We start from the raw sequence: 57,671 nt of genomic DNA on the forward strand, positions 1-57,671 counted from the left end.
GCCCCCACCGGCCCGCAGACGAATCTCGGGGGGTGGGGGCTGGTCGCGCAGTTCCCCGCGCCCCTTAAATGCCGCTGCGCGACCGGCCCCCACCGGCCCGCAGACAAGGCCTACGCCGTAGGCGACACGCTGCTGCTCGGGGTCGTGCCTCCGGACGCGGTCGTCGCACCCGAGGTCGTCGTCCCCGTCGTACCGCCGGACGTACCCCCCGTAGACGTCCCACCCGAACCCGGCCCACCGGTGGTCGACCCACCCGTCGTGGACGACCCACCGGTCGGATCGCCCGTGCTCGACCCACCGGTGGTGGTCTCGCCCGTCGTCCCACCCGTGGGCGTACCACCCGTCGTGGTGCTGCCCCCACCGGTCGACCCGGTCGTGGACCCACCCGTCGAAGTCGTACCGCCCGACGTGGACGACCCACCCCCCGAACCCCCCGTGGACGCCGTCGGCTTCCCGCTCGGCTTCGACGGTGACGGCTTCCCCGACGGCGTCGACGGCCTGCCCGACGGAGTCGAGGGCGAAGGCACCGACGGGTCGGACGGGGACGACGAGTTTGACCAGGTCGGGGTCCCGGGCGTGCCCGGGTTCGACGGCGTCGGGGTCCCGGCACTCCCGGACCGGTGCGTCGCCTCCGGCGAAGGCGTGTCCGCCGGGAGCCCCTCCTCCCCGCCCCCCTCGTGCGCCGACTGCCGCTGCTCGACCTTGTCGCCCGGCGCGTTGGACCCGGACGTCGCGCCCAGCGTCACCACCGTGCCCAGGACCGCCGCGAGCACCGCCCCCGCACCCGCCGCCACCAGGTTGCGACGCGTGCCCGTGAAGAGCGCCCGCTTCGCGGGGGGCAGCGTGCTGGGGATCAGTACGGTGGGGGTGGCCTCCGGGGCGGCGGCAGGGAAGCCCGCCGGGGGCGACTGGGACTCCTCGTAGCGGGCCGCCGGGACCTCGTCGCCGGACGGGGTGCGGCCGCCGGAGACCACCGGGCCGCCCGAGCGGTCCTCGACCAGGGCCAGCGCCCGGCGCCCCGCGACCGTGCCCCGCTTGTCGGAGAGCGCGCCCTTGAGCCCGATGGACGCCTCCAGTTCGGCTCGGGCGCGGTCGACGTTGCCCGCGCACAGCGCCAGGACGCCCAGTTCGTGGTGGAAGTAGGCCTCCTCCGCCACCTCGCCGGTGAGCCGGGCCGCCGCCGAGCCGATCCGCAGGGACCGTTCCCAGGCTCCCCAGTGCAGCCCCGCAGCGAACGCGGGCGCCGCGCTGCGGGCGAGCTTGACGGCTGTGGCGGGGTGGCCGGCGTCGCCGCCGGGCACCAGCGCGCCCAGGGCCGCAAGGACCGCGTCCCCCTCCGCCGCCGCCCGCTCGGGCGTGACCGAGGGGTGCCCGGTCCACCAGGCGTAGTGCTGGGCGGCGGTGTGCGCCCGCTCCGCCGCATCGTCCCCGTACCCGGCCGCCTCCAGCTGGGTGAGCACGCCCGCCGCGAGCCGGTAGCGCGTACCGGCCGGGGAGAGCAGTCCGCAGCCGAGCAGTTCGCCGAGCGCGGCGTCCGCGTGGGTGTCCCCGACGAGCGCGGGCAGATGCGCCTGGTGCGGCACCTCGCCGCCGAGCGCGACGGCGAACCGCAGGGTGTCCCGGGCGGCCTGCCCGAGCCGGGCCGCGAGCGGCGCGGCGGCCGCGGCGCCCTCGCCCAGCGACGGCAGCGGCACCTCGCGGCCCTCGGCGGAGAAGACGGAGACGTCGGCGGGCTCGTCCACCGGCAGCCCGAACTCGTCGAGCGGGGCGCCCTCGCCGCGCAGCCCGTCGCGCTGCCGCAGCAGCGAGCCCGCCTGCACGAAGCGCAGCGGCAGGCCCTCGGACTCGAACCAGAGGTCGCCGGCCCAGTTGGCCTCCTCGTCGCTGAGCGGCCGGCCCACGGCCTGCTCCAGGAGTTCCAGGGAGGCGCCGCGCCCGAGCCCGGTCAGGAAGACCTCTTCGAGGTGCGACTCGGCCGGCGGCGCCGCCACCTCGGGCGTCGCGGCGAGCAGGAAGGCGCACTCGGGGGCCGCGGCGAGCAGCTCTTCGAGGGCGGCACCGCCGAAGTCCAGGTCGTCGACGACGACGACCGCCCCGATCTCGCGCACCTGGTCGTGCAGCCCGGCCCGGTCGGGCCGGTGCAATGGGGCGCGGTACACCGTGGCGTACAGCTCGTGCAGCAGTTCCTGGGGGGTGCGGCGGTGGCCGTTGAGGCGGACGACGCCGTCGGGCGCGAGCCGGGCGCAGTCGGCGGCCACCGCGTCGAGCAGGACCGTGCGCCCGGATCCGGCGGGGCCGGTGAGCCGGACCGAACGGCCCCGGCCGAGCAGGCGCACCAGGCGCTCGCGCTCCTCGCCGCGCTCCAGCAGGACCGGCGCGGGCGCCGCGGGCCCGGCAGGCACCGGCGGCCTGAGCGCCCGTTCCCGCTCGGTGCGTTCGGCGGCGGACTGGCGTTCGGGGCGGCCGGGTATCTCGCCGGGTGGGCAGGGCTCTATCTCGCTGCCGTCGACGGGGTTGACGGTGAGCAGGAAGTCGCCCGAGACGAGCTGGACGGTGCGCGCGAGTCCGGCGGCGCGCGCCCCGAGCTCGGGGGTGACGGCGTCGCGGTCGCGCTCCTTGCGCTGTACGGCGGCGCCCGTGCCGGTGCCCGGTCCGTTCTGCTCGTCGTCGAAGTCGTCCGGTCCCCGGGTGTCCATCGGGTTCATGGTGAAAGCCCCCCAGATGCGCCTGCGTAACCTTGCCCCTCCCGGCCGCTACGCACTGCGCTGTCGCTCTGGTCCGGTACCCGCCGCAGGGATGTCGACCGGCGGGAGACCGCACCCTAAACCTTCGCCCAGTATCTCCGAACGGGCGGGGTGCCACCCCGCCCAGAGCGTCACAGTCCGGTGAGGATTGCGTGCGGAGGACCGGCTTCCACATCATCCGCACACTTGCCGCACAAATCGCCCTCAAGAGGGCCGTACGACTCTCGTACGGCGGCGGCGCCGCGCGGGCTCACACGCGCGGCAGCGCCTCCGCGGCGATGCCGCCCTCGATGGCGAGGATGCGGTGCAGCCGGGTCGCCACCAGCAGGCGCTGCATCTGGGGCGGCACGCCCCGCAGCACCAGCCGCCGGCCGCAGCGGCCGGCCCGCCGGTGGGCGCCCATGATCACGCCGAGGCCCGTGGCGTCCCAGGAGTCCAGCTCGGTCAGGTCGAGCACCAGGTCGCCGGCTCCGTCGTCGACGGCCGAGTGCAGGACCGTACGGGCGTCCGCCGCGCTGCGGACGTCGAGGCGGCCCCCGACGACCAGCTCGACGTGGTCGCCCCTGATGTGCATATGTACTCCCCGGAGTGCTCCGTATGCCTGTCTGCCTGTCGTCTCTTACTGCACCAACTGACTGCACAGACCGCAGGGAAGTTGCCGTCTGTAAGCGAACCGATACCTAATTCACCCCATGGAGTGATTCCGGGGCGAGGGGAGGTGAGGGTGTGTCAATCAGTGCTTGTAGAAGCCCTGCCCGCTCTTGCGACCGATGTCACCCGCGTCAACCATCCGGCGCATCAGCTCCGGCGGGGCGAACTTCTCGTCCTGGGACTCGGTGTAGATGTTGCTGGTGGCGTGGAGCAGGATGTCCACGCCGGTGAGGTCGGCGGTGGCCAGCGGGCCCATCGCGTGGCCGAAGCCCAGCTTGCAGGCGAGGTCGATGTCCTCGGCGGTGGCCACGCCCGACTCGTACAGCTTCGCCGCCTCGACGACGAGCGCCGAGATGAGGCGGGTGGTGACGAAACCGGCGACGTCGCGGTTGACGACGATGCAGGTCTTGCCGACGGACTCGGCGAACTCCCGGGCGGTGGCCAGGGTTTCGTCGCTCGTCTTGTAGCCGCGCACCAGCTCGCAGAGCTGCATCATCGGGACCGGCGAGAAGAAGTGGACGCCGACGACCCGCTCGGGGTTCTCGGTGGCCGCCGCGATCTTGGTGATCGGGATGGCGGAGGTGTTGGAGGCGAGCACGGTGTCCGGACGCGCGATCTTGTCGAGCGTACGGAAGATGTCGTGCTTGACCTCCAGCTTCTCGAAGACGGCCTCGACGACGATGTCCACGTCGGCGCAGGCGTCCAGGTCGGTCGTGGTGGTGATGCGGGCGAGCGCGGCCTCCGCGTCCTCGGCGGCCAGCTTGCCCTTGCTCACGAACTTGTCGTACGAGGCCTTGATGCCGTCGGTGCCACGGGTGAGCGCCTCATCGGTGACGTCGCGCAGCACGACGTCCCAGCCCGCCTGGGCCGAGACCTGCGCGATACCCGAACCCATGAGTCCGGCCCCGATGACGGCGAGCTTCCTGGCCACTTCACACCCCTTTGACGGCTACTGATACGGCTCTCCGGCGGAGGCTATCGGCCGTGAGGCGTCTTGGGAGCCGTTAGAGATGCGCGTCACGTCTCAGATGACGGACATCACACCAAGACGGGTGAGCGGCGTCTCACCGAGGGCCCCGGCGGGCCCCACCGGTCGTCCCGTAGCGCGTACTTGGGCGGGGAATGTCCGTGCTGTCGGGCGGCCGTGACGGTCGGCACACCAGCGCGGCGCAGGGCCCGCGCGTAACTAGGCTGACCCCATGGTCAATCTGACGCGCATCTACACCCGCACCGGCGACAAGGGCACCACGGCTCTGGGCGACATGAGCCGTACCGCCAAGACGGATCTGCGGATCTCGGCGTACGCGGACGCCAACGAGGCGAACGCGGTGATCGGTACGGCGCTGGCGCTCGGGCGGCTGCCCGAGGAGGTCGCGACCGTCCTCGGCCGGGTCCAGAACGACCTGTTCGACGTGGGCGCGGACCTGTCCACGCCGGTGGTCGAGGACCCGAAGTACCCGCCGCTGCGGGTCGAGCAGTTCTACATCGACCGGCTTGAGGCGGACTGCGACCGCTTCAACGAGCGGCTGGAGAAGCTGCGCAGCTTCATCCTGCCGGGCGGCACGCCGGGCGCGGCGCTGCTGCACCAGGCGTGCACGGTGGTGCGCCGCGCCGAGCGCTCGACCTGGGCGGCCCTGGAGGTGCACGGCGAGACGATGAACCCGCTGACGGCGACGTATCTGAACCGCCTCTCCGACCTGCTGTTCATCCTCGCGAGGACGGCGAACGTGGAGACGGGGGATGTGCTGTGGGTGCCGGGCGGTGAGCGCTAGTACGCCCAACGACGGTCCCGCCCCGCGTCAGCGGCGGGACCGCGCCGCTTCCACCCGCTTCGGGAACAGCGTGTAGCTCAGCGCGATGAGCAGGTTGATGCCGATCAGCCACAGCATCCGCTGCTGCCACATCCGCAGGGAGCCGACGTCCCCGTCGCCGCCCACGTACCAGACGCCGGCCTGGAGCAGTCCGATCGCGATCGCCGCGGCGAGCACCCAGCGCCCCGCGGCCTTCCACTCGTGGACCGCGCGGGCCGTGCCTCCCGCCGGGGCTTTGGCGGGGCGCGGGCCACCCGCGAAGCGGTGGGCGAACCAGGCGTCGGCCCGCTTCACCATGTGGTGGCCCATCGCCGCCGAGAAGCCGAGGTACACGGCGGCGAGGCCGTGCTTCCAGTCCGGCTCGGCGCCGTTCTTGAGGTCGATCACGGTGACGACGAGGAGCAGGGCCTCCAGCAGTGGCTCGCAGAGCAGCACCGCCACCGACGCCCTGGGCATCTTCGCGAAGTAGCGCAGCGCCAGGCCCCCGGCGAGCAGCACCCAGAAGCCGACTTCGCAGATGACGATCAGTGTGACGATCACGGCGTTCCCCGTTCCCCGTTCCTCATTCCCCGGTCCCTTCGTTCGGGCTCCCTTCCAGCGTCGGCCCGCGCTCGGGCCCGCTCGTCGTCGGCAGTGAGGAAACGGCACTGCATCCTTCGGCGTATTCGATGGAGCGCGGGATCGCCCCGCACGTGGAGGCCCGGGCCACCGGCCCCATGTTTCATGGGAACGTGAACCTCTTCCGCCACCGCCCGCACCGCCATGACGTGATCATCGCCGTCGTCGGCCTGCTGACCGGCGTGGCGGGCTGGGCGCTCGGGCTGCACACCCAGGGCGGGCATCCGTTCGGCGGCGCCGTGGTCCTGGTACCGCTGTCGGTGATGGCGGCCCTCGAACTCGTACGCCGCACCGCCCCGCAGTTCGCCCTGGTCACCGGCACCTTCGCGATCGTCGCGGACCAGTTCACGCTCGGCAGCGTGGTGACCGTCCTGATGTTCACGGATCTCGTCTACGCGGCCGTCCTGTACGGCACCCCGGCCGCCGCCCGCCGCATCCCCGTCACCACCGGACTCATCTCGGTCGGCGTGGCCATCGGCTTCGTGGCCTGGCTGCACAAGCCCGAGGCCCTGCTGATCGGCCTGATCACCGGCCTCGTCTCGTTCGCGCCCGCCACCACCGGCGCCCTGGTGCGCAACCACCGCGACGCGGCCGAGGCGGCCACCCTGCGCGCCGAGCAGACCGCGCTGCTCGCCGAGGTCGACCGCACCCAGGCGGTGGTGGCCGAGCGCGCCCGGATGGCCCGCGAGCTGCACGACATGGTCGCCAACCACCTCTCGGCGATCGCCATCCACTCCACGGCCGCGCTCTCCCTCGACGACCCGGCCACCACCCGCCGGGCGCTCACCGTGATCCGCGAGAACAGCGTGGACGGGCTCGCCGAGATGCGCCGCCTCATCGGCCTGCTGCGCGACAGCGGCGCCGCCACCGGACCGGCCGCCGCGCCGACGCTGGCCGGGCTGGACGCGCTGATCGCCCAGGCCCGTACGAACGGGGCCTCCAGCGGACTCGCCTTCGACCTCGACGACGCCCGCCCGGAGGGGGCCGCGCTGCCCGCCCCGGTGGAGCTGGCCGCGTACCGGATCGTCCAGGAGTCGCTGACCAACGCCCTCAAGCACGCCTCGCCCGGCACGGTCGCCGTCTCGCTCGTCCACACCGGGCACGCGCTCACCGTCGAGGTGAGCAGCCCGTACGGTGACGGTGAGCGCCCGGGGCCGCGCGCGCCCGGCTCGGGGGCGGGGCTGGTGGGCATGCGGGAGCGGGTCGTACTGCTCGGCGGGACCTTCGAGTCGGGGCCCGAGCCGTCGGCGGACGGCCGCAAGATCTGGCGGGTACGGGCCGAACTGCCCATTCGGGAAAGCGAGTCGCAGGGATGACGATCCGGGTACTGGTCGCTGAGGACCAGTCGTCGGTACGGGCCGGACTGGTCCTGATCCTGGGCAGCGCCCAGGACATCGAGGTGGCCGGGGAGGCCGCCGACGGCGAGGAGGCGGTCCGCCTTGCGCGCGAACTGCGCCCGGACCTGGTGCTGATGGATGTGCAGATGCCCCGGCTCGACGGCGTTTCGGCGACCCGTCAGGTGGTGGCGGAGGGGCTGGCCGATGTGCTGGTCCTGACGACGTTCGACCTCGACGAGTACGTGTTCGGGGCGCTGCGGGCGGGCGCGGCGGGGTTCCTGCTGAAGAACGCGGAGGCGCGGGACCTGATCGAGGCGGTACGGACGGTGGCGCGTGGCGAGGGGCTGATCGCCCCGGCCGTCACCCGCCGGCTGATCGCGGAGTTCGCGGCGCCGGCGTCCAGGGCGCCGGCCGTGGAGCCGGCGGCGCTGGAATCGCTCACGCGCCGCGAGCGGGAGGTTCTCTCCTGTCTGGGCGAGGGGCTGTCGAACGCCGAGATCGCGGGGCGGCTGGTGATGGCCGAGGCCACGGTGAAGACGCATGTCAGCAGGCTGCTGGGGAAGCTGGAGCTGCGCAGCCGGGTCCAAGCGGCGGTGCTGGCGCAGGAGTTGGGCGTCTGAGGGCGTGTGAGCGCGCGTAACCGGCCGTTGGTCTGGACCTCTTGACGGCTGGTCCAGACCTTTCTACGCTCACCGCACTGCTGTGTGAGCGTGCCACCGTGTGCTCCACGACACCGTGTGCTCACCGGGCGGAGCAGGGTCCCACCCCCACACCCGTCGGACCTCACTCGAGGAGCTTCCTTGAGCACTGCAACGCGCATTCGCACCCGCACCCGCCTCAGAACCAGGGCCGCCGCAACACTCGTCGCGCTGGCACTTCCCCTGGCCGCACTCGTCGGCCTGGCCGGCGCCTCCCCCGCCGCGGCCGCCGCCTCGGCGACCGCCACCTACGCCAAGACCCAGGACTGGGGCTCCGGCTTCGGCGCCCAGTGGACCGTCAAGAACACCGGCACCACGACGCTCACCTCCTGGACCGTGGAGTGGGACTACCCCTCCGGTACGTCCGTGACCTCGTTCTGGGACGCGGACGTCACCCATGACGCCAACCACTGGACCGCCAGGAACAAGTCGTACAACGGCACACTCGCGCCCGGCGCCGCCGTCACCTTCGGCTTCAACGGCGCGGGCGCCGGAGCCCCGTCCGGCTGCAAGCTCAACGGGGGCTCTTGCGACGGGAGTTCGACCCCGCCCGGCGACAGCCCGCCGTCCGCGCCCGGCACCCCGACGGCGAGCGGCGTCACCAACACCTCGGTGAGCCTGTCGTGGAGCGCCGCCACCGACGACAAGGGCGTCAAGAACTACGACGTCTACCGGGGCTCGGCGAAGATCGCGACGGTGACCGGCACGACGTACACGGACTCGGGCCTCACGGCCGGGACGACGTACACGTACAGCGTGACCGCGCGCGACACCGCCGACCAGACGGGCCCGTCCTCCGGCTCGGCCACCGTCACCACCACGGGCGGCGGCGGCAACCCGAACCCGGGCTCCACGGTCAAGCTCGGCTACTTCACCGACTGGGGCATCTACCAGCGCAACTACCAGGTGAAGAACATCGTCACCTCGGGTTCGGCGGCCAAGCTGACGCACATCAACTACGCGTTCGGCAACGTCACGAACGGCCAGTGCGCCATCGGTGACGCGTACGCCGACTACCAGAAGACGTACGACGCCTCCTCCAGCGTCGACGGCACCGCCGACACCTGGGACCAGCCGGTCGCGGGCAACATCAACCAGTTGCGCGAGCTGAAGAAGAAGTACCCGGGCATCAAGGTGCTGTGGTCATTCGGCGGCTGGACCTGGTCCGGCGGCTTCGGCGCGGCGGCGGCCAACCCGACGGCGTTCGCCAACTCCTGCTACGGCCTGGTCGAGGACCCGCGCTGGGCCGATGTCTTCGACGGCATCGACATCGACTGGGAGTACCCCAACGCCTGCGGCCTCTCCTGCGACACCAGCGGGCAGGCCGCGCTGAAGAACCTGCTCGCCGCGCTGCGGGCCAAGTTCGGCTCCTCGGCGCTGGTGACGGCGGCGGTCACGGCCGACGGCTCGGCCAACGGCAAGATGGACCAGGCCGACTACGCCGGGGCTGCGCAGTACGTCGACTGGTACAACGTGATGACGTACGACTTCTTCGGCGCGTGGGACGCGAAGGGCCCGACGGCCCCGCACTCCCCGCTCACCTCGTACAACGGGATCCCGATCGCGGGCTTCAACACGGACGCGGCGATCCAGAAGTACAAGGTCAAGGGGATCCCCGCGAGCAAGCTCAACCTGGGGATCGGGTTCTACGGCCGCGGCTGGACCGGCGTCACCCAGGACGCCCCGGGCGGCACGGCGACGGGCCCGGCCCCCGGGACGTACGAGCAGGGCATCGAGGACTACAAGGTCCTCAAGAGCGCGTGCCCCGTGACGGGGACGGTGGCGGGCACGGCCTACGCCCACTGCGGCTCCAACTGGTGGAGCTACGACACGCCGTCGACGATCGCGGGCAAGATGGGCTACGTGAAGAGCCAGGGGCTCCGGGGGGCGTTCTTCTGGGAGTTCAGCGGCGACACTCCTGGCGGCGAGCTGATGTCGGCGATCGATTCCGGGTTGCGGTAACGCGCCCGGACGCCGGACCGACACCGGGGCGAGGGCCCGTCCCCCTCCCCCGGTGTCACCGCTTCGTCTGCGGCCCGGTGGAGGCTGGTCGCTCCCCCAAGTTCTCGGCTTCGCTCGAACAGGGAGGACCCCCATCGCGGCGGAGCCGCACATGTCACAGCCCCGCGCCCCTAACTGCCTAGGGGCGCGGGGACTGCGCGACCAGCCACAGGCTGCCCGCGGACGAAAAGGGGGTCGGGGCGGAGCCCCGGGAAAATCAGGCCACGTTCACCCGTTGCCCCGGCGGCGCCGCCTCCAGCCACGCCAGGAATCCCGTCAGCGCGTCCTCGCTCATCGCGAGTTCGAGCCGCACGCCTCGGTGCGTACAGCCGAGAACGATCGCATCGGACAGGAGAGCGAGCTCCTCCTCCCCCGCCGGCTTACGACGCGCCACGACCTCGATCGCGGAGCGCTCGAGCAGCCGCCGCGGCCGAGGCGCGTACGAGAAGACACGGAACCACTCGATCCGGTCACCGCTGTACCGCGCGACTCCGTACACCCAGCCCTTGCCGCTGGGATCGCCGCCCTCCGGCACGTCCCAGCGCAGACTGCAGTCGAAGGTCCCGCCGGAACGCTGGATCAGCCGCCGGCGCAGACCGAAGACGAAGAGTCCCACCAGTACCAGCGCGACGACCAGGCCGCCCACAAGCAGAACGAGGGTCATCTACACCGACCTCCTCGCTCCATTCGGGGCCGGGGGATCACCCCGGTCACTTGTGCCTGCATCGACCTCAGCCGCGGCCGGGTCCGGAAGATTCCAGACCCGTGACCGCGGCTGAGGGCAAAACTCTTCGGCGGGGTGCTAGCGCACCGACACCGTACGCAGCCGGACCTCGGCGCGACGCTCGGCGGCGCCGTCCTCGGCCGACTTGGCGCTCTCCAGCGCCCGCTCGGCACGCTGGACGTCGATCTCGTCCGCGAGCTCCGCGATCTCCGCGAGCATGGAGAGCTTGTTGTCCGCGAACGAGATGAACCCGCCGTGCACAGCGGCGACGACGGTGCTGCCCTCGCTCGTACGGATGGTCACCGGGCCGGACTCCAGCACTCCGAGGAGCGGCTGGTGACCGGGCATGACGCCGATGTCGCCGGACGTGGTGCGCGCGACGACCAGGGTGGCCTCGCCGGACCAAACACTGCGGTCCGCGGCGACGAGCTCGACGTGCAGCTCAGCAGCCAAGGTGGGCTCCTCGGGTCACCACCCGGCGGTTGCTGCCGGGTGTTGGGTCAAAGTCTAGTGGGCGTGAGCGAGGGGGCGGGACGCACCCGCCCCCTCGTCGTCACGGAAACCGGCTCGGGTCAGGAGACGCCGAGCTCCTTGGCGTTGGCCTTCAGGTCCTCGATGCCACCGCACATGAAGAACGCCTGCTCGGGGAAGTGGTCGTACTCACCGTCGCAGATCGCGTTGAACGCGGTGATCGACTCCTCGAGCGGAACGTCCGAACCGTCCACGCCGGTGAACTGCTTGGCGACGTGGGTGTTCTGCGACAGGAAGCGCTCGACGCGACGGGCACGGTGGACAACGAGCTTGTCCTCCTCGCCCAGCTCGTCGATACCGAGGATCGCGATGATGTCCTGGAGGTCCTTGTACTTCTGCAGGATCCCCTTGACACGCATGGCGGCCGAGTAGTGGTCCGCCGCGATGTACCGCGGGTCGAGGATGCGGGACGTCGAGTCCAGCGGGTCCACGGCCGGGTAGATGCCCTTCTCGGAGATCGGACGGGAGAGAACCGTCGTCGCGTCGAGGTGGGCGAAGGTGGTGGCCGGGGCCGGGTCGGTCAGGTCGTCCGCGGGGACGTAGATCGCCTGCATCGAGGTGATCGAGTGACCACGGGTCGAGGTGATGCGCTCCTGGAGGAGACCCATCTCGTCGGCCAGGTTCGGCTGGTAACCCACCGCGGAGGGCATACGGCCGAGCAGGGTCGACACCTCGGAACCCGCCTGGGTGTACCGGAAGATGTTGTCGATGAAGAAGAGGACGTCCTGCTTCTGGACGTCACGGAAGTACTCCGCCATCGTCAGACCGGCCAGCGCGACCCGCAGACGGGTGCCCGGGGGCTCGTCCATCTGGCCGAAGACCAGGGCGGTCTTGTCGATGACGCCGGAGTCGCCCATCTCCTCGATGAGGTCGTTGCCCTCACGGGTACGCTCACCGACGCCCGCGAACACCGACACACCGTCGTGGTTGTTGGCGACGCGGTAGATCATTTCCTGGATCAGAACGGTCTTGCCGACACCGGCACCACCGAACAGACCGATCTTGCCGCCCTTGACGTACGGGGTCAGCAGGTCGATGACCTTGACGCCGGTCTCGAACATCTCGGTCTTCGACTCGAGCTCGTCGAAGTTCGGCGCCTTGCGGTGGATCGGCCAGCGCTCGGTGACCTCGGCGTTGGCCTCCGGGTAGTTCAGCACCTCGCCCAGGGTGTTGAACACCTTGCCCTTGGTGAAGTCACCGACGGGGACGGTGATGCCCTCGCCCGTGTCGGTCACCGGGGCCTGGCGGACCAGACCGTCGGTCGGCTGCATCGAGATGGTACGGACGAGGCCGTCACCCAGGTGCTGCGCGACCTCGAGGGTCAGCGTCTTGAGCTTGCCGTCCTCGGCCGGGTCGGCGACCTGGACCTTGAGGGCGTTGTAGATCTCGGGCATGGCGTCGACGGGGAACTCCACGTCGACGACCGGGCCGATGACCCGGGCGACGCGGCCCGTGGCGGCGGCCGTCTCAACAGTGGTCGTCATTACTTGTCACTCCCCGCGGTCGCGTCAGCCATGGCGCTCGCGCCACCGACGATCTCGCTGATTTCCTGGGTGATTTCGGCCTGGCGGGCCGCGTTGGCAAGCCGGGAGAGGCTCTTGATGAGGTCCCCGGCGTTGTCGGTCGCCGACTTCATCGCGCGGCGGCGGGCGGCGTGCTCGGAAGCGGCCGACTGCAGCAGTGCGTTGTAGATACGGCTCTCGACGTAGCGCGGCAGCAGGGCGTCGAGGACGTCCTCCGCCGACGGCTCGAAGTCGAACAGCGGAAGGATCTCGCCCTTCGCGCCGCTCTCCTCCTCGGCCTGGTCCAGCGACAGCGGCAGCATCCGGTTGTCCACCGGGTTCTGCGTCATCATCGACACGAACTCCGTGTAGACGATGTGCAGCTCGTCGACGCCGCCCTCGGCCGTCTCCGTCTGGATGGCCTCGATCAGCGGCCCCGCGACACGCTTGGCGTCCGCGTAGGCAGGGCTGTCGGTGAAGCCGGTCCACGACTCCGTGATCTTGCGCTCACGGAAGCCGTAGTAGGCGACACCCTTGCGGCCGACGATGTAGGCGTCGACCTCCTTGCCCTCGCCGCGCAGCCGCTCGGTGAGCCGCTCCGCCTGCTTGATGGCGTTCGAGGAGTAGCCGCCGGCCAGACCGCGGTCGCTCGTGATGAGCAGGATCGCGGCACGGGTCGGCGCCTCGGCCTCGGTGGTCAGGGCGTGCTTGGTGTTCGAGCCGGTCGCCACCGCCGTCACCGCGCGGGTGAGCTCGGTCGCGTACGGCATCGATGCCGCCACCTTGCGCTGCGCCTTGACGATGCGCGAGGCGGCGATCATCTCCATCGCCTTGGTGATCTTCTTGGTCGCCGTGACGGCACGGATGCGACGCTTGTAGACCCGGAGCTGCGCTCCCATGAGTCAGGTCCCTTCCGTCGTCACTTGGAGACGTTGACGGCCGGCGCGTCCTCGCCCAGGAGCTTGCCGTCCGAGGTCTCGAACTGCCGCTTGAAGTTGGCGACGGCGTCACCGATGGCGGTGATGGTGTCGTCCGACATCTTGGCGCCCTCGGCGATGGAGGTGAGGAGCTCCTTGCGCTCGCGGCGCAGGTGCTCCAGCAGCTCCGACTCGAAGCGACGGATGTCCTTGACCGGGACGTCGTCCATCTTGCCGGTGGTGCCGGCCCAGACGGAGACGACCTGCTCCTCGACGGGCATCGGCTGGTACTGGCCCTGCTTCAGCAGCTCGACCATGCGCTTGCCGCGCTCCAGCGAGGCCTTCGACGCGGCGTCCAGGTCGGAACCGAAGGCGGCGAACGCCTCCAGCTCGCGGTACTGGGCGAGGTCCACGCGGAGTCGGCCGGACACCTGGCGCATGGCCTTGTGCTGGGCGGAGCCACCGACGCGGGAGACCGAGATACCGACGTTCAGCGCCGGGCGCTGGCCCGCGTTGAACAGGTCGGACTCCAGGAAGCACTGGCCGTCGGTGATGGAGATGACGTTGGTCGGGATGAACGCCGACACGTCGTTCGCCTTGGTCTCGACGATCGGCAGACCGGTCATCGAACCGGCGCCCATGTCGTCGGAGAGCTTGGCGCAGCGCTCCAGCAGACGCGAGTGCAGGTAGAAGACGTCACCCGGGTAGGCCTCGCGGCCCGGCGGGCGGCGCAGCAGCAGCGAGACGGCGCGGTAGGCGTCGGCCTGCTTCGACAGGTCGTCGAAGATGATCAGGACGTGCTTGCCGGCGTACATCCAGTGCTGGCCGATGGCGGAACCGGTGTACGGCGCCAGGTACTTGAAGCCGGCCGGGTCGGACGCCGGGGCGGCGACGATCGTCGTGTACTCGAGCGCGCCGGCCTCTTCCAGGGCGCCGCGAACGGACGCGATGGTCGAGCCCTTCTGGCCGATGGCGACGTAGATGCAGCGGACCTGCTTGTTCACGTCGCCCGAGCGCCAGTTGTCGCGCTGGTTGATGATCGTGTCGACGGCCAGAGCGGTCTTGCCGGTCTGACGGTCACCGATGATCAGCTGACGCTGGCCACGGCCGATCGGCACCATCGCGTCGACGGCCTTGTAGCCGGTCTGCATCGGCTCGTGCACCGACTTACGGACCATGACGCCCGGGGCCTGCAGCTCGAGGGCGCGGCGGCCCTCGGTCGCGATCTCGCCGAGGCCGTCGATCGGGTTGCCGAGCGGGTCGACAACGCGGCCGAGGTAGCCCTCGCCGACACCGACGGAGAGAACCTCACCGGTGCGCTGCACCGGCTGGCCCTCCTCGATGCCGCTGAACTCGCCGAGGACGATCGCACCGATCTCGCGCTCCTCGAGGTTGAGGGCGAGACCGAGGGTGCCGTCCTCGAACTTCAGCAGCTCGTTCGCCATGGCGGAGGGCAGGCCCTCCACCTTCGCGATGCCGTCGCCGGCAACGCTGACCGTACCGACCTCCTCGCGCGAGGCCGCGTCCGGCTGGTACGACTGGACGAAGTTCTCCAGTGCGTCCCGGATCTCCTCCGGCCGGATCGTGAGCTCCGCCATCTGGGTTCCCTGCTCTCCTTGTTGGGCCTGAAGCTTCTTAGGGGGTCTGGGGGCGACCCCCAGGAATCTTCTGCAAGTTCTGCACGGCCCAACCGGGCCGCTGTGATGCCTTGTGTAATTGGTGACGCTGCCGAGGCAGGTCAGCCGGCCAGTCGCCGGCTCGCCTCGTCGAGGCGCTGCGCGATGGTGCCGTCGATGACCTCGTCGCCCACCCGCACCGAGATCCCGCCGAGGACCGTCGGGTCCACGTCCAGGTTCAGGTGCATCTGGCGGCCGTAGACCTTCGCCAGAGCGGCGCCGAGGCGCTGCTTCTGCACGTCGGTCAGCGGTACCGCCGAGGTGACCACGGCGACCATGCGGTCCCGGCGCTCCGCGGCGAGCTTGGAGAGGGACTCGAGTCCCGCTTCCAGGCTACGTCCACGCGGCTTGGTCACCAGACGCGCGACGAGCCGCTCGGTGACCGCGTTCGCCTTGCCGCCGAGCAGGCTGCTCAGCAGCTCGCCCTTGGCGGACGCCGTGGCGGCGCGGTTCGTCAGCGCGGAGCGCAGGTCGGCGCTGGAGGTGACGATCCGGCCGAACCGGAACAGCTCGTCCTCCACGTCGTCCAGCGCGCCGGCCTTCTGCGCCGCGGTGAGGTCGGCGGTGTTCGCCAGCTCCTCCAGCGCGTCCACCAGGTCGCGCGACTGCGACCAGCGGGAGCGGACCATGCCGCTCACCAGGTCGGCGCTCTCGCCGCCGACCTGGCCGCCGAGGAGGCGTCCGGCCAGCTCGGCCTTGGCCTCGGCGGGCTGCGACGGGTCGGTGAGGACCCGACGCAGCGACACCTCGCGGTCGAGCAGCGCGGTGACGGCCGCCAGCTCCCCGGCGAGCGTCGCCGCGTCGACGGACGTGTGGTCCATCAGCGCGTCGAGCCGCTCGCGCGCGGCAGCCAGTGCCTCGCGGCTCGCTCCGTTCATCGCGTGGCCTCGGCCTTCGAAGCGTCCTCGAGACCCTCGAGGAAGCGGTCGATGGTGCGGCTCTGCCGGGCGTGGTCCTCAAGGGACTCGCCGACGAGCTTGCCAGCCAGGTCGGTGGCGAGCTTGCCCACGTCCTGGCGGAGCGCGTGCGCCGCGGCCTTGCGGTCGGCCTCGATCTGGGCGTGGCCGGCAGCGATGATCTCCTCACGCTGCCGCTGGCCTTCCGCCCTCATCTCCTGGATGAGCACGGTGCCCTGCTCGGTCGCCTCCTGGCGCAGGCGGGCAGCCTCGTGGCGGGCCTCGGCGAGCTGGGCCTTGTACTGCTCCAGCACGCTCTGAGCCTCGGTCTGCGCGGCCTCGGCCTTCTCGATACCGCCCTCGATGGCCTCGCGCCGCTCGTCCAGAACCTTGTTGATGTTCGGGAGGAGCTTCTTCGCGAGGAAGCCGAAGACGATGACGAAGGCGATCAGGCCGATGACGAGCTCAGGCCACGGCGGAACGAGGGGGTTTTCCTTGCCCTCGGCCGCCAGCTGAACCATGGTGAGGTTCACATCAGTGCCTTTCGTCGGATCGGTCTAGTCGTGACTGTTCGTCAGCTGTAGACGAACGGCATGACGAGGCCGATGAGGGCCAGCGCCTCACAGAACGCGAAACCGAGGATCTGGTTGGCGCGGATCAGGCCGGCGGCCTCGGGCTGACGGGCCATGGCCTGGGTGCCGTTACCGAAGATGATGCCGACGCCGACGCCGGGGCCGATCGCGGCGAGACCGTAACCGACGGAGCTGAGGGAGCCGGTGACACCATCGGAGGCAGCGAGGATCTGGGACATGCCAGTTCTTCCTTCTCTTTCACGGACCGGTGGGGGTTGGCCACCGGACGACTGGGGGTTTTGAGGGGCGGGCGGTCAGTGGTGCTCGGCGACGGCGCCCTGGATGAAGCTGCAGGCCAGAAGCACGAACACGTACGCCTGGACGGCCTGGATGAAGAGCTCGAAGCCGGTCATCACGATGACCATCACGAACGAGACGCCCGAGTACGCGATGCCGATGCCGTTGAGCATGTACCAGCTGGCGATCGTGAAGAGCAGCAGCAGGGTGTGACCCGCGAACATGTTCGCGAAGAGTCGCACCGCGTGCGTGAAGGGGCGCACGATCACGTTCGAGAAGAACTCGATGACCATGACCAGCGGCAGGACGCCGCCGAGGCTCTTGTCGTAGCCCGTGAGGTTCTTGAAGCCGCCGACGAAGCCGTGGCGCTTGAACGTGAGGCTCATCCAGATGATGTAGACGATCCCCGCGAGAACCGCCGGGTACGCGATGATCGACGTCACCGGGAACTGCGCGACCGGGATGATCGACCAGAGGTTCATCATCCAGACGAAGAAGAAGATCGAGACCATGAGGGGGACCCACTTCTCGCCCTCCTTCTTGCCGATCGTCTCGTAGACGATGCCGCGGCGTACGAAGTCGTAGCCCGCCTCGGCGACCATCTGGAGCTTGCCGGGGACGACCTTCGGCTTGCGGAAGGCGGCCCAGAAGAAGCCGGCGATGATGAGCGAGCCCAGCAGGGCGAGCAGCATCGGCTTGTTGAAATAAACGCCGTCCGCGTCGCCCCAGAGAGGCTCGAACAGGAACGAGTGCAGGCCCGGACCCTCGAAGCCACCGCAGTCCTGGAACAGGTGGCAACTGGTGTCGAAAGCGAGCTGCGTCGGGTCAGCACTCACCGCGGGCTCCTTCAGCGTGGCGCATAGGTACGGCAACCTCGTTGTGTCGGCGCGGCGCGCAGCCGCGGTTCGGCACTGGACTGGTGTTACGGATGATGGGGCGGCGGTCGGGCATCAAGCCTCGCGTTCGAGCAGGCGTCAGCTCAGATGCCCGCGCCCGCAGTGCCGCAGTTGGCACCGGACGATAGCAGGGTCTCGAACTCGCATTTATTCCGCCCCTACCCTTCACGACGAAGACCCGGATTTCTCGGGCTTCTGAGCCTCCGAATCCGGCTCGACGTAAAGGATCTTGGCCTTCATGTGCGCACGTGCCTGCATGCCGATCCAGACGAGGGTCAGCGCGACGAGTGTGGCGGCGAATGCCTTGGGGTTGAACAGTGTCGTGTTCTTGAAGACCGCGACGAAGATGAAGAGCAACAGCAGCTGAGCCGTGTACAGCATCAGCCCCATGGCCTGGAACAGGTGGGGCAGGTTCTTTGCCGTGCGTTCCAGTACGAGGAGCCCGATGCCCATGAAGCAGACGACCACGACCGTCGCGATGGCGGCGCCGATGGCCCCCTTGCCGCCCGCTACCCCGGCACTGACAGCGACGGCGATGACGCCGGCGGCAGTGGTGGGTACGGCGGTCTGAAGGAGGGTGCGGGCGTCGTTGGACGGCATGGCGGCAGCTCCGCTAACTGGTGGGGGCAGGGTGTCGTCATGGACGAGCGTAGGCCCCGGCCGAGGTGGTCCCTCGGGCCAATGGGCCGTCGCACTACGGTCCTTCGGCTCTGTTGCCGGGTCTCGTGAACCGTATCACAAACTATTTGATGAGGTCTTTACCAAGATGGTGTGCTGCCCGTCACACATGAGAGTGAACGCGCGCGCATGTGCAGAACGGGCGGCAACTTGTCTGGTATTGGGGCCCGGTGAGGCAATTCGTCAGCGTGATGCGCCGGTCTTCCGCCGGTCGGGGAAGCGCGAACGGGGGCCGATGGCGGTCGCCCCGTTGACGCCGCAGACGCCCGCGCCGACCGGTGCGCGCTCCTCCTCGTCGCCGTCCCACTCCTCGGTGCCCTCCGCGCCCACGGAAGCCGTGGCGAGCCGTTTGCGGCGCCGGTAGCGCGGCGGGACGAACGCCTCGGCCCAGCGCGGGGCGCGCGGGGTGAAGCGCGGGAGCAGCAGCAGGACCAGACCGACCGCGCTCAGCGCGACGATGACGAAGACGATCCACATCGACGCCGAGTGCACCGAGTACGCGAGCGTCCCGAAGGCGATCAGCGCCGCCCAGAAGTACATGATCAGCACCGCGCGGCTGTGCGAGTGGCCGATCTCCAGCAGCCGGTGGTGCAGGTGCCCGCGGTCGGCCGCGAACGGCGACTGGCCCTTCCAGGTGCGCCGCACGATCGCCAGCACCAGGTCGGCCATCGGGATCGCGATGATGGTGAGTGGCATCAGCAGCGGGATGAAGACCGGGAGCATCGCGTGGGTCGCCTCGCGCTCGCTGCCGCTGAGGCTGAGGTTCATCCGCAGCGCGTCCGGGTCGACCTGTCCGGTGATGGAGATCGCGCCGGCCGCGAGGACGAGCCCGATCAGCATCGAGCCCGAGTCGCCCATGAAGATCCGCGCCGGGTGCATGTTGTGCGGCAGGAAGCCCAGGCACATGCCCATCAGGATGGCGGCGAAGAGGGTGGCCGGGGCCGCGGCCTCGATGCCGTATCCGAACCAGATCCGGTACGCGTACATGAAGAACGCCGCGGCGGCGATGCAGACCATGCCCGCGGCGAGGCCGTCCAGGCCGTCCACGAAGTTCACCGCGTTGATGGTGATCACCACCAGGGCGACTGTGAGCAGCGTGCCCTGCCAGGAGGTGAGCGAGACCGCGCCGACGCCCGGGACGGGCAGCCACAGGATGGTCAGACCCTGGACGACCATCACACCGGCGGCGATCATCTGGCCACCGAGCTTGATCAGGGCGTCGATCTCGAACTTGTCGTCCAGGACGCCGATTATCCAGATCAGGGCGGCGCCGGAGAGCAGCGCGCGCGGTTCGTTGGAGCGCTCGAAGACGCCGTTGAGGCTGTCGAGGTGGTCGGCGACGAGCAGGCCCGCGCACAGTCCGCCGAACATGGCGATGCCGCCGAGCCGCGGCGTCGGTTCGCGGTGCACGTCCCGGGCGCGGATCTCCGGCATCGCGCCGGTCGCGATGGCGAACTTCCGCACCGGCCCGGTGAGCAGGTAGGTCACCGCGGCCGTGACGCAGAGCGTCAGCAGGTATTCACGCACGGGCTGCCCCAGAGGTATCGCTGGCCATCTCAGCCCCACACACTAGCTTCGCGACCACATGGTTGAGGACACGCGGGTACACGAGATGGTTGCACTCAACCCCGTCTAGTGCGGATAGGGGGGAAATCTCCCCGCGAGTTCCCGCACCTCGGCGCGGACTTCGGCGCGCGATCCGGTGCGTCCCTCGCCGCCCCCCTCGCCGCCCCCCTCGCCGCCCCCTTCGCCGTCCTCGCGCAGCGCCGCCGAGAACAGCACCGCGATCCTCGCCATCTCCGCCTCGCCCATTCCCTGGGTGGTCAGCGCGGCTGTACCGAGCCGGATGCCGCGCGCTTCGTCGTACGGGAGGGCACAGGTGTCCAGGACCAGCCCGGCGCCCGCCAGACGGCCCCTGGCGGCCCGTCCGTCGGCTCCCAGGGGGGCGGGGTCGGCCAGGATGATGTGGGTGTCGGTGCCGCCGGTGACCACGGCGAAGCCCTCGGCGGCCAGCCCGGCCGCGAGCACGCGCGCGTTGGCGACCACCTGATGGGCGTATCCCGTGAACCCCGGGGTCGCCGCCTCCCCGAACGCGACCGCCTTGGCGGCGATGGTGTGCATCTGGGCGCCGCCCTGGGTGAACGGGAAGACCGCCCGGTCGATCCGGGCCGCCAGCTCCGCACCGCACAGCAGGAGCCCGCCTCGGGGGCCGCGCAGCACCTTGTGGGTGGTCGCGCAGACCACGTCGGCGTACGGGACGGGGCTGGGCGCCGCTCCCCCGGCCACCAGGCCCATGGGGTGCGCCGCGTCCGCGATGAGGTAGGCGCCCACCGAGTCGGCGATCTCGCGGAACGCCTCGTAGTCGGGGTGGCGCGGGTAGCAGATCGAGCCGCAGACGATCGCCTTGGGGCGGCGGCGCTCGGCCAGGGCGGCGACCTCCTCGTAGTCGATGAGGCCGGTCTCCGGGTCGACGCCGTAGCCGACGAAGTCGAACCACCGGCCGGAGAAGTTGGCGGGCGAGCCGTGGGTGAGGTGTCCCCCGTACGGGAGCCCCATGGCCAGCACGGTGTCGCCCGGCCGCAGCAGCGCCGCGTAGGCCGCCAGGACGGCCGAGGAGCCGGAGTGCGGCTGTACGTTGGCGTGCTCGGCCCCGAAGAGCGCTCTGGCCCGGTCCACGGCGATCCGCTCGGCCATGTCCACGATCTCGCAGCCGCCGTGGTGGCGGGCGCCGGGATAGCCCTCGGCGTACTTGTTGCTGAGCGGGGAGCCGAGCGCCGCGAGCACGGCGGGCGAGGTGAAGTTCTCGGCGGCGATGAGCTGGAGCGAGGTGGCCTGCCGCCGCGTCTCGCCGAGCAGCACGTCGGCGATCTCGGGATCCTGCCGCCGCAGGGCGTCGAGCGCCCCCTCGGGGGCGGCGGCGCGGGCAGCGGACACGGCTGCGGTGGTGACCGTCATCGGGGTCTCCGGGCCTGACAGGGGGCGTGTGGGGCGTCAGATCCAATGTAGGCCGACGCACGCGCCCGCGCCCGGCAGATTCCCGTCACCCCTCCCGACGCGCCGCACCCGGACGACGTCAGTGCACGCGCCGCGCCCGGGCGGCCTTCAATGCGGCGCGCGCACACCCGTAAGGGCCGTCACCACCGGCTCCAAGGCCATGTTGATCTCGTCGCCGATCGAGCGGAAGAACGTGATGGGGGCCCCGTACGGGTCGTTCACCTCGTCCGCCTCGGCGCTCGGGGCCAGCAGCCAGCCGCGCAGGGCCGCCGCCGCGCGGACCAGGGCGCGGGCGCGCTCGACCATGCCGGCCTCGGAGGGGTCCGGCAGGGTCGTGGGGTCTATGGCGCGCACCAGCCGGGTGAACTCCTTCAGCGTGAAGGTGCGCAGACCCGCCGAGTGGCCCATCGAGATGACCTGGGCGCGGTGGTCGCGGGTGGCCGTCAGGACCAGGTCCGCGGTGATGACGTGCTCGTCCAGGAGCTCGCGCCCCGTGAAGCCGGAGGCGTCCGCGCCGAAGTCGGCGAGGACGGCCGCCGCGTTGGCCTCCATCGGGGCGCCCTCGTGGCCCCAGGTGCCCGCGCTCTCCACGATCAGGCCGCCGGTGTACGGGTCGCCGAGGCGGTCGTACAGGGCATGCCGGGTCAGCCGCTCGGTGATGGGCGAGCGGCACACGTTGCCGGTGCTGACGTGGAGGATGCGGAAAGTGGTGCCGGTGAGCCCGGTGCCTATGCCACGCCCCGTCTCAGGGGCTGTCAATTCGCCACCTCGAGGTCGGGTACCACCTTGCGCAGCTCGTCGGCGTCGAGCGCGCCCGCGCGCAGCAGCACCGGCACCTTGCCCGTGACGTCGACGATCGACGACGGGACGATGCCCGGGGTCGGGCCGCCGTCCAGGTACACCGAGACGGCGTCGCCGAGCATCTCCTGCGCGGCGTCGCAGTTCTCCGGCGAGGGGTGTCCGGTGAGGTTGGCGGAGGACACGGCCATCGGGCCGACCTCGGTGAGCAGCTCGATGGCGACCGGGTGCAGCGGCATCCGGATCGCGACCGTGCCCCGGGTGTCGCCCAGGTCCCACTGGAGGGAGGGCTGGTGCTTGGCGACGATCGTCAGCGCGCCCGGCCAGAACGCGTCGACGAGCTCCCACGCCTGCTCGGAGAAGTCCGTGACCAGCCCGTGCAGCGTGTTCGGGGACCCGATCAGCACAGGGGTGGGCATATTGCGGCCACGGCCCTTGGCGTCCAGCAGGGACGCGACGGCCTCGGCGCTGAACGCGTCGGCGCCGATGCCGTAGACGGTGTCCGTCGGGAGGACGACGAGCTCGCCGCGGCGCACTGCGGAGGCGGCCTCGCGCAGACCGGTCGTGCGGTCGGTCGCGTCGTTGCAGTCGTATCGCCGAGCCATTTACGGGGCCTCCTCGTACACGTACGCGGTCTTGAAGCGGTTGGGGGTCAAGGCGGTCACGGCAGGGCCTTGCGGGCCGTGGCGAAGCGCGGACGGTTGTTCAGGTCGGGGTGGTCGGCGGCGTCCGCCCAGCCGGCCTCCTCGTTGAAGATCCACGGCACCTGGCCGCCCTGGGTGTCGGCGTGCTCGACGACGACGAGGCCGCCGGGCCGCAGCAGCCGGTGGGCGGTGCGCTCGATGCCCCGGATCGTGTCGAGGCCGTCCTCGCCTGAGAAGAGGGCGAGCTCGGGGTCGTGGTCCCGGGCCTCGGGGGCGACGTACTCCCACTCGGTGAGCGGGATGTACGGCGGGTTGGAGATGACCAGGTCGACCTGGCCGTCGAGCTCGGGCAGCGCGGCCAGGGCGTCGCCCTGGTGCAGCACGACGCGCGAGCCCTCGACGTTCTTGCGGGTCCAGGTCAGGGCGTCCTCGGAGAGCTCCACCGCGTGCACCCGCGAGCGGGGCACCTCCTGGGCCATGGCGAGCGCGATCGCGCCGGAGCCGGTGCAGAGGTCGACGATGAGCGGCTCGACCACGTCCATGGCCCGCACGGCGTCTATGGCCCAGCCGACGACCGACTCGGTCTCGGGGCGCGGCACGAAGACGCCGGGGCCGACCTGGAGCTCCAGATAGCGGAAGAACGCCCGCCCGGTGATGTGCTGGAGCGGCTCGCGCGCCTCACGACGGGCGACCGCCTCCCAGTACCGGGCGTCGAAGTCGGCGTCCTTGACCAGGTGCAGCTCTCCCCGCTTGACGCCGTGGATGTGCGCGGCGAGCTCCTCCGCGTCGAAGCGCGGCGAGGGCACGCCGGCGTCGGCCAGCCGCTGGGTGGCCTGGGCCACCTCCGCGAGCAGCACACTGCGGGGGCCTGGGGTTCGCCCCCCAGAATGTTGCGGCACGCTGGTCCTCCGGGCTGCAATGGGCCTCCCCCGCCCGGTCGTGCGGCGGGGGAAGTACCGGGTGTCTTACGGGTGTCAGCTCGCCGCGGCGAGCTTGGCGGCGGAGTCGGCGTCGACGCACGCCTGGATCATCGCGTCCAGGTCGCCGTCGAGTACCTGGTCCAAGTTGTACGCCTTGAAGCCGACTCGGTGGTCCGAGATGCGGTTCTCCGGGAAGTTGTAGGTGCGGATCTTCTCGGAGCGGTCCACGGTACGCACCTGGCTGCGCCGGGCGTCGGCGGCCTCCGCCTCGGCCTTCTCCTGGGCGGCGGCGAGGAGGCGCGAACGCAGGATGCGCATGGCCTGCTCCTTGTTCTGGAGCTGGCTCTTCTCGTTCTGGCAGGAGGCGACCACGCCGGTCGGGACGTGCGTGATGCGGACGGCGGAGTCGGTCGTGTTGACGGACTGGCCGCCGGGGCCCGACGAGCGGTACACGTCGATGCGCAGATCGTTCATGTTGATCTCGACGTCGACCTCCTCGGCCTCGGGCGTGACGAGCACGCCGGCGGCGGAGGTGTGGATGCGGCCCTGCGACTCGGTGGCGGGCACGCGCTGCACGCGGTGCACCCCGCCCTCGTACTTCAGCCGCGCCCAGACGCCCTGGCCGGGCTCGGTGGCGCCGTTGCCGCCCTTGGTCTTCACCGCGACCTGGACGTCCTTGTAGCCGCCCAGCTCGGACTCGGTGGCGTCGATGATCTCGGTCTTCCAGCCGACGCGCTCGGCGTAGCGCAGATACATCCGCAGCAGGTCACCGGCGAACAGCGCCGACTCGTCGCCGCCCGCGCCCGCCTTGATCTCCAGGAGGACGTCCTTGTCGTCGCTGGGGTCGCGCGGGACCAGGAGCAGCCGCAGCTTCTCCGTCAGCTCCTCGCGCTGCTTCTCCAGCTCCTTGGCCTCGGCCGCGAAGTCGGGGTCGTCCGCCGCGTACTCCTTGGCCGTCTCGATGTCCTCGCCCGTCTGCTTCCAGGAGCGGTACGTCCCGACGATCGGCGTCAGCTCGGCGTAGCGCTTGTTGAGCTTGCGCGCGTTCGCCTGATCGGCGTGGACCGAAGGGTCGGCGAGCTTCTTCTCCAGATCGGCGTGCTCGCCGATCAGTTCCTCGACCGCCTCGAACATCGGGGGCTCCTGAGTAATCGCGTTGAGTGGCTGCGGCAGACGGCAAAGCGCCGGTCCCAGCCGCCCCGCACGGGGGCGGCCGAAGACCGGCGCAGTGGCTCGCTACTTCTTGGCGGCAGCAGCCTTGCCGAAGCGGGCCTCGAAGCGGGCCACGCGGCCACCGGTGTCGAGGATCTTCTGCTTGCCCGTGTAGAACGGGTGGCACTCGGAGCAGACCTCGGCACGGATGGTGCCCTCGGCGAGGGTGCTACGGGTGGTGAACGACGCGCCACAGGTGCAGCTGACCTGCGTCTCGACGTACTCGGGGTGGATGTCGCGCTTCAAGGGTTTCTCCTAGTTCAGGGAGGGCTCCGGGTCGTCCGCGCGGGAATGCGCGCACGTGAACCGGGGCCGACGTACCAGTCTGCCAGGACTGGGCGTATCTCCCAAAACCGGGGTCGGCCCCGATCTATTCCACGCCCGTTCCCGCCCGGCGAACCAGCAGGTCAGCCGGTTTTCACCACAGCACCGACGTCACCCTTGTCACCCGCCGAGTCCTCGGTCGCGGAGGCCGGGATCGGCTGGTCCTTCAGCAGGGCGTCCCAGACCTGCCGGGAGTGGGCCTGCTGCGGCAGTACGCGGTTGAGATCGGCCGGGTCGTACATCACCGGCAGGGTGATCATGTGGACGTCGTCCGCGCCCAGTCCCTTGAGCCCGTTGCCGAAGCCGATCAGCTTGTTGATCGAGTTCAGGTCGGAGTCGGTGGTGATCGCCTTGGTGGCGGCGTCCGCGAGCCCGTAGAGCTTGGTGGGGCTGGTGAAGACGCCCACGCCCTTGACCCGCCCGATCAGCGCCTTGATGAACGCCTGCTGGAGCTGGATGCGGCCGAGGTCGGAGCCGTCGCCGACGCCGTGCCGGGTGCGGACCAGGCCGAGGGCCTGTTCGCCGTTGAGGGTGTGCTTGCCGGCCGGCAGGTCCAGATGGCTCTTGCTGTCCTTGATCGGCTTCGCGGTGGTGACGGGCACCCCGCCGAGCTCGTCGATGAGCTTCTTGAAGCCGGTGAAGTCGACCTCGATGTAGTGGTCCATACGGATGCCGGACATCTGCTCGACCGTCTTGACCGCGCAGGCCGGGCCGCCGACCTCGTACGCCGTGTTGAACATCTGGCGCTTGCCGCCGGGGTCGCTCTTGCCGTCCGTGGTGGTGCAGGAGGGGCGCGTGATCAGGGTGTCGCGCGGGATGGAGACGACGCTCGCCGTCTTGTGGCCCTCGTACACGTGGACGACCATCGCGGTGTCGGAGCGGGCACCGCCGTCGTCCTGGCCGTACTCCTTGTTGGCGCCGGCCCGCGAGTCGGAGCCGAGGACGAGGATGTCCATGGATCCGTTGTCGACGTCCTGCGGACGGTCGGTGCCGAGCTGGGCGTTGATGTCGACGCCCTTGATGTTGCCGTTCAGCTTGAAGTAGACGTACCCCAGGCCGGTCCCGCCGGCCACGACCACGCCCGCCGCGGACCAGGCCGCTATCTTCACCGCGCGGCGGCGCGTGGTGGGACGCTTGCGGCGCCTGCCACGGCCACCGCCGGATATTCGGGCGCTGCCGCTCTCGCTCTGCTCGGCCATGGTCTCCTCAGTCCTCGCTGCCGCTCCTGGTACCCCCCGCCGTGTCTGTCAGGCACGGTTTGTCGACACTTGTCAGACGGAGAAGCACCAAGAAGGGTTGCACAGGGTTCTAAGAAGGCCTTAAGAGCGCCCGGCGCGTGTGGTGAAGCTCTCGTACGCCCCGGATGCCCTCCCGGGTACGGGAAACGCCCCCGGCACCCAGGTGCCGGGGGCGTTTCGCGCAGGTCGCGGCGGTGACGGTCAGTCGTTGCCGTTGCCCGGGGTCGTCTTCTGGATCTGGAGCAGGAACTCGGCGTTCGACTTCGTCTGCTTCATCTTGTCCAGGAGCAGCTCGATCGCCTGCTGCTGGTCGAGCGCGTGCAGCACCCGGCGCAGCTTCCAGACCACCGCGAGCTCGTCGCTGCCGAGCAGGATCTCTTCCTTACGGGTGCCGGACGCGTCCACGTCCACCGCCGGGAAGATGCGCTTGTCGGCGAGCTTGCGGTCGAGCTTGAGCTCCATGTTGCCGGTGCCCTTGAACTCCTCGAAGATCACCTCGTCCATGCGCGAGCCGGTCTCCACGAGCGCGGTGGCGAGGATGGTCAGCGAGCCGCCGTCCTCGATGTTGCGCGCGGCACCGAAGAAGCGCTTCGGCGGGTAGAGCGCGGTCGAGTCGACACCACCGGACAGGATGCGCCCGGAGGCCGGGGCCGCCAGGTTGTACGCACGGCCCAGACGGGTGATCGAGTCGAGCAGCACGACCACGTCGTGGCCCAGCTCCACGAGGCGCTTGGCGCGCTCGATGGCGAGCTCGGCGACCGTGGTGTGGTCCTCGGCCGGGCGGTCGAAGGTCGAGGAGATGACCTCGCCCTTGACCGACCGCTGCATGTCGGTGACCTCTTCCGGACGCTCGTCGACCAGGACGACCATCAGGTGGCACTCGGGGTTGTTGACCGTGATCGCGTTGGCGATCGCCTGCATGATCATGGTCTTGCCGGTCTTCGGCGGGGCCACGATCAGACCGCGCTGGCCCTTGCCGATCGGCGACACGAGGTCGATGATCCGCGTGGTCAGCACGCCCGGGTCGGTCTCCAGCCGGAGCCGGTCCTGCGGGTACAGCGGCGTCAGCTTGCTGAACTCCGGGCGACCGCGGCCGGAGTCGGCCGCCATGCCGTTCGCGGAGTCCAGACGGACCAGCGCGTTGAACTTCTCGCGGCGCTCGCCGTCCTTGGGCTGGCGGACCGCGCCGGTGACGTGGTCACCCTTGCGCAGACCGTTCTTGCGGACCTGGGCCAGCGAGACGTACACGTCGTTCGGGCCGGGCAGGTAGCCGGAGGTCCGGATGAACGCGTAGTTGTCGAGGATGTCCAGGATGCCCGCGACGGGGATCAGCACGTCGTCGTCGGCGACCTGCGGCTCGGCGCCGAACTCCTCGCGGCCACCGCGGCGGCCGCGGCGGTCCCGGTAACGGCCACGGCGGCCGCGGCGGCCCTCGTCGTCGAAGTCGTCCTGCGGACCGTTGTTCTGCTGGCCCTGGCCGCCTTGGCGCTGCTGGCGCTGGCCGCCCTGGCCCTGCTGGTCGTCGCCCTTGCCGCGGCGCTCGCCCCGCTCGCCCCGCTCGCCCCGCTCGCCGCGGTCACGGTCGCGGTCGCCGCGCTGGCGGCCCTGGCGGTCGCCCCGCTCGCCACCGCGCTCGCCGCGGTCGCGGCGCTCGCGCCGGCCCTCGGCGCCGTCGACGGCCTCGGTGGCCTTGGTCTCGGGCTGGGCGTCGGTCTTCTGCCCGTCCCGGACGTCGGTCCTGGCCTCGGCCTTGGCGGTCTGCGGCTCGGCGACGGCGGTCGCCGACTCCGGCGAGCCGGCGGCCGCGGTGGCGCGCCGGCGACGGCGCTCGCCCACGGGCTGCTCGTCTCCCCCGAGCTCTCGGCTCCGCTCGGCCTGGGCGGCGCCCCCGGCCGGCTGGCCGGGGATCTCGATCTGCTGCTGGGCGGCCGGCTTCTCGGCGGCCTCGTCACCCGTACGGGCCTTGGAGGTGGCGCGGCGCTTGGGCTTGGTCTCGGCCGCGTCGGCGCCCTTGGCCGGGGCGGCGGAGCCGGAACCGGCCTGCGCCTCCTTGATGACCTCGATCAGCTGGCTCTTGCGCATCCGCGCGGTGCCCCTGATGCCGAGGCCGGACGCGACCTGCTGCAGCTCGGCCAGGACCATGCCGTCGAGGCCGGTGCCGGAGCGGCGGCGCCGTGAGGTGGTGCCCGAGGCAGCACCTGCGGCGGGCGCGGCGTCGCCGACAGAAGTGTCGGCTGTCACGCCCATCAGATCGGTGGTGTCGCTCACGAAGGGTCCTTCCCTGGAGCGGACGTCGGCCTGTCTGGCTCGGCGACCGGTTGTGCTGTCCGAACATGGCCCGTGACCTGGGGTCACTGACCGTGCCGGGGCGGTGGTCCGCCGCGTACGGCGGAGAGATGAACGTGCGTGGGGTCCGGCCCGAGTTCCCCTACTCGGCCCCCTGGGAAAAGCGGGGGGTGTCGTGCCGGGTTCCGGAGCGTGCTCGGAAACTGCTCAGGCAGGCTGCGCAGGCAGTTTGGGAGGCTCCCGGAAGAAAGGCGGTCCCTGAAGGGGACACGAAGCACCGCGCCACAATGACGACCGATGCAGACTTGAGGTTAACACTACCGGATCCAACAAACATTCCCCCTCTCGTTCACCGGCAAGCCGCGCGTCCCGCCCCCGGGGCTCTAGGAGCCCAGTGGCAGGACACTCGCGCCCGAAGCGTCGAGGCGGAGCCGGTTCGCGGCCCACCCCTCGCCCGCCAGCCGTGCGACCTTGTCGGCCGCACCGTCCTCGACCAGCGCCAGGACCGTGGGTCCCGCGCCGGAGATGACCGCGGGGACACCGTCCGCCCGCAGCCGGTTGACCAGCGCCACGCTCTCGGGCATCGCGGGTGCCCGGTATTCCTGGTGGAGCCGGTCCTCGGTGGCCGGGAGCAGCAGCTCGGGGCGCCTGGTCAGCGCCTCCACGAGCAGGGCCGCGCGTCCGGCGTTGGCCGCCGCGTCCACATGCGGGACGGTCCTCGGCAGCAGCCCCCGGGCGGTCTCCGTCAGCACCGGCTTGCCCGGGACGAAGACCACCGGAACGATGGAATCCGCGGGATCCATCCTGATGGCCCGCGCCGCTCCCCCCTCCATCCAGGAGAGCGTGAACCCGCCGAGCAGACAGGCCGCGACGTTGTCGGGGTGGCCCTCGATCTCGGTGGCCAGCTCAAGCAGCGCGGCGTCGTCGAGCCTGGCGTCGCCGCCTATCGTCACCGCGCGCGCCGCGACGATGCCGGCGCAGATGGCGGCCGACGAGGAGCCCAGGCCCCGGCCGTGCGGAATGCGGTTGGCGCAGACGACTTCGAGGCCGCGCGGCTGCCCGCCGAGCAGGTCGAACGCGGTACGCAGCGACCGTACGAGGAGGTGGCTCTCGTCGCGGGGCAGCGTCTCGGCGCCCTCGCCCGCGATGTCGACGTGCAGGCCGGAGTCGGCGACGCGGACCACCACGTCGTCGTAGAGCCCCAGTGACAGGCCCAGGGAGTCGAAGCCCGGGCCGAGGTTGGCACTGGTGGCGGGGACGCGCACCCGTACGGCGGCGGCGCGGAATGCGGGACCGGCCATCGCTCTGATGACTCTCCTTGTGAGACTGCTGCGGGATTTTCGAAGAAGTACCCAACACCCGACGGCCACGTGGGCAACTGCACCGCGGCATATGCGGCGGGGCGGGTTGAGTACAGCCTATCGAAGGAAGGTTCAGTGGCGACATAGGGCGCACAGGAGGCGCACGATGCGTGTCGCGAGCCCCCTGCGCCCCTACGTGCCGAGTTGCACGACGTTGTACGGGTTTTGCCTACGCCAGACCGAGGCGCTCGGCCGCGGCCGCCGCGTCCACCGGCACCGTGACCGGCTGCGGAGCACCCGCGACGGCCCAGTCCGGGTCCTTGAGGCCGTTGCCGGTGACCGTACAGACGATCTTCTGTCCGGGGTCGACCAGACCCTGTTCGGCGGCCTTGAGCAGACCGGCGACCGAGGCGGCCGACGCGGGCTCCACGAAGACGCCCTCCTGGGCGGCCAGGAGCCGGTAGGCCCGCAGGATCTCACGGTCCGTCACCTCGTCGATGAGACCGCCCGATTCATCGCGCGCGGCCTCCGCGAACTGCCAGGACGCGGGGTTGCCGATGCGAATCGCGGTGGCGATCGTCGACGGGTCCTTGACCACTTCACCGCGCACGATCGGCGCCGAACCGGACGCCTGGAAGCCCCACATGCGGGGCGCGTGGGTGGACACGCCGTCCGCCGCGTACTCCCGGTACCCCCGCCAGTACGCCGTGATGTTGCCGGCGTTGCCGACGGGAAGCACATGGATGTCGGGCGCGTCGCCGAGCATGTCCACGATCTCGAACGCGGCGGTCTTCTGGCCCTCGATACGGACCGGGTTGACCGAATTGACCAGCGCCACCGGGTAGTTGTCGGAGAGGCTGCGCGCCAGCGTCAGACAGTCGTCGAAGTTCCCGTCCACCTGGAGGATCTTCGCGCCGTGCACGAGCGCCTGGCCCATCTTGCCGAGCGCGATCTTGCCCTGCGGCACCAGGACGGCGCACACCATGCCGGCCCGTACCGCGTAGGCGGCCGCGGAGGCGGAGGTGTTGCCGGTGGAGGCGCAGATGACCGCCTTCGCGCCCTCCTCCTTGGCCCGGCTGATCGCCATGGTCATGCCCCGGTCCTTGAAGGACCCGGTGGGGTTGGCGCCCTCGACCTTGAGGTGGACCTCGCAGCCCGTGCGCTCGGAGAGCACCTGCGCGGGCACGAGCGGCGTGCCGCCCTCGCGGAGGGTGACGACCGGGGTCGTAGCGGAGACGGGGAGCCGGTCCCGGTACTCCTCGATGATTCCGCGCCACTGGTGGGTCATTGCTCGTTACTCCCCTTCAACACGCATGATGCTGGCGACACCCCGCACGGTGTCGAGCTTGCGCAGGGCGTCCACGGTCCCGGTGAGGGCCGCGTCGGCCGCGCGGTGGGTCACGACGACGAGGGAGGCCTCGCCGTCCTTGCCCGACTGCCGCACGGTGTCGATGGAGACGCCGTGCTCGGCGAAGACCGTGGCCACCTGGGCGAGCACGCCCGGCTTGTCGGCCACGTCGAGGCTGATGTGATAGCGCGTCACCACGTCGCCCATGGGGCTCACGGGCAGCTGGGTGTACGCGGACTCACCGGGGCCGGTGGACTCGGCGAGCTGGTTGCGGCAGACCGCCACCAGGTCGCCCAGGACCGCGGAGGCGGTCGGCGCGCCGCCCGCGCCGGGCCCGTAGAACATCAGCTGTCCGGCGGCCTCCGCCTCGACGAAGACGGCGTTGTACGCGCCGCGTACGGAGGCCAGCGGGTGGTCGAGCGGGATCATCGCGGGGTGCACCCGGGCGGTGACGGAGCCGCCGTCCGCGGCCCGCTCGCAGATGGCGAGCAGCTTGATGGTGCAGCCCATCTCCTTCGCCGAGGCGAAGTCCGCCGCGGTGACCTCGGTCATGCCCTCGCGGTAGACGTCGTCGAGGCGGACCCGGGTGTGGAAGGCGATCCCGGCGAGGATGGCGGCCTTGGCGGCGGCGTCGAAGCCCTCCACGTCGGCGGTCGGGTCGGCCTCCGCGTAGCCGAGGGCGGTGGCCTCGTCGAGGGCCTCCTGGTACCCGGCGCCCGTGGAGTCCATCTTGTCGAGGATGAAGTTGGTCGTGCCGTTGACGATGCCGAGCACCCGGTTGACCTTGTCACCGGCGAGCGACTCGCGCAGCGGCCGGATGAGCGGAATGGCGCCGGCGACCGCCGCCTCGTAGTACAGGTCCCGCCCGTGCTCGGTGGCGGCGGCGTGCAGCGCGGCGCCGTCCTGGGCGAGCAGCGCCTTGTTGGCGGAGACGACGGAGGCGCCGTGCTCGAAGGCGGTGGTGATGAGGGTACGAGCGGGCTCGATGCCACCGATGACTTCGATGATGACGTCGATGTCGCCGCGTTTGACGAGAGCGGTGGCGTCAGTGGTGACGAGGGCGGGGTCGATGCCCTCGCGCACCTTGGAGGGCCGGCGCACGGCGACACCGGCGAGCTCGACGGGCGCGCCGATGCGCGCCGCGAGGTCGTCGGCGTGCGTCGTCATGATGCGCGCCACCTCTGAGCCGACCACTCCACAGCCCAGCAGCGCCACCTTCAGCGGACGCGTACGCATCATCCGACCTCGTCTCCTTCTACCAGCTTGAATGCCAACCAGTCTCACTCACCGGACGGAGATTTCCCCCCTCCGTCCGGATCCTGAGACACATATTCCACTATCTATTCATCGATCTATTCAATTTGTTTCGTCATCCGACGTCGAGCCGCAGGAGATCTTCCTCGGTCTCGCGCCGCACGATCACCCGCGCCTCACCGTCGCGGACGGCGACGACGGGCGGGCGCAGGGCGTGGTTGTAGTTGCTGGCCATGGACCGGCAGTACGCCCCGGTGGCCGGCACCGCGATGAGATCACCGGGCGCCAGGTCGGCGGGCAGGAACGCGTCCCGTACGACGATGTCGCCGCTCTCGCAGTGCTTGCCCACGACCCGTACCAGCATCGGCTCGGCGTCGGAAGTGCGCGAGACGAGGGAGACGGAGTACTCGGCGTCGTACAGGGCGGTACGGATGTTGTCGGACATCCCCCCGTCGACGCTCACATAGGTCCGCAGCCCGTCCAGCGGCTTGATGGTCCCGACCTCGTACAGCGTGAAGGCGCTGGGCCCGACGATGGCGCGCCCCGGCTCGACGGAGATACGCGGCGTACGCAGCCCGGCGGCCTCGCACTCGCGGCTGACGATCTCGTTGAGCGCCTTGGCGATCTCGTGCGGCTCGCTGGGGTCGTCGTCGGAGGTGTACGCGATGCCGAGGCCGCCACCGAGGTCGATCTCGGGCAGCTCGACCCCGTGCTCGTCCCGCACCTCGGCGAGCAGCTGCACCACACGCCGGGCGGAGACCTCGAAACCCGCCATGTCGAAGATCTGGGACCCGATGTGGGAGTGAATGCCGATGAGCTCGAGCCCGTCGAGCTTGAGGGCACGGCGAACGGCCTCGGCGGCCTGCCCGCCCGCGAGCGCGATCCCGAACTTCTGGTCTTCGTGAGCGGTGGCGATGAACTCATGGGTGTGCGCCTCGACGCCCACGGTCACGCGGATCTGGACGCGCTGGCGCTTGCCGAGGCTCTGCGCGATGTGGGCGACGCGGACGATCTCCTGGAAGGAGTCGAGGACGATACGCCCGACACCGACCTCGACGGCCCGCCGGATTTCGTCTTCGGACTTGTTGTTCCCGTGGAAAGCGATCTGCTCGGCGGGCATTCCGGCGGAAAGGGCGGTGGCGAGCTCGGTGCCGGAGCAGACGTCGAGATTGAGCCCTTCCTCATGGAGCCACCGCACAATGGCACGCGAGAGGAACGCCTTCCCGGCGTAGAAGACATCGGCGTCCTTGCCGAAGGCGTCGGCCCAGGCGCGGCAGCGGGCGCGGAAGTCGGTCTCGTCGAGGAAGTAGGCGGGGGTGCCGAACTCCTCGGCGAGCGAGGCGACATCGAGCCCGGCGACGGTGGCGACTCCGTCGTCGTTGCGTCCAACGGTCTGCGACCAGACCTTCGGATCAAGGGAGTTGAGGTCGGCGGGCGGCGCGGAGTAATGCCCCTCGGGGAAGACGTCGGCGTGACGGGGCCCGGCGGGATGTGCGGAACGGCTCATGCTGTCTCTCAACTCTCACAAATATTCGGGTACGCGAATGCCGAACAGGGACAGGCCACCGGCCAGCACCGCCCCGACGGCTTCGGCGAGCGCGAGCCGGGCACGGTGGGCGGCCGAGGGTTTCTCGTCCCCGAGCGGAAGAACGCAGTGCTGGAAGTCGAGGACGCCATCGGCCAGGGCTTCGAGCTGCCGGGCGAGCCGGTCGGGGGCGGCGAGGCGGGCGGCGCGGAGGAGGACGGTGGGGTGGTCGGCGAGGTGGGTGAGGAGGGGGGTGGCGGTGTCCGGGGTACCGGTTTCGCCCGGGGCGCGGTGGGTGGCGCCGGGGCCGCGATCCGGGGTGCGGCGGGTGGCCCTCAGGTTGCCGGGGGCGCTTTCGGGGAGGCTGAGGCCGCCCGAGGCGCGCTCCGGGGCGCGGTGGGTGGCGCCGGGGGCGCGATCCGGGGTGCGACGGGTGGCCCTCAGGCCGCCGGGGGCGCTTTCGGGGAGGCCGAGGCCGCCCGAGGCGCGCTCGGGGGCGCGGTGGGTGGCGCCGGGGGCGCCTTCGGTGCTGCCCAGGTCGCCCGGGGCGCTGGTGAAGCCCAGGTCGTGGGCGTTGCGGGTGAGGGCACGCGTGCGGGTGTACGCGTACCGGACCCGGAAGTACGGATTGCTGTCGCGCTGGGCGAGGAGCTCGGCGGCGGGGGCGGGCCGGTCGTGGGCGGCGGCGCGGAGGTAGGCCCAGCGGGCGGCGTCGGGATCGGCGAGGTGGGCGGTCTCCGGGTCCGGGAGGACGTGGAGCCGCTCACTCCCGTACGGGGTGATCTCGGCGGTGGCGCCCTGTGAGCGCAGCAGCTCGACGACGACGGAGGTGACGGCGCGGGCGCGGGGCTCGCCAACGGGGGCGAAGGAGGTGTGCTGCCCGGCGAGGGAGTCGCCGTACCCGTAGCGCGGGCCGAGGGCGAGGACCTGACGTACGAGGTCGTGGGGGCCGTCTTCCGCGTCCAGGGTGAAGTTGAGGAACCCGGGCCCGGTGATGTCGACGCGCGCGACCCCGGGGGCGCCGGTGAGGTGCCCGCGCAGGGCCTCGGCGACGGCGCGGGGGGCGAGCCCGGAGGCGGCGGCGAGCTTCAGCGCGACGGCACTGGCGTAGTCCCCGCCCCCACCCGGCCGGGGCCGCTCGACCTTGACGTCATCGGGCACGACCACACACAGCACACCCTCGTCGACGACGCTGCGCACGGCACGCACGACGGTACGGGAGAGCTCTGCGGGGGTCACGGGCCAAGCGTATGGGAGAGGGGGGGTGGGGCGGCGAATCGGTTTCGGGATGTGGGCGGGGGCCTCCGGGGGGGCGGGGGGGGTTGGGGGGCGCGGCGGGGCCGGAGATGGCGGCACTGGTGTGGGGGTGCGCCCTCGCTTGGTGCGGCGGGGCCGGGGGGCTCCGTGCCGGGGCGCGGGAGTGCGGGGTGCGGCGGGGCCGGGGGTGGCGGGACCGGTGTGGGGCGCCCCCGCCCATGCCGGGGCGTACTGCCTCCACCGCTCAGCCGCGGCTCGTCCCGGCCGCCCGCCCGGCTCGTCCGGGCTGCGGCTGCCTGTTGCCGTCGGTGGACGGCGGGGCCTCCCGGTGCATCAGCTGCCGTACGACCTTGACCAGCTCGGCCGGCTCGAAGGGCTTGGCCAGGAACGCGTCCACACCGGCCGCGAGCCCGGTCTCGACCTCGTACTGCGTACAGGCACTGATGATGGCGAGCGGCAGATGCCGCGTACGCGCGTCCGCCCGCAACCGCGCGGCCGTACGCAACCCGTCGAGCCGTGGCATCACGACGTCCAGAGTGATGACATCCGGACAGACCCGGTGCACCACTTCCAGGCACTCGGCACCATCGGCCGCGGTCACGACCTCGAAGCCCTCCAGCTCGAGGTTGACCCTGATCAACTGCCGGATGACCTTGTTGTCGTCGACAACAAGCACCCGGCCGGACACGCCTGACACATCTCGAGGTTAGGTCCGCGACCGTCGCCGCGTCCGGGTTTTCCCCACTTCCGCCCCCTGCGGGGGACCCCGCCCCGCCGGACGACGCGAAATACCTGTTCACAGCCACCCCACGAGAGCTGGTAGTGTTCAACCCGTCGCCGCCAAGCGCGGTGAACGCCCCCGTAGCTCAGGGGATAGAGCAACGGCCTCCGGAGCCGTGTGCGCAGGTTCGAATCCTGCCGGGGGCACCCCTTACGAGGTGTCCAAAGACCCCGTCACCAGCGGAAACGCTGAGGCCGGGGTCTTTGCGTATGTGTAGGCATAGACGTATGCCGCCCGGAGCGGCCGTATGCCGAGGCCTGTGGACGAGGCGTGGACGGGATCTCGAAGCATCACGGCACGTCGCCTGCACAGAGCTCACTCGCCGTGGCCCGCCCGAGCCTCCCGTCTGCCAGCATCCCCGGATGAGACTGAATCCGGGGATCACCGTGGAGAACGCCGACGACACACTTCGTCGCGCCGAGACGATATGGGGCAACGCTCGGGGCTCGCAGGACTTCTATCGCGCTACATCGATGCTGTTCACGACACCTATCCCGCGCTGAAGCAAGCTTTCGCAGCCCCAGACCTCGCTGCTGGTCTCCACTCCGTGGCGTACTGGAACCTGCTCGCGGGCGGAACAGCCGCCCTAGAAAAAAGCAGGTGGACGAGCGATCCAGACCTAGCCCACTACATGGCGCGCACTCAGCGCGCGCGCAACCAGGCCCTCTCGACGGAGATCGAGAACCAAATGAAGGCACTCGAGCGAGCACGCAAAGAGATGGAAGGGCTGAAGATGCTTGTAGCCCGGCCTGGCCTGCCGGTTGTCTACGACACCAACATGCTCAACCACTGGCAACAGCCAGGAGACATCCTGTGGCGCGACGTCTTCAAAGCTCAGGATGAAAAGATCAGCCTGACCCGGCTTGTCATACCTCTACGGGTGATCGAGTAATTGGACAAGCAAAAGTACGGTCAAGGTGATTTTGCCGCAAAGCCGCTACAGCAATTCGTTACCTGGAGCGCGTTTTCAAGGACAGCCTCCCCGGGGAACCCGTACACCTCCGCGAAGGCGTCACGCTCGAAGTATGGGTTGACACCGATGACCGTGACGGTGATACAGACCTCGCCATTTTGCGCTGCGCCGCTGACCGAGAGAATCTCCATCCGGCAACTGGTGCCCGCGTGCTTACCGACGACATCGGCATGCGCTTGCCTGCACAGCAGCTAGGGCTGAAGGTGATCCGGCTACCTGAGGTGCACCGCAAGAAGGGAACTTCCCTTGACCATGTGCCACCCACAACAGGGTGAAGCAGTCGCAGACTGAAATTAACCGACGTCTCCTAGTGGCGGATACCTATTAGGACTTCGCGCGCTTCGTAAACTTTGACCGCTTTACATGCCGCCGGGGGCGTCTTACTCAAGGCAAAAGCTCTCGCCTGATACGTCGGCGAGGTTTACCCCTGAAAGCTCGTTGAACGCTTCGAGCAGGAGGGTGACGACCGCATCGGCCGGTACCGGGGTATCTGTGGCGGACAGATGTTAGCGAAGGGCTGCACTGGGCTTTGGCGGGTCATCCATAGGCACAATCTGACGGTTCGCGCGGGGAAGGGTGAATGTACAGCATTGCCAAAACCCAGCCGCCTCCGACGGCGACGGCAACAGGCGGCAGTGGCACTCGGTAGCCCGGCACGGCGGCCGCAGGGGTCGATGGGTCCGGCCCAACAACACGTGCTCGCATCTTCCAAGCGCCGGGCCGCAGTGTGCTGGCCCAATGGGCGAGCATGTCACTCCCCTGGTTACGTGGAGAGATTGGCTATGCGGCTCGGCCTTCCTGATCGGTCCGGCTCGCACTTCCTGGATGCTCTCCCCAGCTCCAACGTCAATCCACCGGCGGCGGTTCGGGTCGAGCGCTGTGCGTGGCATTTCGATAGTGAGGGGAGTCAGGTCACGCCAGCTGGAGCTGTCGTGCCGAATACCAGCACAGACGACCGGCCGCCGGTTAGGCTCGACGGGCGATCACGCTGCACACAACGACGACCTTTACACTCCTGGAGAGGCGGTACCACCCCATGAGCAGCGCAAGCGGGGCGTCCCAGTCACCAGACCCCCGACTGGTACGGCTGGCCGGGCAGTCCCGCAACTTCGGGTTCCTGCTGCCGCATCTTCCGCTGCTCGTCGCATACGGAACCGCTGCCGAGAGCCAGGTCTTCAGCGACCCGAACACGTCCCTCATCAAATCCCGCCAGTTCGCGGAGGCCATGGCGACCGATCTGATCAGCCGGGCCCGCGTCCGGGTGGAAGGCGGTACTCAGTTCGACCGGCTGAGGGCACTGGACAGGGAGGGCTACCTCCACGGCGACGTGGGCGCAGCCTTCCACGAGGTGCGCACCCTCGGCAACGAGGCGAACCATTCGGGACTCGACAGGGCCGACGATGCCTTCCGTGCGCTGCGCACCTGTTTCCGTCTCGGGACCTGGTACCACCGGCTGCTCACCGGCTCGCGCGAGCAACTGCCGTTCGTGCCGCCTAGCCCTGAGCGCACCTCGGCCGCCGAGAACGAGCGCCTGCTCCAGGATGTCGCCCGGGCCCGCAAAGACCTGGAAGAGGCCCGTGTCAGCTACCGCGACCAGGCATCCCAGGCCCAGGCCGAGCAGGCTGCCCGGACTGCCGTCGAGCGCGAGCTAGCTCAGGCGCAGGCCGAGCGTGAGGAGCTGGCCCGTGCAGTCGCGGCCATGCAGGACCAGCTCAAGGAGTTCCAGGCCGCCGCAGAGGCCACTCAGATCGGCCGCCGACGCGCCGACACCACCGGCCGGGCCGCCGCGTCAGCCGCAGTCGCCGAGCGCGCCCGCCTCCTCGACAACGCGGAGCAGGCCTCCCGCGAGCCTCTCACCGAAGTGCAGGTCCGCAAGCGACTCGACGCGATGCTCGCGGCGGCCGGCTGGGACGTTCAGGACGGCGGCGCGAACCTCAATCTCCACGTCCAGGGCGACCGGCGGGGCAACGGCGTCGCCGTCCGCGAGGTCACCACCGCCAAGGGCCGCGCCGACTACGCCCTCTACGTCGACCGCAAGCTCGTCGGTGTCATCGAGGCCAAGCGCGAGGGCGCCGACTTGTCCGCCGCCGAGGCACAGGCCGACGGCTACGCCGACCACCTCACCGACGCCGAGCAGCGCCTCAACGCATGGCGTACCCCGCTCCCGTTCCGGTACGTCAGCGACGGCGGCGAGACCCGCTTCCGGTCCGTGCTCGACCCGGACTCCCGTACCCGCCGTATCTTCTCCTTCCACCAGCCGCGCACACTCGCCCGCTGGATCCGCCAGGCAGAGGAGGACGAGCAGGCCCCCAGCTACCGGGCCCGGCTGCGGTGGCGCATGCCCGACCTCGACGAACGACCGCTGCGCCCGGCGCAGATCGAGGCGGTACTTGGCGTGGAGAACTCGGTGGCGTTCGGCAAAGGCCAGCAGGGGATGGGCCAGTCCCGTTCCCTCGTCCAGATGGCCACCGGCGCGGGCAAGACGTTCACGGCGGTGACGTTCTCGTACCGGATGCTCAAGCACGCGCGTGCCGAGCGTGTCCTGTTCCTCGTCGACCGCAACAACCTCGGTGTGCAAGCCTTCGCCGAGTTCGAGAACTTCAAGACCCCCGACACCGACCGCAAGTTCGCTGACCTCTACAACGTCCAGCGCCTCGGCGCGGAGGGCATGTTCGCCTCCTCCAAGGTCGTCATCTCCACCGTCCAGCGCCTCTACATGGAGCTTACGGGCGCGAGTCTGCCGGGCGCCGAACGAGGTGACGGTGAGATCGACTACGAGGTCAACGTGCCGGGCGGCATCGAGGTCGGCTACAACGCGGACATCCCCCCGGAGGCCTTCGATCTCATCGTCGTCGACGAGTGTCACCGCTCCATCTATGGCAAGTGGCGCTCCGTCCTCGAATACTTCGACGCCCCCATCGTCGGCCTGACCGCCACGCCCGTCGCCCAGACCTTCGGCTACTTCAACGGCAACCTGGTCAGCGAGTACTCCTACCAGGAGGCGGTGGCCGACCGCGTCAACGTCGACTTCTCCGTCTACGAGATCGAAACGCGGATAACGGCCGAGGGCGGCGTCATCGCGCACGGCATCATCCCGGTCCGCGACCGCCGCACCCGCCGCCAGCGCTACGAGGACATCGACGAGGACATCGAGTACGGCGCCAACCAGGTCGGTGTCGGCGTCATCAGCAAGGACCAGCTGCGTACGGTCGTCCAGACGTTCCGCGACCGGTTGTTCACGGAGATCTTCCCCGAGCGAGCCAAACACGACCTGGTCACGGGCGCGCTGCGGTGGAACGAGGTGTACGTGCCCAAGACGCTGGTCTTCGCCAAGAATGACAACCACGCGGAGGAGATCGTCGAGGTCGTCCGAGACGTCTTCGGCAAGGGCAACGATTTCTGCGCGAAGATCACCAGCGCGGCCCGCAACGCTGCCGAGCGCCTCGCGGCCTTCCGCAACCTCCCGGAGCTGCGTATCGCGGTCACCGTCGACATGATCGCCACGGGCACGGACGTCAAGCCGCTGGAATGCCTGCTGTTCCTCAGGGACGTCAAGAGCTGGGCGTACTTCGAGCAGATGAAGGGCCGTGGTGCCCGGACCCTGTCGCTCACCGACTTCGAGAAGGTCACCCCTGGTGTCGGCCCCAAGACCCGGTTCGTGATCGTCGATGCGGTCGGCGTGACGAAGAAACCGAAGGTCGACGCGGCTCCGCTGGAACGCCACACCGACAAGCAGATCAGCCTGGAGAAGCTGCTCCGCAAGACCGCCGCGAACACCATCGAGGAAGAAGAGGTCTCCACTCTCGCGGCCCGCCTTGCCAAACTCGACATCCAGATGACGGACGAGGAGCGCGCCGAGATCCACCGCCTGAGCGGCGGGCTGGAACTGACGAAGATCGTTCACGGGATGGTCGACGCCGTCTCGGCGGACCGGCAGCTGGAAGTCCGGGAGGTCGCCGAGCGGGCGGGCCGCAACCCCGAGCGCGCGGTACGTGATCTCATCGAGCAGGCCGTCCGACCCCTCGCCGCCACGCCACCGCTGCGCGCCCGCCTGCTGGAGATGCGGCGTGCGAAGGACATCCTCTACGACGAGAACGGCACCGACGAGTTGCTCCGCGCGGAGGCGGCTGTCGACGACAAGGACACGGCGACGGAGACGGTCCGCGACTGGCGCAGGTACATCGCGGAGAACCGCGACGAGATCGCGGCGATGTCCATCGCGTTCAGCGCCGGCTCAGACGTGCCGCCCGGCGTCGCCATGGACCGGCTCAGGGACGTGGCCCGCAGCATCGCCCGCCCGCCGCGTGCCTGGACCCCGGACAGACTGTGGAAGGCGTACGAGAAGGTCGGCGAGGCGGTGATAGACGAGGCCCGCCGCAACCACACGGCCTCGGATCTGCTGGCCTTGCTCCGCTACGAACTCGCGGGCGGCGCCGAGCGGGGCGCCCCGGCTCCACGGCCGCACGAGGAGTTTGTGCGCGAGCGCTATCAGGCCTGGATCGCCCGCCAGGAACAGGCGGGCGCGCGTTTCACCGAACGTCAGCGCTGGTGGCTAGATCGCATCGCCGCGGCGACGGCCGAGCGTGTACGCTTCGACACCGCTGACCTCGATTACGCCCCTTTCACCTCCCGCAACGGTACGGACGGATTCCTCGCGGAATTCGGGGGGACACGGGCGGAACACATCATCAATGAACTGGACAGGGAGCTGAGCGCGTGACGACCGACTCTGGTGTGGGGCTGGGGGGTTCGGGCTCCGACGGGGGTGTCACGGAGGGGCTGCCTGCGGGGTGGATTCGGGCGACGCTCGGGGAATTGGGTGTTGAGGTTCAACCAGGATTCGCCAGCGGTAAGCACAACCGCGATGGTGAAGGAATCCTTCATCTCCGTCCGATGAACATCACTCGTAATGGTGTGCTGGATACTCTGGATGCTCGTTACGTCGTTGACAACTCTGACCGGCGTGTCGAACTGGGCGATGTGCTGTTCAACAATACCAACAGTCCGGCGCTAGTCGGCAAGACAGCATGGGTGGATTCTGCCGAGCCCCTCGCTTACTCAAACCACATGACTCGGCTGCGCGGCCCGGAAGGGCTGGATGGAAAGTTCCTGGCAGCACAGCTGCAGCACATGTGGGCGACTGGATATTTTAAGTCGATCCTTAACAACCATGTGAACCAGGCAAGTGTTTCCCGTAAAGCACTCCTGGATACGGTAATTGCTGTCCCGCCTCTTGCTGAACAGCGCCGCATCGTCGCCAAGCTGGACGAGCAGTTGGTGTATGTCGAGGCGGGGGAGGCAGCTGTTGAAGCTGCCTTTGTTAAGCAGCAACCTCTTATGGACAGCATGCTCGACAGGTGTGTTCTTGGCTTGGCATGCGAGCCGAGCAAAGAATCCCTGGAGGATATTCGTATCAAGTCCAGCAAGAAGATAAATTATCAATCTCTACGCGCACTTCCTGCGGGATGGAAATGGCGAGTGGCGCAGGATGTTTGCTCGTCGATTGTGTCTGGTTCGACGCCGCAGGCTTCGCTCATGCATGGGGATGCTGGAGATATTCCTTTCCTGAAGGTTTATAATATCTCAAAGCGTGGTTTCGTTGACTTCACTGTGCGTCCAACTTTTATCGATCGCGAAACGCACGAGCAGAGTCTTAAGCGTTCTAAGGTTATGCCGGGTGATGTTCTAACGAATATCGTGGGTCCACCCTTGGGTAAGACGGCCGTGGTTCCCGGAGGTCATCCCGAATGGAATATAAATCAAGCCATTGCCGCCTTTCGTGCGGGTCCGGAAATCTCTCCAGAGTGGCTGCGATTTGTACTTCAGTCACCGTACGTCATCGGGATTTTGGTGCGGACCGCTCGTGCAACTGCCGGACAGTTTAATATTGCCATTTCGACGTGTAGGGAACTCCCCATTCCGCTTCCTCCGAGGCCCGTTCAGAATGCGCTGTGCAATGAACTGGCAGGGTTCACGAAGCAACTTGCGGTGTTGCATGAGCAAGTTCGCGGATTGAACGGCGAGGCGCTTGAACTTCGTGAGGCCCTCTTCCGTGCTGCCTTCACGGGCACCCTCGTGCCCCAAGACCCCGACGACGAGCCCGCCTCACTCCTCCTCGATCGGATCCGTGCTCAGCGGGCTGCCGAGGTCAAGCCAGCCAGGCGCAAGCGTGCATCCCGTACGACTGTCCCGGCCGCCCCCCAGGCCTCCGGCCGACCGGTTCCCTCCGGCACCCAAGAAGCACTTCCCCTGTGAGCATCATGATGAGCAGCACCGAAAAGCCGACCCCCGAAGATCCCGCTGACGCGGCCCCGAGACCCGGCACAATTCCCGTCCCTCGCGTGACGGAAGCCAAGACCAAGGCCGCTCCCGCGGCCCCGGCCTCCACCTCCACCCTCGTCAACCGTCTCTGGTCGTACTGCGAACTGCTGCGCCACTCCGGCGTCTCCACCCTCGACTACGTCGAGCAGCTCACCTACCTCCTCTTCCTGAAGATGGCCGACGAGCGTGCCAACCGCCCGGCCGCCTTCCGGCGCAATGCCCCCGAGAAGCCTCTCGTTCCCGAGGGCCGGGACTGGAAGAGCCTGACGACCCGGTCCGCCGAAGCGCTGCTTGACCACTACGAGTTCATCCTCAAGGACCTCGGTCAGCGTGGCGGCACCATGCTCGGCGAGGTCTTCACCAAGGCGCAGAACAAGATCCACGAACCGGCCGTCCTTGACCGCCTGATCAAGGACCTGATCGACCCCCACACCTGGACCACCGAGAACCAGGACCTCAAGGGCGACGCCTACGAAGGTCTCCTCCAGCGCGGCGCCGAGGACCGCAAGACGGGCGCGGGCCAGTACTTCACGCCCCGCCCGCTCATCGACGCCATGGTCGACTGCGTTCAGCCGAAGCCCGGCGAGACGATCACCGACCCAGCCTGCGGTACCGGCGGCTTCCTCATCGCGGCGCACGCCCACCTCGTTCAGAACTACGAGGACGAGCTGTACGGCGACAAGGGCCGCGCTCTCCAGACTGGCGCGATCACCGGCTACGAACTCGTCCGCGAGACTGGCCGCCTGGCCCTGATGAACATGCTGCTGCACGGCATCGGAAGCTCCGAGGCCAAACCGCTCATCACCATCCAGGACTCCCTGGCCCGCCCCCCGAAGCGGCACTACGACATCGTGCTCGCCAACCCGCCCTTCGGCGTCGGCTCGGTGACCGGCGAGTCGTACACCTCCCGCACCGACTTCTGGGCACCGACTACGAACAAGCAGCTCAACTTCGTCCAGCACATCTACAACCTGCTGAAGACCAATGGCCGAGCCGCCCTCGTCCTCCCCGACAACGTCCTCTTCGAAAGCGGCGCCGGCGAAACCATCCGCAGGAACCTCCTCAACCTCTGCGACGTCCACACCCTGCTGCGCCTGCCCACCGGGATCTTCTACGCCAACGGCGTCAAGGCCAACGTCCTGTTCTTCGACAAGACCGGCCAACGCACCGGAGGCCGCCCCGGCACGCGCGACCTCTGGGTCTACGACTTCCGCACGGACCAGCGCTTCACGCTCAAGCAGCGCCAGTTGGGCCGTCAGCACCTCGACGACTTCGTCGCCGCGTACCACTCCGGCGGCACGGACTTCAGCAAGCGCACCCCGAGTGACCGCTTCCGCGCGTACGACTACGACGAGCTGATCGCCAGGGACAAGGTCAACCTCGACCTCACCGTACTCAAGTCCGCTGCAGCCACGACCACGGAGTACACGTCACCGGACGTGATCGCCCAGGAGATCGTGGACGAACTCGAAGTGGCGCTGGCCCAGTTCACGGCCGTGGCCCGCGCCTTGAAGAAGGACGTACCGCCGTCGGCCGACGAGAAGTAGAGCCAGCAGCAGGCGGGCCGGTGGTTCACCGAGAACCACCGGCCCGCCGCTCTTCGCCTCTCTTCGCGCTCAGAGCTCGCCCGCGATCACACCCGCCCGGAACGCGGCCCACTCCGACGCGGTGAACCGCAACGGTTCCCGCTCCGGGTTCTTCGAATCACGTACGGCCCGCGCGCCGTGCGGCAGTTCGGCGACCTCGACGCAGTCGTTCTCGGCTCCACTAGCTGTGGCCTTGCGCCAGACGGCACCATCGAGATCTTGGTCGTACAGCTCAGTTCTGCGGTCGGTCACTTCCGGAAGCCTTCTTCCAGCTCGGCGATGCGTACAAGTGAGTCCTTGACGGGCAAGGCGGTGGCGCGAATGCGCTCGTACGCTCGCTCGAAGGGGATCGCGTCTTCACCTTCAACGTATGTCGCTCCGCCGGGGTTCTCGAAGAGGACGACGCTCGGCAGCGGTGCCCGGAACTTGGTGAGCGAGAGGCCGCCTTCAAGCCCTGGATGGGGCGTTGCGTCGAGGGGCATCAACTGCACTGTCACATTGGGAAGTTCCGCGGTCTCGCGAAGCCTGCGCAGCTGCTCTCGCATGGTGCCGGGCCGACTCGCGAACCGCAGACGCAAGGCTACCTAGTGGATGAGGCCCAGAACTCCAGAGGAGCGCCAGGTCGACTGAGCATGGATTGGCGAGCCATGCGCACCTCCGCCAAGGCGGTGACCTCTTCGGCGCTTCGTCTGGTCGTGATTCCGGCGATCGTTTCGCGCCCGTAGGCGGCGCTCTGCAACAGCCCCGGAATCAGGAGGGGCGACCGTGAGCAGACCACGTCGGCGTCCGTTTCAAGGGAGATGTAGTCCGCGTAAAAGGGGACCGCCGGCCTGCGAATATGCCTGCCATCAGCCCCTCTTCGGTGCATCGTTTCTCAGCTGCTCCAGAGTGTCGTGGACCTCGTATTCGTTCACTCCGTAGATCGTGAGCAGCTTGTCCAGGTCGGCGGGTCGGACCGCCTATAGGGCATTCTTGATCTTCGACATCTTCCGGCTCTGCCACGCCATCGCAGAGGCGGCGCGGTCCAGGCTCAGGCATTCGCGCCACGCCCTGACGGAAAGCAATGGGAAACCTCCGCCCGTTAGGGTAGAAACGTTGCGATTTTAGGGAGTCGGTGGCCACTCTCAAGTCTTCGTGGCGCAGAAAGTTCGCCCCCGACGTAGTAGCCCCCATGCCCCACTCTCACAGCTGGTACCACACCCCCCCTCCGGCTTCTTCCTCCACCTCACCGCCACCCCCGACTACCTCTGCGCCACCTGCACCCTCATCGCCAAGACGCTCGCCGACACCGGGGTCAGCAAAGCCTCGTGTACTCCACGCAGTTGGTGATGTCTGAGCTGTGCGGGAACGCGTTCCGCGCCTGTGGTGACTTCGTTCCGCTCGTCGCCGAGGTGGGGGTCACGTCGTCCGGGTGCGGTGATGACGCGGGGCGAGGCGTCCGGGTCAGGCTGCACGACCCGTACCGCCGGATGCTGCCCGTGCGGGGCGGCGTACGGCTCGACGACCCCGAGGCGGAGTCGGGGCGGGGGCTGCCGTTGGTCGATCTGCTCGCACCAGAGTGGCGGGTCACGCGGACGCCCGTCGGAAAGCAGATGCGCTGCTGGATTTCGGCTCAGTAGGAGGGCGGGGTCTGACAGGCCGAAAAAAGTACTGCTCGGGGCCCCGGCTGCCGACCTTGCGCCTACCCTGGAAGGGAGTTGATCGCCTGCGGCCCGATCGGCCGGATCTGATGTGTTCTCGGAGCGCTACGTCACCGGATCCGATGCTGCCGGAACAGGGGGGTGGCCCGTCGGCGTATCCACTCGGACAGGGACGTTCGAGAACGGGTGGGGCATGGCGACGGAGCGCGACAACATCGGGGCGAGAGGACCGGAGGGGCACTGGACGGCAGACGGGATTTTCCGGCGCTGGCAGCGGTTCTTCGAACAGAAGCCGAGCCTCAAAGGGCTGACCCGGCTGGAGTTCACCGAGCACATCGCGTATCTGCTCTTCCTGAAACTCGACCATGAGCGCGCCCAGCGGACGGGGATGTTCGCGAGTCCGCCGATCGCGTCGGCGGGCAGCTGGCCGAGCCTCGTGCTCGCCGGTGGTGAGGATCTGCACCGTGCCCTGACCGGGCTGATGGCCGAACTCGGCAAGCCGAACCCGCAGGATCCCCGCCGGGCCATCGCGAGTGTCCTCTTCCACGACTCCCGCCCGTGGCCAGCCGACAAGATGGCGGATCTCGGACGGCTGATCGTCGAGGATTTCGAACCGTTCCGCTGGTCGGATGTGCCCCGGGACGAACTCGGTTCCGCTTTCTCCCTGCTGATAGCCGACTGCCGGGACGACATCCGGGCCAAGCGGGAGACGGGCCAGTTCCTCACCCCGCCCCACCTGCTCACCGTGATAGCCAAGGCGCTCTCCCTTACCCCGCGGGATCGGGTGGTCGACGCGGCCGTCGGGGTCGGCACCAGCCTCATCGCAGCCCACCGCGAGATGGCCGCGCAGGGGGGCCGCGTGGACGCCGCCGCCATTGCGGGCGCCGACATCGACGTACAGATGTGCCGCCTGGCGACGATGAACGTGCTCCTCAACACCGGGCGTCAGTTCCACGACGTACCACCGATACTGCGCGCGGACTCACTCGACACCAAGGAGCGCCTGGTACGCCGGTACGAACGGGACGTGACCGCCACCGTCGCCATCTGCAACCCGCCGTTCAAGAGCAACGTCGAAGCGAACACCGAGCAGCGGGACGACTTCTGGGCGCAGAACGCCACGCTCCCAGCCAACTTCCTTCAGCATCTGGCGATCACCCTGCCGCAGGGGGCCAGAGCGGCCGTCTTCGTCCCCGACGGTGTGCTGTTCCACGGCGGAGCGGCGGCCACAATCCGCAGGGCGCTCCTGAGGAACTGCGACGTGCACACCCTGCTGCGGCTGCCGACCGGCATGTTCCACGACACCGGTTCCAAGTCGAACGTGCTCTTCTTCACCAAGTCCGTGCTGCGCCCGAACGGGGATCCGGCCACCGACGAGCTGTGGGTGTACGACGCCCGTGACCTTCACCACACAGACACCGAGAACCCTCTCACGGAAGAGGACTTCGCGGAGTTCCTGGAGGCGTACCGGCCCGGAGAGGAGGGGCGCGCCGGGCGCACCGAATCGTCGCGCTTCAAGCGATACGGCCCTGACACCGTGCGGAAGATACTGGACAGTTCCGGCGCCAGCCTCGACCTGAAGGCGCATCTCGCCGACGCACCCGACGACTTCGGTGATCCGCGCGAGATCGCGCAGTCGATCGTGGACCACCTCGGCGACGCGCAGCGGAGCTTCCAGGTCGTACTGGACTCCCTCAACTGAGCTCCCGTGCCCGCACCCTCTTCAGCGCTCGTCGCCAGCCGGACAGGAACACCATGAACGCCATTCCCCAGCAGCCCGACATCCCCACCCAGGTCCGCCAGGTCGAGCGCGCCTTCGACGAGACATACACCGGCCTCATCGACATCAGCGACTTCGGCAACCGCCCGCCGGAGCAGACCCAGCCCGCCTTCCGCTCCCGCGCCCTGGCAGCGCACGCCGTGCGCATCATGACGGGGTGGACCCCCGAGCATGCGGCCGACTGTGTCATCGACGGAGGCCAGGACCAGGGCATCGACGCCATCGCCATAGACGAGACGGCCGCGCACATCTACCTCGTGCAGGCCAAGTGGAGTTCGACCGGAAAGGCCAAGGCGGACGAGGCCGCCGTGCACAAGCTCTTCGCGGGACTGACCCTCATCGACTCCGGAGAGGCCGCCCAGTTCAACCCCCGCGGACAGATCCTCGCCAAGCGGGCACACGACCTCATCAGCGAGAAGACCACCGAGATCACCCAAGTGATCGTCCTCATGGGCACCGAGCCGCCCTCGCCGGGCGTATTGCAGGTCATCAAGAACGGTGAGGGGGAGTTCAACTCCCACGGCGACTACGTCGGCCATCACTTTCTGCACGCCAAGGAGATCCACGCGCTGGTCCGGAAGGACCAGCAAAGTGAACCCGTCACGCTGACGGCCACGCTCCACCCCTGGTTCAGCGTGCCCTCGCCATACCTCTCCTACGAGGGCGTCATGCAGGCCGAAGAGGTCGCGACCTGGGCCGAGCACGGCAACGAGCTGTTCGTCCGCAACATCCGCAACCCGCTGGGGCTCACCCCCATCAACAAGGAGCTGCTGGACACCCTCACCGGTGAGCCGTCCCACTTCTGGTACTTCAACAACGGAGTCACCGTGCTGTGCGACTCCTTGGAAGCGGTGCCCGGATCGCAGAAGTTCCCCGAGCGCCACCCGGTCCGCCTCACCGCCCACGGCGCCAGTGTCGTGAACGGCGCACAAACCGTACGTTCCGTCATCGACGCCGCCCAGCAGTCAGAGGAAGCCGGACTCGCCCAGGTCACCGTCCGGTTCATCGTCACCGGTGGGGACAGCGAGTTCGCCAACCGCACCACCCAGGCGACCAACCGCCAGAACCACATCACCGAGCGCGACCGCATCGCCCTCGACCCGGTCCAGGCGGTGCTCATCGACGAGTTCCGTGCCGAACTGGGCCTCGTGTACAGCGTGCGCCGCAGCGAACTCGAACCCCAGGACGACGAAGGCTGCTCAGTGGTGGAAGCCGCGTGCGCGCTCGCCTGCGCCCACAGCGGCAGCCGGTTCGCGGCCCGGCTCGTCGCGTCCGGCTCTACCGATGTGCTGTGGGAACGAGGTGGCAGCGGTATCTACGACCCCCTCTTCCGCTCCGTGCCCAGTGTGTACGAGACGTGGAACGCCGTGAACGTCATGCGGGCGGTGCGCACGGCTCTGCGTGCGGAACGCGAACAGTACGCCGGGCGCGCGGCCGCCGTCATCGACGACGGCACGTTCCTCATCACCCACCTGGTGTTCCGGCAACTCCTCGCCCAGGACGCCGGGATGGGCGAACCGGACCAGTCGCTCACGTGGGCCGCCGACGCGAAGGGGCAGGTGGCCGACCTAGTCAAGCGCGCCGTCCCGGCGCTCGTACAGGCCCTGGACGGTGTGGGAACCAGGTCGAGCCTCCAGCGGGTGTGTGCCGATCCGGCGCAGGCCGCCGACCTCGTGACTGCGGCCCTGGCAGCCCTGGAAGGCGGCGGGGCCGAGGACGCCGCCGCGCAGTACCGGCGCAAGGAGAGCAAGCCGCGCAAGCGCCGCAGGCCCAACGCGGTGCACGTCATCGTCGACAGCGGCGCCCTGGACGAAGGCGCACCCCTGCGTCTGGCCCTGTACTTGCAGCCGGAGAAGGATGCGCTCGCCGCATGGCTCGACGCGAACCCGCGCCGGGCACTCGCGAAGTGGACCAACAGCAACCGGGCACGTCCGATCGTTTGGGCCGCCGACGGCAACGCGTACTCGCCTAGCGGGCTCATCGCACGGATGTGGGAGCTGGCCGCATGGGAAGGCCGCCCCGTCTCGAATCAAGGCACTGCACGCTGGGCCACCCAGGACGGAGAAACGCTCGCCATCCTGGCCCGGCGACTCCTCGACGGTATGGAGGAAGAGAAGGACGCCGAGTAGCGGTCGTCTGTCGTACGCACCCGGCCGGTCGTCGATCCGGCGGTCGGCGACCGCCTGCCAGCCTCCGAGCGACTTCGCGCAACGGGAGAGCAGGACTTTCAGGCGCTGTTCCACGCGCGCTTCGCCAGCTGGTGGTTGGTAGTACCGGAACGGCAGAAGCTCGCGGGAGCCATGTGCACAAGCCCGAAACCCACTGGGACGCATTGCACAAGGCCACAGAGACTCCGAAACCAGTTACCTCACTGGGTGCAAGGACCTTCGCATGTGAAGTAGACAACGCGCGAATATCCGGGCCGGGTGTACGACAACCAACCCCTACGCTGCGGTCCCCGAACCGCCCCCCTTAGGGCACCGACATTCCCTCACACCGGCCAAGCTACAGCCATCAAAAAAGACACCACCGTCCCCCCAAACGACCCGGCTCGCAGTGCCAGGACTCTGCGATGGCGTCGACCAGGAGGAGGCCTCGGCCGTGGGCGTCGGGGTGGCGAATTTTTACCCTCGCTGGGAACCCCGGGTTGTGTGCCTCGCCCCGAAGCGAGGCCCCCTCACGGAAGCACTCCACTCGGATCGTCCAGGGCTCCGTCGACTCGCCGTACACGATGGCGTTCGTCACCAGTTCCGACAGCAGCACGCGGTCGTCGACCGAGCAGGACACGTCGTACGGAGCGATGAACTTCCGGAACGACCGCCGTGCTGTTCTTACGAAGGCGGGTAGGGGTGCAGTGTCATCGCGCCCAGGCGCGGGGAATCCTCGGAGGGACAGCGTTCGATCGTGTATGCCACCGTGTTCGCGCCTTGCCTCTGTCTCTCTGCTTCCGCAGCCGGCAGTGCCGTTTCGGTGGGCATTCGGAGGTGGTCGTCTGGAGCGGGCAACGGAGCCTCCCCCAGCCCCCCGTCGCCCTGCCACTCCGCGCCCCCTGCAAGTGGCCTTCGTCACTTACTGGATGTCGCCATTGGCAACTGCCGACGAGCAAGCGAAACGCGGAAATGCGAGGCCTTCAGACGAGTGGGTAATCCTGTTCGGACGCCGATCGACTCGGCGGGTACGTCGCTTCGGCGAACTCCAACGGCCTGTCCTGAAGGTCGAAGACGACGTGATGCACAATCGGACTGTCAAACCCGTGACCAGATGGAGGTCCGCCGCCTCTTCGTCCGTCGCCTGCCTGGCGCACATGTGGCTCTCAGCGTAACTCCCCTGCCGACTAGTCACGTTCTCGACGTACAGGAGAGTGCCCTTCTTGCATCCGTCCCGAGTCTAGGAGCTTTGGTGCCCTCTCGCCGACGGCCGGCGGGAGCACGAGGTGGATATGCCCGAGCCGTCCTGGTCGTGGGTCACTCTTCGGCGTTGGACGACCTGACGGTCCTTCACCAGGCTGAGGGCCTCAAAAGCGTGATCCGGCGCCTCACTCCAACCTGCCGAGTGATCACCCCGTACTCGCCGACAGTGTAGATCTTCCCCTCCTGCCGGGCCCTTCCGTACAACTCCCTTGCACGCCGGTTCACAGCAGTCTCTGGTGGAGCTTCGCCCCGATGCCCTGCTGGCGCGGCTCGACATTTTTGAAGCGGGGGCCCGCAGCCGCGGGGTCACTCATTCGACGTTCCGTCACCTCGCTGAGACCCTGGACGTCCCCGACTCACAGCGCGATAACCTGCGTCGGCCTCTCATGGACCACCGGCCGGAGCGCTGGGCCACGCCGCTGTGGCGGATCCCGACGGATGTCTGAAGCGGTCGTGCGTCGCCGGGGGGCCACCGACCGGCCGCGATCCACCCGATCACCGCCATCCTCACCTCTCCCCCGACCAGAACTCCGACCGCTCACGCGGCTTGAGCTCCTCCACCCGAGGCCCCCCGGGCTTCCCCGGTGTCCCCGTCGGGTACGTCATCTCCGAGTCCTCCGCGCACGCGAAACTCGCGCTGAGGAACACGTTCCCCACGCTCCCCACCTGCAGCGACACGCTGAAGCCGTCCGCGCGGCTCGCGCGGAGCCAGGGCATGGAGCCGTCGTCCCGGACGCTCGTCACCTTGAAGCCCGCCGACTCCCAGTAGCGCTGGACCACGCCCAGGAGGTTGCCTCGGCGGTGGGGGGAAACGATCGTCAGGATGTTGCGGCTGCGGGTGACCGTCGTCTTGCCCGTCGGCTCGTTGAGGTCCGTGCTGCACGCCTCCTGCATGGGGGCTCCGTACGCCCACTTCACCGGCGGCTGGATCGCCGCCAGCGTCGCGTCCAGGATGTTCTCCGAGCCCTCGCCCGCCTGCTGCATGTTCATCGTTCGTACCCGCTCGTCGCTCTTCGTCTGTCCCGACTGTGCCCCGTCGGGGCCGCATGCCGTCACCGCCGCCAGCATCGCCATCAGCACCACGCACCTCACCCCCCGGCCCCGCCTCATCTCGGTGCCGTCGTCTTGATCTTGTCGCCGTTGCCCGTGACCACACTCGCGATGTTCGGCAGCGAGTCACCCCCGGCGTCCGGGTCGAAGTACAGCGAGTGTGCGGGCAGGTCGCCCTTGGCCAGGCCGGTCAGGCCCGTGTCCTTGCCGGGGGCGACCGCGAAGTGGTGGCCCCCGAAGTGGTTGTCGGCGGGGTCCGTGCCGAACCAGTTCTTCTTCGGGCCGTATTCGCTTCCCGGTGCCACGTACTCCAGCAGGTTGGGAGAGGGCAAGTACGTCACCTGGTCGTTCTCCGCCGCGCCTATGTAGACGTGGTCCGCCCCGACCCCCAGGTCCGACGCCTTGTTCACGCCCACCCCGGGGCTGCCGACCAGCACCACGTCGTCCGCCGGGATGCCGCCGGGCTGCTGGGTCGCCTGGCCCACCGTGAGCGAGCCGTACGAGTGGCCGATCGCCGTCACATGCGGTGAGCCGGACTCGTGCGTGGCCCTGATGCCGCTGAGGAACCTGTCGTACGCCGGTGCGCCCGCCTGCGCGTCGTCCTTGCTCATCACGTCCGTCGCCGACCACTTGAAGCCGTCCAGCTGCGGGCAGTCGTAGCCGAGCCAGACCACCGAGGCGGTCGTGGTGTCGGGGTACATCTTGTTCGCCATGGTCGCCACGTTCCGCGCGCGGTCCACGTCCGCCGACGCGAAGTGGCCGCTCAGCTTGGTGTTCAGCCCGGGGACGTACGCGGAGACGTTCTTCGACGTGTCCGGGTTGCCGAAGGAGACTATGGCGCGGCCCTTGCCCTCTGAGCCGATGCCCAGCAGGTACGGGCGCGGCTCGCCCTCCGCCGCCAGCTGCTTCTGGATGCCCTTGAGCCCCTCGATCTTGTCCTTGAGGGCCTTGGCCTCGTCCCCGTCCGCTCCCGCGTACTGCCCCTCCAGGCTGTTCAGGAGCATCGGCAGATACGTCCGGTTGGCCTTGTCGCGGTCCGCGGCCGGGATGCCGTCGCGGTTGCCGATCTCCTTCGGGTAGTCCTGCATCAGCTTGGCCTGGAGGCTGGGGGAGAGCCCTGCCCACCACGTCTGTACGGAACCGGGCGAGCCCTTCGCGTCCGGCATGCCGAGCTCGTGCAGCAGCTCGCCCTTGAGCTCGTCCGCCTTCGCCAGCTCCCTGAAGCCCAGGCTCCAGTCGCCCTTGGCGCAGCGGTTGGCCGCGTCCGTGAAGAGCTTGACCGCCGCCGCGTACTCCTTGTCGGCCGTCCGCGCCGCCGACAGGGCGTCGCCTATCCGGTCGGCGTACCCCTGCGCGCGGGTCGCCTGGTCGCGCTGCATCATCGCCACGTCGCCGGGCTTCATGCCGGCGGTGTCGACGCTCGGCGCGGTGACCTTGCCGTCGTCGGCGACGCTGTACCCGGCGCCCGTGGCGTCCGCGATCGCGTGCGCGAGCTTGCCCTGCTGCGCCGCGAACTCCTCCCCGCACGCCCGCAACACCGTACCCACGGCGTCGAGTTCCCTCTTCGCCACGAGCAGGTCGCGCTGCATCCGGGCCAGCCGGTCGGCGGCGGACTCGGCGGCGAGCCCGCCCCAGTTCCCCTGCTGGAAGGGTGCGTGCAGATACTTGCCGCAGTCGGCGGTGTGCGTGCCGAACGTCTCCGCCAGCTTGTCCCAGGCGTCCCCCGCGTCCGTCAGCAGGAGCGGCTTGGCGTCGCGCAGTTGCGAGACCCTCATGCGTCAGTGCCCCCCGTTCGAGACCGGCGGGATCGTGACACCGGGCGCGTAGGGGGTGTGCGGGGCGTACGGGCCCTGCACCCCCGGCGGGTGCGGGGCGTACGGGCCCTGCACCCCCGGCGCCGAGACGCCCGGCGCGTACGGCGTGTACGGGCCGAAGCCCAGGAACGACTTCCCGCGCTCGTGGTCCTCCCGGGCGAAGCTCGTGCTGGAGGAGGAGACCGCGTCCGCCGCGCTCTCCACCATGCCCGCCAGCGAGCGCAGCGCCTTCGCCCATGCCTCCAGGCAGTCGTCGATCGCCTTGGCGGTCTCGAAACCGGCCAGACCCGCCACCGCCGTGTCCGTCGGCGTGTACAGGGTCTTGATCTCGCCGGGGATGTCCTTGGCCACCTTGCGGGCCGAGTCGCCGGCCTTCTGGACGTCGCCCGGCGTGATCCAGAAGCCCCGTGTGGGCCCGCCGATCGGTGTGGACATACCGTTCGCCCCTCCGTTTGCTGATCTTCCTCCCGGGAGGCTACTGGGCGATTTCCGGCCAGCCATGAGTACGCGTACTCAGTCCGGCCCGGACTGTCTGCCGTACGGCGGCTTTCCGATGTCCTCGAACCAGAGTTCCGGCTGAGCCGCGATGAACTCCCGCATCAGCGCCCGGCATTCGGCGTCGTCGAGCACCACGACCTCCACCCCGTGCCCGGCCAGCCACTCCTGTCCGCCGTCGAACGACCGCGCCTCACCGATCACCACCCGGGAGATCCCGAACTGGCGGACCAGGCCGCTGCAGTACCAGCAGGGGGCGAGGGTCGTCACCATCGTCGTACCGGCGTACGTGGCCTGGCGGCCCGCGGCCCGGAACGCGGCCGTCTCGGCGTGCGTGGAGGGGTCGTCGTCCTGGACGCGGCGGTTGCGGCCGCGGCCGAGGAGGGTGCCGGTCGCGTCGAAGAGGGCCGCGCCGACGGGGATCCCGCCCTCGGCCCGGCCCGCGCGGGCCTCCGCGAGCGCGGTGGGGAGCAGGGCGCGGGCCACTGCCGGGTCCATACGGGCTTCCGGGTCCATACGGGCATTGTGGGACACGGCCCCGGCCCCGGCCCGCCGCCACGACGGCGGCGTCCGGGGCCGGGGCGCGCACGGACGGCTCAGGGCCTGTCTTGGAGCCCCGCCTGCTCTCAGGTGTGACGATGGAGAGGTCCGCCGGCAATTCTCCATCTGCTTCCGGGCCCACCCGGTCGGCGGATCCCTCCGCACGAGCAGCGAATCGAAGGAGGTCCGCTGGGTGAACCCAACGGACCTCGATGACCTGGACATCCACCCGTCCATGAGGCTGCGCATCCGGCACGGCCTGGACGAGTCGCGACGGGAGCCCTACCTCGGCTGAGCGCCGGCCGCAGCAGCGGCCATGCGGCGCTCCACATTCAAGGGCGACTCACTCGGGCGGGCCAACCGCATCGCATGGTCTGCTCGGCGCGTCGGCTTCTTGTCGTCGGCCCAGCCGTCGGGCGCGCCGCATCAGCCCGGCCGCTTCTGCCCGTGCAGCCGCGCCTCCCCTTCCCGCTGCCGCCCGCGCGAGCACCTCGCCGCCCTGCGACGGGCGACGGGCGCGTCACCCCGATCAAGGCCCGACAAGGCCCGATAAGGCCCGATCACGGGCCGGGCCAAGCCGACCCGGTCAAAGGCCTAGCGCGGCGGCACCGGCCGGTCATAGACATGGCCCGGCGTCACGATCTGCGTGATCGCCCGCGCCACCAGCGAAGACGGCTCCTGCCCCTGGTATGTGATGTCCGTGTTCAGCATCACCACCAGCGTCGCCTTCCGCGACGGCAGGTAGACCGTCACGCTCTCGTAGCCGGGGATGGAGCCGTTGTGGCCGATCCAGCCGCCGCTCTTGAAGATGCCGAGGCCGTAGCTCGTCCCGGGGTAGCCCGTCGGGAGCGTCTTGAGGCGCTGGCGCTGGGTTTCGGGGGTGAGCAGGGTGCCCGTGGCGACGACCTTGGCCCAGCGGCGCAGGTCCTGGAGGTTCGAGATCATCGCCCCGGCCGACCAGGCCCAGCTGGGGTTCCAGCGGGTGGAGTCCTCGACGGCGCCGCTCAGGGTCTGGTTGGTGTAGCCGTGCGCGTGTGGCCTGGGGAACTCCAGGCCCCTGGGGAACAGCGTGTGGTCGAGGTGGGCCGGGCGCAGTACCCGCTCACGGATGAAGTCCTCGACGCGCCGGCCGCTGACCTTCTCGATCACCAGCCCCAGCAGGACCAGGTTGCTGTTGGAGTACTGGAACTGCGCGCCCGGCGCGAACGTGTTCCGGTGCTTGAAGCCGTACGCGAGCACCTGGTGCGGGGTGAACCTGCGGTACGGGTCGCTCAGCAGGTCGTGCTGGAAGCCCGCGTCATCGGTGTACGAGAACAAGCCGCTGCGCATCTCGGCCAGGTGGCGCAGCGTGATCCGGCGGCCGTTCGGTACGCCGTGGATGTACGCCGAGATCGGGTCGTCCAGCCGGATCCGGTGGTCGTCGACCAGCTTGAGCAGCGCGGTGACCGTGAAGGTCTTCGTCTCGCTGCCGATCCGGGTGAAGAAGCGGGTGCTCATCGGCTGGTGCGTCGCGGTGTTGGCGACCCCGGTCGCGCGGACGTACTTTCCCTTGCCCGGCATCCACAGCCCTACGACCACGCCGGGGATGCCCTCCTGCTTGCGGAGGCTCTCGATGGCCTTGTCCAGCCGGG

49 protein-coding genes, 1 tRNA gene and 2 pseudogenes (1 of these 52 running past the window's edge) are annotated in these 57,671 nt (G+C 69.4%); 13 read left to right on the top strand and 39 right to left on the bottom strand.

What is annotated here, in order from left to right; translation table 11 throughout:
• Positions 1 to 110: 110 nt before the first annotated feature.
• The 3 genes from AB0G17_RS29950 to AB0G17_RS29960 all read right to left on the bottom strand — a co-directional run bounded on the left by AB0G17_RS29950 (position 111) and on the right by AB0G17_RS29960 (position 4,326).
• A complete protein-coding gene (locus AB0G17_RS29950) occupies positions 111 to 2,705 on the bottom strand; it encodes an ATP-binding protein (RefSeq protein ID WP_361389545.1) in 2,595 nt (864 codons plus the stop codon).
• A gap of 289 nt (positions 2,706 to 2,994) precedes the next feature.
• Positions 2,995 to 3,318: an STAS domain-containing protein gene (locus AB0G17_RS29955; RefSeq protein WP_067163978.1), complete on the bottom strand. Its 324-nt coding sequence runs from the start codon at positions 3,316 to 3,318 to the stop codon at positions 2,995 to 2,997.
• Positions 3,319 to 3,477: 159 nt separating this feature from the next.
• Positions 3,478 to 4,326 carry a 3-hydroxyacyl-CoA dehydrogenase family protein gene (locus tag AB0G17_RS29960; RefSeq protein WP_361389547.1) on the bottom strand — a complete coding sequence of 283 codons (849 nt, stop codon included), beginning with the start codon at positions 4,324 to 4,326 and terminating at the stop codon, positions 3,478 to 3,480.
• A 268-nt stretch (positions 4,327 to 4,594) separates the two neighbouring features.
• On the opposite strand from AB0G17_RS29960, the gene AB0G17_RS29965 reads away from it, so the two are divergent.
• Positions 4,595 to 5,167 (top strand): cob(I)yrinic acid a,c-diamide adenosyltransferase, encoded by a 573-nt coding sequence (locus AB0G17_RS29965; protein WP_361389549.1) that lies wholly within the window; start codon positions 4,595 to 4,597, stop codon positions 5,165 to 5,167.
• 27 nt (positions 5,168 to 5,194) lie between these two features.
• Here AB0G17_RS29965 and AB0G17_RS29970 read toward each other — a convergent pair whose 3' ends face one another.
• Positions 5,195 to 5,746 (bottom strand): hypothetical protein, encoded by a 552-nt coding sequence (locus AB0G17_RS29970; protein ID WP_361389551.1) that lies wholly within the window; start codon positions 5,744 to 5,746, stop codon positions 5,195 to 5,197.
• Positions 5,747 to 5,922: 176 nt separating this feature from the next.
• Between AB0G17_RS29970 and AB0G17_RS29975 the strand changes: the two genes are divergently transcribed.
• From AB0G17_RS29975 to AB0G17_RS29985, 3 genes are all read left to right on the top strand, one after another.
• Entirely contained in the window at positions 5,923 to 7,140 is a 1,218-nt protein-coding gene (locus AB0G17_RS29975) for a histidine kinase (RefSeq protein ID WP_361389675.1), read from the top strand.
• On the top strand, positions 7,137 to 7,781 hold the full coding sequence (locus AB0G17_RS29980) for a response regulator transcription factor (RefSeq protein ID WP_361389553.1): 645 nt from the start codon (positions 7,137 to 7,139) through the stop codon (positions 7,779 to 7,781). Before AB0G17_RS29975 ends, AB0G17_RS29980 begins: the two co-directional genes overlap by 4 nt.
• 180 nt (positions 7,782 to 7,961) lie before the next feature.
• The gene (locus tag AB0G17_RS29985) at positions 7,962 to 9,821 is read left to right on the top strand and encodes a glycosyl hydrolase family 18 protein (RefSeq protein ID WP_361389555.1); all 1,860 of its coding nucleotides are present in this window, start codon (positions 7,962 to 7,964) and stop codon (positions 9,819 to 9,821) included.
• A 256-nt stretch (positions 9,822 to 10,077) separates the two neighbouring features.
• Here AB0G17_RS29985 and AB0G17_RS29990 read toward each other — a convergent pair whose 3' ends face one another.
• From AB0G17_RS29990 to AB0G17_RS30110, 25 genes are all read right to left on the bottom strand, one after another.
• Entirely contained in the window at positions 10,078 to 10,524 is a 447-nt protein-coding gene (locus AB0G17_RS29990; protein ID WP_067163959.1) for a DUF2550 domain-containing protein, read from the bottom strand.
• 138 nt (positions 10,525 to 10,662) lie between these two features.
• Entirely contained in the window at positions 10,663 to 11,037 is a 375-nt protein-coding gene (locus AB0G17_RS29995) for a F0F1 ATP synthase subunit epsilon (RefSeq protein WP_101390157.1), read from the bottom strand.
• 119 nt (positions 11,038 to 11,156) lie between these two features.
• The gene (gene atpD, locus AB0G17_RS30000; protein ID WP_361389558.1) at positions 11,157 to 12,599 is read right to left on the bottom strand and encodes a F0F1 ATP synthase subunit beta; all 1,443 of its coding nucleotides are present in this window, start codon (positions 12,597 to 12,599) and stop codon (positions 11,157 to 11,159) included.
• A complete protein-coding gene (locus AB0G17_RS30005) occupies positions 12,599 to 13,516 on the bottom strand; it encodes a F0F1 ATP synthase subunit gamma (RefSeq protein ID WP_361389560.1) in 918 nt (305 codons plus the stop codon). Before AB0G17_RS30005 ends, atpD begins: the two co-directional genes overlap by 1 nt.
• Before the next feature lie 20 nt (positions 13,517 to 13,536).
• Positions 13,537 to 15,132 (bottom strand): F0F1 ATP synthase subunit alpha, encoded by a 1,596-nt coding sequence (atpA, locus tag AB0G17_RS30010; RefSeq protein WP_361389562.1) that lies wholly within the window; start codon positions 15,130 to 15,132, stop codon positions 13,537 to 13,539.
• Between the two features lie 140 nt (positions 15,133 to 15,272).
• Positions 15,273 to 16,088, bottom strand: coding sequence for a F0F1 ATP synthase subunit delta (locus AB0G17_RS30015; RefSeq protein ID WP_361389564.1), 816 nt, complete (start codon positions 16,086 to 16,088; stop codon positions 15,273 to 15,275).
• Positions 16,085 to 16,627: a F0F1 ATP synthase subunit B gene (locus AB0G17_RS30020; RefSeq protein WP_361389566.1), complete on the bottom strand. Its 543-nt coding sequence runs from the start codon at positions 16,625 to 16,627 to the stop codon at positions 16,085 to 16,087. Before AB0G17_RS30020 ends, AB0G17_RS30015 begins: the two co-directional genes overlap by 4 nt.
• A gap of 53 nt (positions 16,628 to 16,680) precedes the next feature.
• A complete protein-coding gene (gene atpE, locus AB0G17_RS30025) occupies positions 16,681 to 16,917 on the bottom strand; it encodes an ATP synthase F0 subunit C (protein ID WP_361389568.1) in 237 nt (78 codons plus the stop codon).
• A 75-nt stretch (positions 16,918 to 16,992) separates the two neighbouring features.
• Complete coding sequence (gene atpB, locus AB0G17_RS30030; protein WP_361389570.1) at positions 16,993 to 17,811, bottom strand: F0F1 ATP synthase subunit A; 819 nt, start codon at positions 17,809 to 17,811, stop codon at positions 16,993 to 16,995.
• A gap of 225 nt (positions 17,812 to 18,036) precedes the next feature.
• Positions 18,037 to 18,471 (bottom strand): hypothetical protein, encoded by a 435-nt coding sequence (locus AB0G17_RS30035; protein ID WP_361389572.1) that lies wholly within the window; start codon positions 18,469 to 18,471, stop codon positions 18,037 to 18,039.
• A 261-nt stretch (positions 18,472 to 18,732) separates the two neighbouring features.
• Positions 18,733 to 20,088 (bottom strand): MraY family glycosyltransferase, encoded by a 1,356-nt coding sequence (locus AB0G17_RS30040; protein WP_361389677.1) that lies wholly within the window; start codon positions 20,086 to 20,088, stop codon positions 18,733 to 18,735.
• Positions 20,089 to 20,181: 93 nt separating this feature from the next.
• Entirely contained in the window at positions 20,182 to 21,504 is a 1,323-nt protein-coding gene (gene glyA, locus AB0G17_RS30045) for a serine hydroxymethyltransferase (RefSeq protein WP_361389574.1), read from the bottom strand.
• 147 nt (positions 21,505 to 21,651) lie between these two features.
• Positions 21,652 to 22,302 carry a protein-tyrosine-phosphatase gene (locus AB0G17_RS30050; RefSeq protein WP_361389576.1) on the bottom strand — a complete coding sequence of 217 codons (651 nt, stop codon included), beginning with the start codon at positions 22,300 to 22,302 and terminating at the stop codon, positions 21,652 to 21,654.
• Positions 22,299 to 22,946: an L-threonylcarbamoyladenylate synthase gene (locus AB0G17_RS30055; RefSeq protein ID WP_361389578.1), complete on the bottom strand. Its 648-nt coding sequence runs from the start codon at positions 22,944 to 22,946 to the stop codon at positions 22,299 to 22,301. The genes AB0G17_RS30050 and AB0G17_RS30055 overlap by 4 nt, the downstream gene beginning before the upstream one ends.
• Before the next feature lie 56 nt (positions 22,947 to 23,002).
• Positions 23,003 to 23,884, bottom strand: coding sequence for a peptide chain release factor N(5)-glutamine methyltransferase (prmC, locus tag AB0G17_RS30060; RefSeq protein ID WP_361389580.1), 882 nt, complete (start codon positions 23,882 to 23,884; stop codon positions 23,003 to 23,005).
• Positions 23,885 to 23,959: 75 nt separating this feature from the next.
• The gene (gene prfA, locus AB0G17_RS30065; RefSeq protein WP_361389582.1) at positions 23,960 to 25,039 is read right to left on the bottom strand and encodes a peptide chain release factor 1; all 1,080 of its coding nucleotides are present in this window, start codon (positions 25,037 to 25,039) and stop codon (positions 23,960 to 23,962) included.
• A 102-nt stretch (positions 25,040 to 25,141) separates the two neighbouring features.
• Entirely contained in the window at positions 25,142 to 25,363 is a 222-nt protein-coding gene (gene rpmE, locus AB0G17_RS30070) for a 50S ribosomal protein L31 (RefSeq protein WP_101390144.1), read from the bottom strand.
• Between the two features lie 161 nt (positions 25,364 to 25,524).
• The gene (locus AB0G17_RS30075) at positions 25,525 to 26,640 is read right to left on the bottom strand and encodes an LCP family protein (protein WP_361389584.1); all 1,116 of its coding nucleotides are present in this window, start codon (positions 26,638 to 26,640) and stop codon (positions 25,525 to 25,527) included.
• A 240-nt stretch (positions 26,641 to 26,880) separates the two neighbouring features.
• On the bottom strand, positions 26,881 to 28,947 hold the full coding sequence (rho, locus tag AB0G17_RS30080) for a transcription termination factor Rho (protein ID WP_361389586.1): 2,067 nt from the start codon (positions 28,945 to 28,947) through the stop codon (positions 26,881 to 26,883).
• A 401-nt stretch (positions 28,948 to 29,348) separates the two neighbouring features.
• Complete coding sequence (gene thrB, locus AB0G17_RS30085) at positions 29,349 to 30,266, bottom strand: homoserine kinase (protein WP_361389588.1); 918 nt, start codon at positions 30,264 to 30,266, stop codon at positions 29,349 to 29,351.
• Positions 30,267 to 30,495: 229 nt separating this feature from the next.
• The gene (gene thrC, locus AB0G17_RS30090; protein WP_361389590.1) at positions 30,496 to 31,554 is read right to left on the bottom strand and encodes a threonine synthase; all 1,059 of its coding nucleotides are present in this window, start codon (positions 31,552 to 31,554) and stop codon (positions 30,496 to 30,498) included.
• Between the two features lie 6 nt (positions 31,555 to 31,560).
• The gene (locus AB0G17_RS30095; protein WP_361389679.1) at positions 31,561 to 32,850 is read right to left on the bottom strand and encodes a homoserine dehydrogenase; all 1,290 of its coding nucleotides are present in this window, start codon (positions 32,848 to 32,850) and stop codon (positions 31,561 to 31,563) included.
• A 133-nt stretch (positions 32,851 to 32,983) separates the two neighbouring features.
• Positions 32,984 to 34,375, bottom strand: a complete 1,392-nt coding sequence (gene lysA / locus AB0G17_RS30100; protein WP_361389592.1) for a diaminopimelate decarboxylase — start codon at positions 34,373 to 34,375, stop codon at positions 32,984 to 32,986.
• 15 nt (positions 34,376 to 34,390) lie between these two features.
• Positions 34,391 to 35,632, bottom strand: coding sequence for an ArgS-related anticodon-binding protein NrtL (gene nrtL, locus AB0G17_RS30105; RefSeq protein ID WP_361389595.1), 1,242 nt, complete (start codon positions 35,630 to 35,632; stop codon positions 34,391 to 34,393).
• A gap of 262 nt (positions 35,633 to 35,894) precedes the next feature.
• The gene (locus tag AB0G17_RS30110; protein ID WP_361389681.1) at positions 35,895 to 36,338 is read right to left on the bottom strand and encodes a response regulator; all 444 of its coding nucleotides are present in this window, start codon (positions 36,336 to 36,338) and stop codon (positions 35,895 to 35,897) included.
• A 167-nt stretch (positions 36,339 to 36,505) separates the two neighbouring features.
• Between AB0G17_RS30110 and AB0G17_RS30115 the strand changes: the two genes are divergently transcribed.
• Positions 36,506 to 36,577: transfer RNA gene (locus tag AB0G17_RS30115), tRNA-Arg, on the top strand.
• Positions 36,578 to 36,978: 401 nt separating this feature from the next.
• Complete coding sequence (locus AB0G17_RS30120; protein ID WP_361389597.1) at positions 36,979 to 37,323, top strand: hypothetical protein; 345 nt, start codon at positions 36,979 to 36,981, stop codon at positions 37,321 to 37,323.
• Between the two features lie 20 nt (positions 37,324 to 37,343).
• Here the strand turns inward: AB0G17_RS30120 and AB0G17_RS30125 are convergent, their stop codons facing one another.
• Positions 37,344 to 37,535, bottom strand: coding sequence for a hypothetical protein (locus AB0G17_RS30125; protein WP_361389599.1), 192 nt, complete (start codon positions 37,533 to 37,535; stop codon positions 37,344 to 37,346).
• A gap of 905 nt (positions 37,536 to 38,440) precedes the next feature.
• Here AB0G17_RS30125 and AB0G17_RS30130 point away from each other — a divergent pair.
• The 3 genes from AB0G17_RS30130 (at position 38,441) to AB0G17_RS30140 (ending at position 45,272) form a co-directional block, all read left to right on the top strand.
• Positions 38,441 to 42,124, top strand: coding sequence for a DEAD/DEAH box helicase family protein (locus AB0G17_RS30130; RefSeq protein ID WP_361389601.1), 3,684 nt, complete (start codon positions 38,441 to 38,443; stop codon positions 42,122 to 42,124).
• Positions 42,121 to 43,659, top strand: coding sequence for a restriction endonuclease subunit S (locus AB0G17_RS30135; protein WP_361389603.1), 1,539 nt, complete (start codon positions 42,121 to 42,123; stop codon positions 43,657 to 43,659). Before AB0G17_RS30130 ends, AB0G17_RS30135 begins: the two co-directional genes overlap by 4 nt.
• A gap of 86 nt (positions 43,660 to 43,745) precedes the next feature.
• The gene (locus tag AB0G17_RS30140; RefSeq protein WP_361389605.1) at positions 43,746 to 45,272 is read left to right on the top strand and encodes a class I SAM-dependent DNA methyltransferase; all 1,527 of its coding nucleotides are present in this window, start codon (positions 43,746 to 43,748) and stop codon (positions 45,270 to 45,272) included.
• A 69-nt stretch (positions 45,273 to 45,341) separates the two neighbouring features.
• Here AB0G17_RS30140 and AB0G17_RS30145 read toward each other — a convergent pair whose 3' ends face one another.
• The 3 genes from AB0G17_RS30145 to AB0G17_RS30155 are packed head-to-tail and all read right to left on the bottom strand — an operon-like array spanning position 45,342 to position 46,179.
• Positions 45,342 to 45,563, bottom strand: a complete 222-nt coding sequence (locus AB0G17_RS30145) for a DUF397 domain-containing protein (RefSeq protein WP_361389607.1) — start codon at positions 45,561 to 45,563, stop codon at positions 45,342 to 45,344.
• Positions 45,560 to 45,889, bottom strand: a complete 330-nt coding sequence (locus AB0G17_RS30150; RefSeq protein ID WP_361389609.1) for a Scr1 family TA system antitoxin-like transcriptional regulator — start codon at positions 45,887 to 45,889, stop codon at positions 45,560 to 45,562. Before AB0G17_RS30150 ends, AB0G17_RS30145 begins: the two co-directional genes overlap by 4 nt.
• Positions 45,890 to 45,891: 2 nt before the next feature.
• Positions 45,892 to 46,179: a Scr1 family TA system antitoxin-like transcriptional regulator gene (locus AB0G17_RS30155; protein WP_361389611.1), complete on the bottom strand. Its 288-nt coding sequence runs from the start codon at positions 46,177 to 46,179 to the stop codon at positions 45,892 to 45,894.
• Positions 46,180 to 46,639: 460 nt separating this feature from the next.
• Between AB0G17_RS30155 and AB0G17_RS30160 the strand changes: the two genes are divergently transcribed.
• The 3 genes from AB0G17_RS30160 (at position 46,640) to AB0G17_RS30170 (ending at position 50,860) form a co-directional block, all read left to right on the top strand.
• Complete coding sequence (locus tag AB0G17_RS30160; protein ID WP_361389613.1) at positions 46,640 to 46,930, top strand: ATP-binding protein; 291 nt, start codon at positions 46,640 to 46,642, stop codon at positions 46,928 to 46,930.
• 214 nt (positions 46,931 to 47,144) lie between these two features.
• Entirely contained in the window at positions 47,145 to 48,653 is a 1,509-nt protein-coding gene (locus AB0G17_RS30165) for an N-6 DNA methylase (RefSeq protein ID WP_361389615.1), read from the top strand.
• Between the two features lie 53 nt (positions 48,654 to 48,706).
• Positions 48,707 to 50,860 carry an AIPR family protein gene (locus AB0G17_RS30170; protein WP_361389617.1) on the top strand — a complete coding sequence of 718 codons (2,154 nt, stop codon included), beginning with the start codon at positions 48,707 to 48,709 and terminating at the stop codon, positions 50,858 to 50,860.
• Positions 50,861 to 51,222: 362 nt separating this feature from the next.
• On the opposite strand, the pseudogene AB0G17_RS30175 reads toward AB0G17_RS30170, so the two are convergent.
• From AB0G17_RS30175 to AB0G17_RS30195, 5 genes and pseudogenes are all read right to left on the bottom strand, one after another.
• Positions 51,223 to 51,646, bottom strand: a pseudogene (locus AB0G17_RS30175) (ATP-binding protein).
• Positions 51,647 to 52,648: 1,002 nt separating this feature from the next.
• Entirely contained in the window at positions 52,649 to 53,215 is a 567-nt protein-coding gene (locus tag AB0G17_RS30180; protein WP_361389683.1) for a hypothetical protein, read from the bottom strand.
• A gap of 32 nt (positions 53,216 to 53,247) precedes the next feature.
• Positions 53,248 to 54,966: an alpha/beta hydrolase gene (locus AB0G17_RS30185; RefSeq protein ID WP_361389619.1), complete on the bottom strand. Its 1,719-nt coding sequence runs from the start codon at positions 54,964 to 54,966 to the stop codon at positions 53,248 to 53,250.
• A gap of 3 nt (positions 54,967 to 54,969) precedes the next feature.
• Entirely contained in the window at positions 54,970 to 55,440 is a 471-nt protein-coding gene (locus AB0G17_RS30190; RefSeq protein WP_361389621.1) for a hypothetical protein, read from the bottom strand.
• A gap of 78 nt (positions 55,441 to 55,518) precedes the next feature.
• Complete coding sequence (locus AB0G17_RS30195) at positions 55,519 to 56,016, bottom strand: nucleoside deaminase (RefSeq protein WP_361389623.1); 498 nt, start codon at positions 56,014 to 56,016, stop codon at positions 55,519 to 55,521.
• 118 nt (positions 56,017 to 56,134) lie between these two features.
• Here AB0G17_RS30195 and AB0G17_RS30200 point away from each other — a divergent pair.
• A pseudogene (locus tag AB0G17_RS30200) lies at positions 56,135 to 56,335 on the top strand (NUDIX hydrolase); the annotation flags it as partial.
• Positions 56,336 to 56,634: 299 nt separating this feature from the next.
• Here AB0G17_RS30200 and AB0G17_RS30205 read toward each other — a convergent pair.
• On the bottom strand, positions 56,635 to 57,671 hold the 3' portion of the coding sequence (locus tag AB0G17_RS30205; RefSeq protein WP_361389625.1) for a serine hydrolase domain-containing protein. The gene runs 166 nt beyond the window's last position; only the last 1,037 of its 1,203 coding nucleotides appear in the window; its start codon lies beyond the right edge, outside the window; the stop codon is at positions 56,635 to 56,637.

It is taken from the genome of Streptomyces sp. NPDC023838 (assembly GCF_040639555.1).
Taxonomy (GTDB): Bacteria; Actinomycetota; Actinomycetes; order Streptomycetales; family Streptomycetaceae; genus Streptomyces.

Bases quoted from the DNA above. Each gene is read 5' to 3' on its own strand.
- AB0G17_RS29950 (WP_361389545.1), bottom strand. From the start codon at position 2,705: ATGAACCCGATGGACACCCGGGGACCGGACGACTTCGACGACGAGCAG.
- AB0G17_RS29955 (WP_067163978.1), bottom strand. From the start codon at position 3,318: ATGCACATCAGGGGCGACCACGTCGAGCTGGTCGTCGGGGGCCGCCTC.
- AB0G17_RS29965 (WP_361389549.1), top strand. From the start codon at position 4,595: ATGGTCAATCTGACGCGCATCTACACCCGCACCGGCGACAAGGGCACC.
- AB0G17_RS29975 (WP_361389675.1), top strand. From the start codon at position 5,923: ATGTTTCATGGGAACGTGAACCTCTTCCGCCACCGCCCGCACCGCCAT.
- AB0G17_RS29980 (WP_361389553.1), top strand. From the start codon at position 7,137: ATGACGATCCGGGTACTGGTCGCTGAGGACCAGTCGTCGGTACGGGCC.
- AB0G17_RS29990 (WP_067163959.1), bottom strand. From the start codon at position 10,524: ATGACCCTCGTTCTGCTTGTGGGCGGCCTGGTCGTCGCGCTGGTACTG.
- atpD (WP_361389558.1), bottom strand. From the start codon at position 12,599: ATGACGACCACTGTTGAGACGGCCGCCGCCACGGGCCGCGTCGCCCGG.
- AB0G17_RS30005 (WP_361389560.1), bottom strand. From the start codon at position 13,516: ATGGGAGCGCAGCTCCGGGTCTACAAGCGTCGCATCCGTGCCGTCACG.
- atpA (WP_361389562.1), bottom strand. From the start codon at position 15,132: ATGGCGGAGCTCACGATCCGGCCGGAGGAGATCCGGGACGCACTGGAG.
- AB0G17_RS30015 (WP_361389564.1), bottom strand. From the start codon at position 16,088: ATGAACGGAGCGAGCCGCGAGGCACTGGCTGCCGCGCGCGAGCGGCTC.
- AB0G17_RS30020 (WP_361389566.1), bottom strand. From the start codon at position 16,627: ATGGTTCAGCTGGCGGCCGAGGGCAAGGAAAACCCCCTCGTTCCGCCG.
- atpE (WP_361389568.1), bottom strand. From the start codon at position 16,917: ATGTCCCAGATCCTCGCTGCCTCCGATGGTGTCACCGGCTCCCTCAGC.
- AB0G17_RS30035 (WP_361389572.1), bottom strand. From the start codon at position 18,471: ATGCCGTCCAACGACGCCCGCACCCTCCTTCAGACCGCCGTACCCACC.
- glyA (WP_361389574.1), bottom strand. From the start codon at position 21,504: ATGACGGTCACCACCGCAGCCGTGTCCGCTGCCCGCGCCGCCGCCCCC.
- AB0G17_RS30055 (WP_361389578.1), bottom strand. From the start codon at position 22,946: ATGGCTCGGCGATACGACTGCAACGACGCGACCGACCGCACGACCGGT.
- prfA (WP_361389582.1), bottom strand. From the start codon at position 25,039: ATGTTCGAGGCGGTCGAGGAACTGATCGGCGAGCACGCCGATCTGGAG.
- AB0G17_RS30075 (WP_361389584.1), bottom strand. From the start codon at position 26,640: ATGGCCGAGCAGAGCGAGAGCGGCAGCGCCCGAATATCCGGCGGTGGC.
- thrB (WP_361389588.1), bottom strand. From the start codon at position 30,266: ATGGCCGGTCCCGCATTCCGCGCCGCCGCCGTACGGGTGCGCGTCCCC.
- thrC (WP_361389590.1), bottom strand. From the start codon at position 31,554: ATGACCCACCAGTGGCGCGGAATCATCGAGGAGTACCGGGACCGGCTC.
- AB0G17_RS30095 (WP_361389679.1), bottom strand. From the start codon at position 32,850: ATGCGTACGCGTCCGCTGAAGGTGGCGCTGCTGGGCTGTGGAGTGGTC.
- lysA (WP_361389592.1), bottom strand. From the start codon at position 34,375: ATGAGCCGTTCCGCACATCCCGCCGGGCCCCGTCACGCCGACGTCTTC.
- AB0G17_RS30125 (WP_361389599.1), bottom strand. From the start codon at position 37,535: ATGGAGATTCTCTCGGTCAGCGGCGCAGCGCAAAATGGCGAGGTCTGT.
- AB0G17_RS30130 (WP_361389601.1), top strand. From the start codon at position 38,441: ATGAGCAGCGCAAGCGGGGCGTCCCAGTCACCAGACCCCCGACTGGTA.
- AB0G17_RS30155 (WP_361389611.1), bottom strand. From the start codon at position 46,179: ATGCACCGAAGAGGGGCTGATGGCAGGCATATTCGCAGGCCGGCGGTC.
- AB0G17_RS30160 (WP_361389613.1), top strand. From the start codon at position 46,640: ATGTCTGAGCTGTGCGGGAACGCGTTCCGCGCCTGTGGTGACTTCGTT.
- AB0G17_RS30165 (WP_361389615.1), top strand. From the start codon at position 47,145: ATGGCGACGGAGCGCGACAACATCGGGGCGAGAGGACCGGAGGGGCAC.
- AB0G17_RS30170 (WP_361389617.1), top strand. From the start codon at position 48,707: ATGAACGCCATTCCCCAGCAGCCCGACATCCCCACCCAGGTCCGCCAG.
- AB0G17_RS30180 (WP_361389683.1), bottom strand. From the start codon at position 53,215: ATGGCGATGCTGGCGGCGGTGACGGCATGCGGCCCCGACGGGGCACAG.
- AB0G17_RS30185 (WP_361389619.1), bottom strand. From the start codon at position 54,966: ATGAGGGTCTCGCAACTGCGCGACGCCAAGCCGCTCCTGCTGACGGAC.
- AB0G17_RS30190 (WP_361389621.1), bottom strand. From the start codon at position 55,440: ATGTCCACACCGATCGGCGGGCCCACACGGGGCTTCTGGATCACGCCG.
- AB0G17_RS30195 (WP_361389623.1), bottom strand. From the start codon at position 56,016: ATGGACCCGGAAGCCCGTATGGACCCGGCAGTGGCCCGCGCCCTGCTC.